The organism is Roseibium aggregatum (assembly GCF_017309185.1).
GTDB classification, from domain to species: Bacteria; Pseudomonadota; Alphaproteobacteria; order Rhizobiales; family Stappiaceae; genus Roseibium; species Roseibium aggregatum_B.
The window spans coordinates 1-57671 of sequence record NZ_JAEKJZ010000004.1; the positions used below are offsets into that span (position 1 = coordinate 1).

General features: G+C 61.9%; 51 protein-coding genes (1 of these 51 running past the window's edge). 28 read left to right on the forward strand and 23 right to left on the reverse strand.

All coding sequences use genetic code 11. The features are described from left to right. Window positions 1-592: 592 nt before the first annotated feature. On the reverse strand, window positions 593-1531 hold the full coding sequence (locus JF539_RS17740; RefSeq protein WP_207142062.1) for a sugar kinase: 939 nt from the start codon (window positions 1529-1531) through the stop codon (window positions 593-595). Window positions 1532-1534: 3 nt separating this feature from the next. Then, complete coding sequence (locus tag JF539_RS17745) at window positions 1535-2227, reverse strand: GntR family transcriptional regulator (protein ID WP_207142063.1); 693 nt, start codon at window positions 2225-2227, stop codon at window positions 1535-1537. A gap of 90 nt (window positions 2228-2317) precedes the next feature. On the opposite strand from JF539_RS17745, the gene uxaC reads away from it, so the two are divergent. The 18 genes from uxaC to JF539_RS17835 all read left to right on the forward strand — a co-directional run bounded on the left by uxaC (window position 2318) and on the right by JF539_RS17835 (window position 21857). Then, window positions 2318-3760 carry a glucuronate isomerase gene (gene uxaC, locus JF539_RS17750; protein ID WP_236042554.1) on the forward strand — a complete coding sequence of 481 codons (1443 nt, stop codon included), beginning with the start codon at window positions 2318-2320 and terminating at the stop codon, window positions 3758-3760. Between the two features lie 23 nt (window positions 3761-3783). Next, window positions 3784-4764 (forward strand): TRAP transporter substrate-binding protein, encoded by a 981-nt coding sequence (locus JF539_RS17755; protein ID WP_207142064.1) that lies wholly within the window; start codon window positions 3784-3786, stop codon window positions 4762-4764. An 85-nt stretch (window positions 4765-4849) separates the two neighbouring features. Continuing rightward, window positions 4850-5341 (forward strand): TRAP transporter small permease, encoded by a 492-nt coding sequence (locus JF539_RS17760; RefSeq protein WP_207142438.1) that lies wholly within the window; start codon window positions 4850-4852, stop codon window positions 5339-5341. A 1-nt stretch (window position 5342) separates the two neighbouring features. Then, window positions 5343-6623, forward strand: coding sequence for a TRAP transporter large permease (locus JF539_RS17765; protein ID WP_207142065.1), 1281 nt, complete (start codon window positions 5343-5345; stop codon window positions 6621-6623). A 10-nt stretch (window positions 6624-6633) separates the two neighbouring features. Next, window positions 6634-6951 (forward strand): cupin domain-containing protein, encoded by a 318-nt coding sequence (locus tag JF539_RS17770; RefSeq protein ID WP_207142066.1) that lies wholly within the window; start codon window positions 6634-6636, stop codon window positions 6949-6951. Window positions 6952-6978: 27 nt separating this feature from the next. Then, on the forward strand, window positions 6979-7803 hold the full coding sequence (gene kduI / locus JF539_RS17775; protein ID WP_207142067.1) for a 5-dehydro-4-deoxy-D-glucuronate isomerase: 825 nt from the start codon (window positions 6979-6981) through the stop codon (window positions 7801-7803). Further along, window positions 7800-8528, forward strand: a complete 729-nt coding sequence (gene kduD, locus JF539_RS17780) for a 2-dehydro-3-deoxy-D-gluconate 5-dehydrogenase KduD (protein ID WP_207142068.1) — start codon at window positions 7800-7802, stop codon at window positions 8526-8528. The genes kduI and kduD overlap by 4 nt, the downstream gene beginning before the upstream one ends. Continuing rightward, window positions 8518-9960 carry a mannitol dehydrogenase family protein gene (locus JF539_RS17785; protein ID WP_209017401.1) on the forward strand — a complete coding sequence of 481 codons (1443 nt, stop codon included), beginning with the start codon at window positions 8518-8520 and terminating at the stop codon, window positions 9958-9960. Before kduD ends, JF539_RS17785 begins: the two co-directional genes overlap by 11 nt. After that, window positions 9957-11141 (forward strand): mannonate dehydratase, encoded by a 1185-nt coding sequence (uxuA, locus tag JF539_RS17790; protein WP_207142069.1) that lies wholly within the window; start codon window positions 9957-9959, stop codon window positions 11139-11141. The genes JF539_RS17785 and uxuA overlap by 4 nt, the downstream gene beginning before the upstream one ends. Further along, complete coding sequence (locus JF539_RS17795) at window positions 11138-12667, forward strand: UxaA family hydrolase (RefSeq protein ID WP_207142070.1); 1530 nt, start codon at window positions 11138-11140, stop codon at window positions 12665-12667. The genes uxuA and JF539_RS17795 overlap by 4 nt, the downstream gene beginning before the upstream one ends. 179 nt (window positions 12668-12846) lie before the next feature. Continuing rightward, window positions 12847-13431: a sigma-70 family RNA polymerase sigma factor gene (locus JF539_RS17800; protein WP_207142071.1), complete on the forward strand. Its 585-nt coding sequence runs from the start codon at window positions 12847-12849 to the stop codon at window positions 13429-13431. Window positions 13432-13582: 151 nt separating this feature from the next. Next, window positions 13583-14524 carry a FecR family protein gene (locus JF539_RS17805; RefSeq protein WP_207142072.1) on the forward strand — a complete coding sequence of 314 codons (942 nt, stop codon included), beginning with the start codon at window positions 13583-13585 and terminating at the stop codon, window positions 14522-14524. A gap of 204 nt (window positions 14525-14728) precedes the next feature. Next, a complete protein-coding gene (locus tag JF539_RS17810; protein WP_207142073.1) occupies window positions 14729-17059 on the forward strand; it encodes a TonB-dependent receptor domain-containing protein in 2331 nt (776 codons plus the stop codon). 54 nt (window positions 17060-17113) lie between these two features. Beyond that, window positions 17114-18046 carry a hypothetical protein gene (locus JF539_RS17815; RefSeq protein WP_207142074.1) on the forward strand — a complete coding sequence of 311 codons (933 nt, stop codon included), beginning with the start codon at window positions 17114-17116 and terminating at the stop codon, window positions 18044-18046. 155 nt (window positions 18047-18201) lie between these two features. Then, window positions 18202-19032, forward strand: a complete 831-nt coding sequence (locus tag JF539_RS17820) for an iron-siderophore ABC transporter substrate-binding protein (RefSeq protein ID WP_207142075.1) — start codon at window positions 18202-18204, stop codon at window positions 19030-19032. Further along, complete coding sequence (locus tag JF539_RS17825) at window positions 19029-20078, forward strand: FecCD family ABC transporter permease (RefSeq protein ID WP_207142076.1); 1050 nt, start codon at window positions 19029-19031, stop codon at window positions 20076-20078. The genes JF539_RS17820 and JF539_RS17825 overlap by 4 nt, the downstream gene beginning before the upstream one ends. Continuing rightward, on the forward strand, window positions 20075-21061 hold the full coding sequence (locus tag JF539_RS17830; protein ID WP_207142077.1) for a FecCD family ABC transporter permease: 987 nt from the start codon (window positions 20075-20077) through the stop codon (window positions 21059-21061). Before JF539_RS17825 ends, JF539_RS17830 begins: the two co-directional genes overlap by 4 nt. Continuing rightward, a complete protein-coding gene (locus tag JF539_RS17835) occupies window positions 21048-21857 on the forward strand; it encodes an ABC transporter ATP-binding protein (protein WP_209017403.1) in 810 nt (269 codons plus the stop codon). The genes JF539_RS17830 and JF539_RS17835 overlap by 14 nt, the downstream gene beginning before the upstream one ends. 45 nt (window positions 21858-21902) lie before the next feature. Here the strand turns inward: JF539_RS17835 and JF539_RS17840 are convergent, their stop codons facing one another. The 19 genes from JF539_RS17840 to JF539_RS17930 form a co-directional block, all read right to left on the reverse strand. Continuing rightward, entirely contained in the window at window positions 21903-22445 is a 543-nt protein-coding gene (locus tag JF539_RS17840) for a cysteine hydrolase family protein (RefSeq protein ID WP_207142078.1), read from the reverse strand. Next, window positions 22442-23455, reverse strand: a complete 1014-nt coding sequence (locus JF539_RS17845; RefSeq protein ID WP_207142079.1) for an ABC transporter ATP-binding protein — start codon at window positions 23453-23455, stop codon at window positions 22442-22444. Before JF539_RS17845 ends, JF539_RS17840 begins: the two co-directional genes overlap by 4 nt. Next, window positions 23455-24240, reverse strand: coding sequence for an ABC transporter permease (locus JF539_RS17850; protein WP_207142080.1), 786 nt, complete (start codon window positions 24238-24240; stop codon window positions 23455-23457). Before JF539_RS17850 ends, JF539_RS17845 begins: the two co-directional genes overlap by 1 nt. Continuing rightward, window positions 24237-25100: an ABC transporter permease gene (locus JF539_RS17855; protein ID WP_207142081.1), complete on the reverse strand. Its 864-nt coding sequence runs from the start codon at window positions 25098-25100 to the stop codon at window positions 24237-24239. The genes JF539_RS17850 and JF539_RS17855 overlap by 4 nt, the downstream gene beginning before the upstream one ends. A 140-nt stretch (window positions 25101-25240) precedes the next feature. Continuing rightward, complete coding sequence (locus JF539_RS17860; RefSeq protein WP_207142082.1) at window positions 25241-26275, reverse strand: ABC transporter substrate-binding protein; 1035 nt, start codon at window positions 26273-26275, stop codon at window positions 25241-25243. A gap of 57 nt (window positions 26276-26332) precedes the next feature. Further along, complete coding sequence (locus tag JF539_RS17865) at window positions 26333-27235, reverse strand: PfkB family carbohydrate kinase (RefSeq protein ID WP_207142083.1); 903 nt, start codon at window positions 27233-27235, stop codon at window positions 26333-26335. After that, a complete protein-coding gene (locus tag JF539_RS17870; RefSeq protein WP_207142084.1) occupies window positions 27235-28248 on the reverse strand; it encodes an ADP-ribosylglycohydrolase family protein in 1014 nt (337 codons plus the stop codon). The genes JF539_RS17865 and JF539_RS17870 overlap by 1 nt, the downstream gene beginning before the upstream one ends. A 2-nt stretch (window positions 28249-28250) precedes the next feature. After that, on the reverse strand, window positions 28251-28961 hold the full coding sequence (locus JF539_RS17875; protein WP_207142085.1) for a GntR family transcriptional regulator: 711 nt from the start codon (window positions 28959-28961) through the stop codon (window positions 28251-28253). 173 nt (window positions 28962-29134) lie between these two features. After that, complete coding sequence (locus tag JF539_RS17880) at window positions 29135-29620, reverse strand: MarR family winged helix-turn-helix transcriptional regulator (protein ID WP_207142086.1); 486 nt, start codon at window positions 29618-29620, stop codon at window positions 29135-29137. A 32-nt stretch (window positions 29621-29652) separates the two neighbouring features. After that, entirely contained in the window at window positions 29653-30354 is a 702-nt protein-coding gene (locus tag JF539_RS17885) for an ABC transporter ATP-binding protein (protein WP_207142087.1), read from the reverse strand. Continuing rightward, complete coding sequence (locus JF539_RS17890; RefSeq protein ID WP_207142088.1) at window positions 30347-31135, reverse strand: ABC transporter ATP-binding protein; 789 nt, start codon at window positions 31133-31135, stop codon at window positions 30347-30349. The genes JF539_RS17885 and JF539_RS17890 overlap by 8 nt, the downstream gene beginning before the upstream one ends. After that, on the reverse strand, window positions 31132-32994 hold the full coding sequence (locus tag JF539_RS17895; protein ID WP_207142089.1) for an ABC transporter permease: 1863 nt from the start codon (window positions 32992-32994) through the stop codon (window positions 31132-31134). Before JF539_RS17895 ends, JF539_RS17890 begins: the two co-directional genes overlap by 4 nt. A gap of 81 nt (window positions 32995-33075) precedes the next feature. After that, a complete protein-coding gene (locus tag JF539_RS17900) occupies window positions 33076-34278 on the reverse strand; it encodes an ABC transporter substrate-binding protein (protein ID WP_207142090.1) in 1203 nt (400 codons plus the stop codon). Window positions 34279-34375: 97 nt separating this feature from the next. Beyond that, window positions 34376-35443, reverse strand: a complete 1068-nt coding sequence (locus tag JF539_RS17905; RefSeq protein ID WP_207142091.1) for an aromatic ring-hydroxylating dioxygenase subunit alpha — start codon at window positions 35441-35443, stop codon at window positions 34376-34378. 22 nt (window positions 35444-35465) lie between these two features. After that, on the reverse strand, window positions 35466-36050 hold the full coding sequence (locus JF539_RS17910) for an amino acid synthesis family protein (RefSeq protein ID WP_207142092.1): 585 nt from the start codon (window positions 36048-36050) through the stop codon (window positions 35466-35468). Further along, window positions 36047-36631, reverse strand: a complete 585-nt coding sequence (locus JF539_RS17915) for an amino acid synthesis family protein (protein ID WP_207142093.1) — start codon at window positions 36629-36631, stop codon at window positions 36047-36049. The genes JF539_RS17910 and JF539_RS17915 overlap by 4 nt, the downstream gene beginning before the upstream one ends. Beyond that, complete coding sequence (locus JF539_RS17920) at window positions 36624-37508, reverse strand: UPF0280 family protein (RefSeq protein WP_207142094.1); 885 nt, start codon at window positions 37506-37508, stop codon at window positions 36624-36626. The genes JF539_RS17915 and JF539_RS17920 overlap by 8 nt, the downstream gene beginning before the upstream one ends. After that, window positions 37505-39046, reverse strand: coding sequence for a 6-hydroxynicotinate reductase (locus JF539_RS17925; protein WP_419247689.1), 1542 nt, complete (start codon window positions 39044-39046; stop codon window positions 37505-37507). Before JF539_RS17925 ends, JF539_RS17920 begins: the two co-directional genes overlap by 4 nt. 100 nt (window positions 39047-39146) lie before the next feature. Then, complete coding sequence (locus tag JF539_RS17930) at window positions 39147-39980, reverse strand: ferredoxin--NADP reductase (RefSeq protein WP_207142095.1); 834 nt, start codon at window positions 39978-39980, stop codon at window positions 39147-39149. A gap of 199 nt (window positions 39981-40179) precedes the next feature. Here JF539_RS17930 and JF539_RS17935 point away from each other — a divergent pair, with 199 nt between their 5' ends. The 4 genes from JF539_RS17935 to JF539_RS17950 all read left to right on the forward strand — a co-directional run bounded on the left by JF539_RS17935 (window position 40180) and on the right by JF539_RS17950 (window position 47613). Then, window positions 40180-41022, forward strand: coding sequence for an FAD binding domain-containing protein (locus tag JF539_RS17935; protein WP_207142096.1), 843 nt, complete (start codon window positions 40180-40182; stop codon window positions 41020-41022). Between the two features lie 3 nt (window positions 41023-41025). Further along, window positions 41026-43764 (forward strand): molybdopterin-dependent oxidoreductase, encoded by a 2739-nt coding sequence (locus JF539_RS17940; protein ID WP_207142097.1) that lies wholly within the window; start codon window positions 41026-41028, stop codon window positions 43762-43764. A 64-nt stretch (window positions 43765-43828) separates the two neighbouring features. Continuing rightward, window positions 43829-45934, forward strand: a complete 2106-nt coding sequence (locus JF539_RS17945) for a hydantoinase/oxoprolinase family protein (RefSeq protein WP_207142098.1) — start codon at window positions 43829-43831, stop codon at window positions 45932-45934. Beyond that, entirely contained in the window at window positions 45931-47613 is a 1683-nt protein-coding gene (locus JF539_RS17950; RefSeq protein WP_207142099.1) for a hydantoinase B/oxoprolinase family protein, read from the forward strand. The genes JF539_RS17945 and JF539_RS17950 overlap by 4 nt, the downstream gene beginning before the upstream one ends. Before the next feature lie 19 nt (window positions 47614-47632). Here the strand turns inward: JF539_RS17950 and JF539_RS17955 are convergent, their stop codons facing one another. Both JF539_RS17955 and JF539_RS17960 read right to left on the reverse strand, forming a co-directional pair. Next, window positions 47633-48886, reverse strand: a complete 1254-nt coding sequence (locus JF539_RS17955; protein ID WP_207142100.1) for a glycosyltransferase — start codon at window positions 48884-48886, stop codon at window positions 47633-47635. A gap of 15 nt (window positions 48887-48901) precedes the next feature. After that, a complete protein-coding gene (locus tag JF539_RS17960; RefSeq protein ID WP_236042555.1) occupies window positions 48902-49504 on the reverse strand; it encodes a MarR family winged helix-turn-helix transcriptional regulator in 603 nt (200 codons plus the stop codon). Between the two features lie 273 nt (window positions 49505-49777). On the opposite strand from JF539_RS17960, the gene JF539_RS17965 reads away from it, so the two are divergent. From JF539_RS17965 to JF539_RS17990, 6 genes are all read left to right on the forward strand, one after another. Beyond that, window positions 49778-51526 (forward strand): type I secretion system permease/ATPase, encoded by a 1749-nt coding sequence (locus JF539_RS17965; protein ID WP_207142101.1) that lies wholly within the window; start codon window positions 49778-49780, stop codon window positions 51524-51526. Further along, complete coding sequence (locus JF539_RS17970; RefSeq protein ID WP_209017404.1) at window positions 51523-52905, forward strand: HlyD family type I secretion periplasmic adaptor subunit; 1383 nt, start codon at window positions 51523-51525, stop codon at window positions 52903-52905. The genes JF539_RS17965 and JF539_RS17970 overlap by 4 nt, the downstream gene beginning before the upstream one ends. Before the next feature lie 519 nt (window positions 52906-53424). Further along, the gene (locus JF539_RS17975; RefSeq protein ID WP_207142102.1) at window positions 53425-54027 is read left to right on the forward strand and encodes a calcium-binding protein; all 603 of its coding nucleotides are present in this window, start codon (window positions 53425-53427) and stop codon (window positions 54025-54027) included. 102 nt (window positions 54028-54129) lie between these two features. After that, entirely contained in the window at window positions 54130-56340 is a 2211-nt protein-coding gene (locus JF539_RS17980; RefSeq protein ID WP_207142103.1) for a glycosyltransferase family 2 protein, read from the forward strand. Further along, entirely contained in the window at window positions 56337-57185 is an 849-nt protein-coding gene (locus tag JF539_RS17985; RefSeq protein WP_207142104.1) for a class I SAM-dependent methyltransferase, read from the forward strand. The genes JF539_RS17980 and JF539_RS17985 overlap by 4 nt, the downstream gene beginning before the upstream one ends. Further along, on the forward strand, window positions 57185-57671 hold the 5' end (the start) of the coding sequence (locus JF539_RS17990; RefSeq protein WP_207142105.1) for a glycosyltransferase family 4 protein. 770 nt of this gene lie beyond the right edge of the window; 487 of the gene's 1257 nt are visible here — the first part of the coding sequence; the start codon lies at window positions 57185-57187; the stop codon falls past the right edge of the window. Before JF539_RS17985 ends, JF539_RS17990 begins: the two co-directional genes overlap by 1 nt.

Sequence of the window (57671 nt, forward strand, 5' to 3'; positions counted from 1 at the left end):
CTGAAGGTCGCAGGTTCAAATCCTGCTCCCGCAACCAGAAAAACCAAAGGCCGTCCATCAGGGCGGCCTTTGGTTTTTCTGCGCGCGGGGTCGAGGAGTTGATCCTGACGGGGTCCCCGAAAGGAGGCCTATGCCCGACGCAACGGGGCAGAAAACATCAAATCCTGCTCCCGCAACCAATAAAAAAAACCGGCCACGCGCCGGGTTTTTTGTTGGCCAAAAGCCAAACAGCACAAAAAATACAAAATCATCGCGACACAAACAAAAACCCCAGGCAGCGAAAGCTCCTGGGGGTTTTGTCGTTCTGGGCTCGGCACGGAAAGCGGCGATCGAATCCGTGCGCCCTCCTGCCGCGTTTTAGCCCCTTCGCATAAGGATCCCGTCAGGATGTATCGGACGTCGACCCCGAAACATCAAAACAATGTGCATCGGCGGCGGACAGAGGATCGCCCTGGAGGTGGAAACCTCGCGGCGATGAGCCGCAGGGTGAGGCCGTTGAAACCGGCTGTGGGTTCGGTGAACTTGCTTGTTCTTCCACTGCCACCGCAGGCGGAGCGTGGCGGGGTGCGAAGCCCGGCAGGGGCTGAACGGCTTACGCGGGCAAGGACACCTTGTGGCGGTTCAGGTCCAGCCGGGTCACGGGCACGAGGGCGCCTCTGTGGCAGATGACGTGGCGGGCCAGAGCGCAGCCGGCGCGTACCGCCTCCCTGAGTCGGCTTTTTTCCAGATACTCGATCAGGAACGCGGCATTGAAACTGTCGCCGGCTGCTGTCGTGTCGACGATTTCGGCAACCGGGTCGGGGTGGTACTGAAAACCGTCGCCGTCGGAGGCTCGCACGAGTACGGCTCCGGCGCCGTTCTTGACCACGGCCAGGCGGGCGCCGTTCTCCAGGTAGCGCCTTGCCGTCGTCTCCGGGTCGTCGTCCCCGAAGTGGGTTGCTTCGTCGTCGAAGGACGGCAGCACGATATCGCTGGCTCCGGCCGCGCGGGTCGTCCAGCGGCACATCTCTTCCGCGTCGGTCCAGAGACGGGGCCGCAGATTGGGATCGAATACGATCGCGGCGCCGCGCGCGGACGCGGCATCAACGGCCTCCAGAAGACGGGTACGGGAATTCTCAGGCAGAATGGCGACCGTAATCCCGGAGAAATAAAGCATGTCGCCTCTTCCGAACCCGTCAAGCGGGCTCAGATCGTCCGCCAGATGGCGCGCGGCGGATTGGGAACGCCAGTACTGAAAGCTGCGCTCGCCTTCGTTCAGAACAATCATGTAGACACCGGGACTTGCACCCTGGACCGTTGCCAGGCAGGGGGCGATGCCCGCCTCGTCCATGAAGCCGGTCAGCTGGTGCGAAAGGCTGTCGTCGCCGACGGCGCTGAGATACGCCACCTCGATGTGATCCCCGCCGGCAAGCCGGCGGGCGTACCAGGCCGTGTTGAATGTGTCTCCGGCAAAACCGATCGCGTAAGTTCCGTCGCTGGCCGGCGCGAATTCGATCATGCATTCACCGATGGCGAGAAAGCGCCGGCCCATCGCCTATTCCTCGAAGTGGTCAGGGTTTCCGGAGCGGATTTCACCCAGAATGGTCGCAATGCGCCCGAGATGCTCGGTCAGCACGGCTTCCGCCCGGGGGCCGTTCCTGTCGCGAATGGCGTCGATGATGACGATGTGATCGTCGAGCGCGGTCCGTGCGCCTGACGCAAGGGACAGGAAGCGGACCCGGTCCATATGTGCTTTCTGTTCGCGGATCAGCGCCCAGACGTAGTCATGCCCCGAGATTTCACAGATGCGCCGGTGGAAGCTGTCGTCCAGCTTGTGAAACAGCTGGCGATCGTCGGCTTTCACCGCCGCGTCCTGCTCTGTCATCAGCGCTTCGAGATCGGCAATCTGGACGTCCGTGATGACCTTGATGGCGGCACGCAGGCAGGCAACCTCGAGCGCGGTGCGCACAAACCTGGCCCTGAGTACGGCGGCTTCGGAAATCTTGGTGATCACTGTTGCCCGCTGCGGGCGGATCAACAGGAAACCGAGCTGGGACAGACGGTAGAACGCATCCCGCACAGGCTGGCGCGACACGCCGAAGGCCTTGGCGACTTCCGCTTCCGAGACCCGCGTCCCGGGTGCCAGTTCCAGCGACAGGATCTGCTGGTGCAGTTCCTCGAACACCGTATCGGCGACCGTCGGGATTTTCAGCGGTTCGAGCACCTTCAAGGCGCTGCTGTCTGACATCTGCTCATCTCCGTTGACTCGTCTACTCAACTAGCATATCAGTTTACTAGCTGCAACAGAGAGTGTGCCGACCCTAGCCAGGAGGATTGAATGTCGATGGGACTTGCGGATACGTCCGAGGACATAGCGGAGGGACTCGACCCGCATCGTCTTTTTCCCGCCGATCCGGCGTCCCGGGCGCTGGCCGCACGGCTCTACGCCTCGGTGAAGACCCTGCCCATCGTCAGCCCACACGGGCACACGGATCCGCGCTGGTTCGCCGATAATGAAGCCTTTCCGGATCCGGCGCAGCTCTTCATCGTGCCCGACCACTACGTATTTCGCATGCTTTGTTCCCAGGGCATCGACCTTGCAAGGTTGGGCGTGCCGCGCGCCGACGGCGGCACGAGCGAAACCGACAGCCGTGCCGTCTGGCGCCTGTTTGCCGAGAATTTTCACCTCTTCCGGGCGACGCCGACGCGGATGTGGCTGACGCAGGCCTTTCAGGACGTCTTCGGCTGGACGAAACGGCTCTGTGCGGAGACCGCGGATGAGGCCTACGATCACATCGCCGATTGCCTGGCTCGTCCCGAATTCCGCCCGAGAGCTCTGTACGAGCGATTCAATATCGAAGTGATCGCGACAACGGAATCGCCGCTGGACGACCTGAAATGGCATCGCGCGATCCGGGACAGCGGCTGGTCCGGGAAGGTGATTACAGCCTATCGGCCCGACCCGGTCGTCGATCCGGAGTTCGAGGGTTTTGCCGAAAACATCGAGACATTCGGTGCGCTGGCGGGAGAAGCGGCAACGACCTGGCAGGGCTATCTCAATGCCCACCGGGTGCGGAGAGCCTATTTCAAGTCCTTCGGCGCGACGTCTTCCGACCATGGACATGCGACCGCGCGTACCGAAGATCTCTCCGCAAGCCAGGCGGAGGTTCTCTTTCAGAAAGCCCTGTCGGGAACCTGCACATCCGAGGAGGCGGACGCGTTCCGGGGGCATATGCTGACCGAAATGGCCCGCATGAGCCTGGAGGACGGTCTGGTGCTGCAGATCCACCCCGGCAGCTTCCGCAATCATTCCGGGGGGATGATGAGAGCGTTCGGCCGCGACAAGGGCTTCGATATTCCGACCCGAACCGATTATGTGCGCGCGCTGAAACCCCTGCTCGATGCGGTCGGTCTGGAAAGGGATCTTTCCATCATCCTGTTCACGCTGGACGAAACCGCCTACGCGCGCGAACTCGCGCCGCTCGCCGGGGTCTACCCGACCTTGAAGCTGGGGCCTGCCTGGTGGTTCTACGACAGTCCCGACGGCATGCGCCGCTTCCGGGAGCTGACCACGGAAACGGCCGGGTTCTACAACACCGTCGGCTTTAACGACGACACCCGCGCTTTCTGCTCGATCCCGGCCCGCCATGACGTGGCGCGGCGGGTCGACAGCGCTTACCTCGCATCGCTCGTGACATCCGGGAGGCTGGACGAGGACGAGGCTTACGAGGTCGCACATGACCTCACATACAGGCTTGCCAAGCAAGCCTACCGGCTCTGAGGAGCCTTTTTCGGGAGGAGAGAATGAAACTATTGAAGACCCTGGCGGCGTCCCTGTTGGCCACCGCCGCCATGACAACGGCCTCGCTGGCCTGCGAAGTGACCCTGAAATCGTCCGACACCCATCCGGACGGCTATCCGACGGTCGAGGCCGTCAAACAGATGGGCAAGCTGCTGGAAGAACGCACCGGCGGTCGTCTCTGCGTGGAAGTGTTCCATTCCGCCCAGCTTGGCGAGGAAAAGGACACAATCGAACAGACCAAGTTCGGGGTCATCGACCTGAACCGTGTTTCCATGGGTCCCTTCAACAACCTTGTCGAGGAGACCAAGGTCGTTTCCCTGCCTTACGTCTTCAAGGGTGTCGACCACATGCACCGGGTCATGGATGGTCCGATCGGCGACGACATTCTGGCGGCCTTCGAACCGCACGGCTATGTCGGCCTGGCATTCTACGATGGCGGCTCGCGCAGCTTTTACAACAAGGTTAAACCGATTAAATCGATTGAAGATCTTGAAGGCATGAAGGTTCGCGTCATGCAGTCGGATATCTTCGTCGACATGATGTCGGCGCTTGGCGCCAATGCCACGCCGATGCCTTACGGCGAAGTCTATTCGTCCATCCAGACGGGTGTCATCGACGGGGCGGAAAACAACTGGCCGTCCTACGAATCCTCCGGCCACTATGAGGTCGCGGGGTACTACACGCTGGACGAACACCTGATCGTTCCGGAAGTGCTGGTGATGTCGAAAAAGTCCTGGGACAATCTGTCCGCGGAAGACCAGGCCGCCGTCCGTCAGGCCGCCAAAGACTCCGTTCCGTTCATGCGGGAACAGTGGCAGGCCCGCGAGAAGGCGTCCGAGGAAAAGGTCCGCGCGGCCGGCGTCGAGGTCGTTACCGAAATCGACAAGGAGCCGTTCATGGCGGCCATGGACAGCGTCTACGAAAAGCATGTCACCTCGGACAAGCTGAAAGACCTGGTCGCCCGTATCCGGGCAACCGACTGAGTCAATTCATGCCTGCGGCCGGACCGGCCGCAGGTTCTTTCAGGATTTGGTCGTGCAGTCACATCTTTTACTTGCCGCGCAGGCTATGCGCCTGATCTCGACGGCTGCCCTCTGGCTTGCCGGATGCGGTCTCATCCTCATGACAGTCTTCATCACCGCGCAGGTCTTCATGCGTTACGTGATGAACGACAGCCTGGTCTGGTCGGAGCCCGCTTCCGTCATTCTGATGGGCTGGTTCATCTTTCTCGGCGCCGCGGTCGGCATCCGTGAAGGCTATCATCTGAGTTTCGACGTCCTGCTTTACTTTCTGCCGCAAAACACCAAGCTGATCCTGTTCAGCATTTCCGACGCGGTGGTCGCGGCCTTCGGGGCCGGCATGGCATGGTTCGGCGCCGAGCTGGCGCTCTCCGCCTGGGACGTGAAACTGCCTTCGCTCGGCGTGTCCGGAGCGGTCGATTTTCTGCCCCTGGTGGCGGGAGGCTGCCTCGTCTTCATTTTTTCCCTGGAACGCCTCGTCCTGCGCGCCGCCGGTCAGCCGACCGCGCGTTTCGGCGATGTAGAGCCGGAAGAGGCCTGACATGGAACCATTCATCCTTTTCGGGACCTTCACGATCCTGCTTCTGATCGGCACACCGGTCGCCTTCTGTCTCGGGGCGGCTTCGCTGGCGACCGTTCTCTACATGGACCTGCCGCCCGTCATCGTGTTCCAACGGCTCAATTCCGGTGTGTCGGTGTTCGCGCTGATGGCGATCCCCTTCTTCATCTTCGCCGGCGAGTTGATGGTGCGCGGCGATATCGCCCGCAGGCTGGTAGCCCTGGCCGCTGCCGGCTTCGGGCATATGCGCGGCGGGCTTGGACAGGTGAATATTACCGCGTCGGTGCTGTTCGGCGGCATATCCGGTTCCGCTGCGGCGGATGCCACCGCGATCGGATCCCTGATGATCCCGCAGATGAAAAAGCGGGGTTACCCGGTCGAATACGGTGTCAACGTCACGGTCATGTCCTCGATCATCGCGCTGATGCTGCCGCCCTCGCACAACATGATCATCTATTCGATTTCAGCCGGTGGACGGCTCTCCATCGCGGATCTGTTCACCGCCGGAATTCTTCCCGGGCTGATGCTGGCGGGGTCGCTGATGGTCACTGCCTGGTTCGTCGCCCGGCGCGCCGGCTATCCGACCGAAAACTTTCCCGGCTGGGGCTCTCTCGGGGCGCTCTTCGTCAACGCCATTCCGGGGCTGCTCCTGATCGGGATCATATTCGGCGGCGTGCGTTCCGGCGTCTTCACGGCGTCCGAGAGCTCCTGCATCGCGGCGGTCTACGCGTTGCTCGTCACCGCCCTGGCCTATCGCACCATGGGCTGGCCGGAATTCGTCGCCTCGACAAAAGCCGCGGTCCGGACAACGGCCATGGTGCTTCTGGTCATCGGTTGCGCGGCTTCCTTCGGCTGGTTGCTCGCGTTCCTGCGCATTCCGGCGGAACTGGTCGCGTTCCTGAAGAACATCTCCGAGAACCCGCTGATCATCCTTCTGCTGATCAACATCGTTCTCCTGTTCCTCGGCACATTTATGGACATGTCGCCACTGATCGTCATCACCACGCCGATCTTCCTGCCGGTCGCGACAGCATTCGGCGTCGATCCGGTCCATTTCGGCGTCATACTCGTGCTCAATCTCGGTATCGGCCTGTGCACACCGCCGGTGGGCACGGTGCTGTTCGTCGGATGCGCCGTCGGACGGATTTCCGTCTGGGATGCGATCAAGACGATCTGGCCGTTTTACGGGGCAGCCGTCTTCACACTGCTTCTCGTCACCTACATTCCGGCATTGTCTCTCTGGCTGCCGTCCCTGTTTCGATAGAGGTGAAATCATGTACGTAAAAACCTTCCCGGAAGTCGACGCCGATCCGGGAATCCGCCGGCAGGTGCTGTCCGAGACCCCGGAGCTGATGGTGGTCGCTTTCCGCTTTCGGGAAGAAGGCGCAGAAGGGCGCCTGCACAACCATCCCCACATCCAGTCAACCTATGTGGAAAGCGGACGTTTCCGCTTCACCGTCGGTGGCGAGGAGTTCGAGGTCGGTCCCGGCGACAGTTTCGTCATTCCGTCCGAGGCCATGCACGGCTGTGTCTGCCTCCGGCCCGGAACGCTCATCGACACCTTCACGCCGCGCCGCGACGATTTTCTTTAAAACACTTCAAAGGACGAGGATCTCTTCATGCTGACCGTCGAAACCCGATATGCAGTGGACCCGGACACGGCGAAAGCCCTGGATACAAAAGGCTTGAGAGAGCATTTCCACGCATCCGGCCTGTTTCAGGCCGGCAAGATCAATCTTGTCTACACCCATTACGACCGGCTTATTCTCGGCGGTGCCGTGCCGGCGGGTGGCGAGCTGGTTCTCGACCGGGTCAAGGAGGCGGGTACGCCATCTCTGCTCGACCGGCGCGAACTCGGTATTCTCAATGTCGGCGAAGCGGGGACCGTTTCCGTGGGAGGCGACACCCATCAAGTCGGCAAGGGCGACGTGCTTTACGTCGGCATGGGAGCCGGGCCGGTGACGTTTTCAGGCGAGGGACGTTTCTACATCCTGTCGGCGCCGGCGCACCGGACCTGTCCGACACGGCTGATCACGGTCAAGGATGCCCGCAGGGTCGAACTCGGTTCGTCCGAGGCCGCCAACGAACGCGTCATCCTGCAGTTCCTGCACCCGGAAGTCGCCGAGAGCTGTCAGCTTCTGATGGGCTACACCCAGTTCGCGCCCGGGTCCGTGTGGAACACCATGCCCGCCCATGTCCACGACCGCCGCATGGAGGCCTATCTCTATTTCGAGCTTGGGCCGGAACAGCGGGTGTTTCACTTCATGGGCAAGCCGGAGGAAACACGGCACCTGGTGATGGCGAACGAGGAGGCGGTGATCTCCCCGCCCTGGTCGATCCACTGCGGCGCCGGGACCGGTGCCTATACGTTCTGCTGGGCGATGGCCGGCGACAACGTCGATTTCACGGATATGGACATGATCGCGATGGAGGAGCTGCGGTGAATGCGTTCTCGCTGGAGGGCAAGCGCGCCCTGGTAACGGGTGCGAATACCGGCATCGGCCAGGCAATAGCCATCTCCATGTCGCAAGCGGGCGCGGAGGTGCTTTGCGCCGCGCGCCGGGACTGCGAAGAAACGCTGTCGAAGATCGAGAACGGCCGGCATGTGCCGGTGGATTTCTCCGATCCCATGGCCGCGGTACCGCTGTTCGAGAAGGAGCGGATCGACATTCTGGTCAACAACGCCGGTATCATCCGGCGGGCGGAGGCTGTCGATTTCGCCGAAGCCGACTGGGACGATGTGATGGACGTCAACCTGAAGGCCGTGTTCTTCACCTGCCAGGCCTTCGGCAAGGCGGCGCTGGCGGCGGGGCGACCCGGTGCGATCGTCAATATTGCCTCTCTGCTGTCGTTTCAGGGGGGCATTCGCGTGCCGTCCTATACCGCTTCCAAACACGGCGTTGCGGGTATCACCAAGCTTCTGGCCAACGAATGGGCGTCGAAAGGCATCAACGTCAACGCCATTGCTCCCGGCTATATTGTTACCAACAACACCGAGGCACTCCGGAACGATCCGGAGCGCAGCCGGCAGATCCTCGAGCGGATTCCCGCTGGCCGTTGGGGCGAGGCAAGCGACATCGGCGAGGCTACGGTTTTCCTGTCGTCGCCTGCGGCGAAATATATCCATGGCGCGATCCTGAACGTCGACGGAGGCTGGCTTGCCCGCTGATCTGCCCGGTCTCAAACGACAGGCTCCGGCTCCGGAGAAGGGTCTTGTCCATCTGGGACTCGGTGCCTTCTTCCGTGCTTTCGGAGCGGTTTACATTGAAGACGCCGTCAAAACATCCGGCGGCGACTGGGGGATTGTCGGCGTCAGCCTGCAGAGCGCGCGCGTGCGCGACCAGCTGGCGCCGCAGGATTTTGCCTATACGGCGGTTGAACTCGGCCCGGAGGGAGAGACCCGCCGTCAGGTCGAAGTCGTCCGGGATGTGCTGGTGGCGCGCGAGAACCCGGAAGCGGTTCTGGCGGTCATGGCCGATCCGGCGATCCGGATCGTCAGCCTGACCGTTACCGAGAAGGGCTATTGCCACGATCCGGCGACAGGCCGGCTGAATACGGACCATCCGGATATCCGTCACGATCTGGAAAACGCCGAACCGGTTTCCGCTCCTGGATATCTTGTTCGCGCGCTCGCCCGGCGCAAGACTGCGGGCCTGCCTCCTTTCACCGTGCTGACCTGCGACAACCTGCCGGACAACGGACGGCTGGTGCGCGGTGTCGTCCTGGAGCTTGCCGAAAGGCTCGATCCGGAACTCGCGGCCTGGATCGCGAGGGAAGGCCGGTTTCCGGCGACGATGGTCGACAGGATCGTGCCGGCGACCAAGCCGGAGGATATCGATAGGCTTGCGCGGGAGACCGGGGTCTGCGATGCGGCGCCGGTGATGCACGAACCGTTCCGTCAGTGGGTTGTCGAGGACGGCTTCGTTCCGGCCTATGGCAGGGAGGCCCGGCCCGACCTGGCCGCCGTTGGAGTGGAACTGGTCGGCAATGTGACGCCCTATGAGCACATGAAGCTGCGCATGCTCAACGGAACCCATTCCTCGCTTGCCTATCTCGGTTACCTCGCCGGGCACGAGACAATTGCCGATACTGTGGCCGACCCGGTTTTCGCATCCTTCGTCAGGGGATTGTGGCACCGCGAAATCATTCCGTCCTTCACCGCGCCGCCCGGTGTCGATCTCAACGTCTATGCCGAAGCCCTGTTCGAGCGTTACGCCAATCCGGCGATCCGGCACCGCACCTGGCAGATCGCCATGGACGGCAGCCAGAAGCTGCCGCAGCGTATCCTTGGAACCCTGCGCGACAATCTTGAGGCGCAACGCCCCAGCCCGGGACTGAGCCTCGCTGTCGCCGCCTGGATGATCTATGTCGGCGGTACGGACCTCAAAGGCAATCCGATCGATGTTCGCGACCCGTTGGCCGAGCGGCTGAAGGAACTTTCCGACAGCGCCGGGGATGCCTCCGGAAAGGTTGCCGCGCTTCTGGGCGTGACCGGGATTTTCGATCCGCACCTGGCGTCCGCGTTGGGGTCAGCGGTGACGGCCGCTTATGCCGCTCTTCAGGCCAACGGCGTCCGTTTCGCGCTTGAGGATACGCTATGATTGAAGGTTGGCGCTGGTACGGCGGCTACGACCGCATTTCCCTGTCCGAGATCGCACAGACCGGTGCGGCGAGTATTGTCACCGCGCTGCACGAGATCCCTTATGGTCATGTCTGGCCAAGGCAGACGATTGCCGACACGCGCATGCAGATCCTCGCCGCCGGCTTCGACTGGACAGTCGTGGAAAGCCTGCCGGTGCATGAAGCGATCAAGCGCGGCGAGGGCGGGCTGGAAGAGCTTTTTGCCAATTACCGGCAATCCATGGCCAACCTGGCCGCCGAAGGCGTCAAGGTCATCTGCTACAATTTCATGCCGCTGCTCGACTGGACCCGGACCGATCTTACCGCACCGGTCGGGCGCGGCGGTTCCTGCCTCCGGTTTTCCATTACGAAGATGGCGGCCTTCGACGTTTTCATGGTGGACCGGCCGGGTGCTGAGGAGGATTACAGCGCTGAGGATATCGCTACCGCACGATGCTGGCTCGACAAGGCGTCACCGGCAGACCGGGAAGAGCTGACAGCGGCGATCATGGCCGGGCTTCCCGGCGCATATGACCGTTATGATGCCGCCGGTCTGCGCGCCGCGCTTGCTGCCTATCGGGGGTTCGACCGGACAACGCTCCGGATGAACCACAAGCGCTTTCTGGAGGAAGTCGTTCCGACCGCCGAAGAGCTCGGCCTGAAACTGGCGGTGCATCCGGACGATCCGCCCCGCAACCTGCTCGGCCTGCCGCGCATCGTGTCCAACGCGGAGGATATCGGCTGGCTCCTGTCGGCGGTGGAAAGTCCTGCCAACGGACTGACCCTTTGCGCCGGCTCGCTCGGCGCCAATCCTGAGAACGACGTTCCGGCCATCGCGCGGCAGTTTTCGGGGAAGATCCATTTCGCGCATTTGCGCAATGTCGCCAAGGAGCCGGACGGTTCTTTCGAGGAGGCGCCGCACCTTGCAGGCGATACCGACATCCCGGCGGTGATCGAGGTGCTGCTTGCCGAAGAGGCTGCTCGACGGCGGCAGGGGCGGGCGGACGCCTCTATCGTGTTCCGGCCCGATCACGGTCATGAATTGCTGGATGATGCGGGCCGGGGCACCCATCCGGGATATCCACTCGTGGGCCGTTTACGGGGCCTTGCGGAATTGCGCGGGGTGATCGCCGGTCTGACCCACGCGGGAGCCGCCGCATGACCGATCAGAAGATCCTGGTGTTGAATTCGGCGGACACGGTGGCCATCCTGCCCGCTCGCGCCGCTTCCGGCAGCGACCCGCTCGGTGTCGGCGCGCCTCTGGCCAGCGCCGTTCCTGCCGGTCACAAGATCGCGCGGGTAAGGCACGAAGTGGGCGAACCCGTTCTCAAGTTCGGCCAGATCATCGGTGCGGCGAGCGAAGTAATCGCACCCGGAGACCATGTTCACAGCCACAACTGCGCTTTTTCCGCTCATGACAGCGCCTATGCCGTCGGTGCCGACCTGGCGCGCGCGAAAGCCGCCATTCCTCAGGTCGCGCCGCGAACCTTCAACGGCTACCGGAGGCAAAACGGACAGACAGGCACACGGAACTACATTGCCCTGTGCGCGACGGTGAATTGTTCGGCGACGGTTGTCAGACGGGCCGCTGCCGAAATCGAGAACTCGGGCGTTCTGCGGGACTATCCGAATGTCGACGGTGTGACCGCCTTCGGCCACGGGACAGGCTGCGGCATGGACAGCGGCGGTCTTGGCGCACGGTTGCTGGAACGGGTGCTCTGGGGGCATGCGACGCATCCCAATGTCGGAGCGGCCATCTTCGTCGGGCTCGGCTGCGAGGTCATGCAGGTCGCGCGCATGAAGGCGCACTTCGGAGAAGCGCACAGCGACCGGTTTCACGGGCTGACCATCCAGGAGACCGGCGGCACGCGCGCGACGATCGACCGGATCAAGGACATGGTTCTGCAGCTTCTACCGGATGTGAACCAGGTTGAACGAACCGTGTGCCCGGCGTCCTCCCTGAAGGTCGCGCTTCAGTGCGGCGGTTCGGACGGCTTCTCCGGCGTTACCGCGAACCCGGCGCTCGGTGTCGCTTCGGATCTTCTGGTCGGTCTGGGCGCAACCGCGATCCTTTCCGAAACCCCTGAAATCTACGGCGCGGAACAGCTTTTGCTGCGCCGGGCGGCGAGTGAAGAGGTCGCCCGGAAACTCATTTCCCAGATCGAGTGGTGGGAGAGCTACACCGCCATGCACAAAGGCAGCATGGACAACAACCCGAGCCCGGGCAACAAGGCGGGCGGCCTGACGACGATCCTGGAAAAGTCTCTGGGGGCGGCCGCGAAGGGCGGGTCCACGCCGTTGACGGCGGTCTACGACTATGCGGAGCAGGTGACCGAGCCCGGCTTCGTCTTCATGGATACGCCCGGATACGATCCGGTTTCGGCAACCGGTCAGATCGCAGGCGGCGCGCAGATCCTTGTCTTCACCACGGGCCGTGGCTCCGCGTTCGGCTCCAAACCGGCGCCGACGATCAAGCTTTCGACCAACGACACGCTCTTCAACGCCATGCCGGACGACATCGACCTGAATTGCGGCGATATCCTTTCCGCGTCCGTTTCGCTTCACCTGAAGGGGTCGGAGATCCTTGACCTCATTCTGGCGACGGCCTCCGGAGCCTGCACAAAATCAGAGGCTCTCGGTCTCGGCGACCACGAATTCGTGCCCTGGCAGGTTGGCGCGGTGATGTGAGCGCGGGACCACAGGTCACGCGTCCAACCTCCTGCCGGTCCTGAAAGGCCGCACCGGGCGCACCCGACAAAGTACGATCGAAATGATCTTAATATGAGTTTTAAATTCATAATATCTTGCCAGCTGCGATAAAACGCTGATAATCATCAGTCGGTTTGTCGTATCGAAGTGAAGCTGACGTGGGATTTGACGGTCTAATCAACAGTTCGGACGCCGGCGCTGCAACTGCGGAAACGCTTGCCGCACGCAAGACGCTGGACGATGCGATCGAGGCATACTACGACGATATCCGGCATGCGATGCTGCGGCAGGGAGCCGGACCGGGGCAGGCGACCGAGATCGTTCACGATCTCTACGTTCAGCTGTGCCGGAAACCTGAAAGACTGGCCGGCAAGAACTCCCTTCGGGCGTTTCTGATCCGGGCCGCCCTGAACCTGGGCATCGACCGGGCCAGGCGCAGCGCTTTTGAAAGAAAGCTCTTTGACGTGCTCGACGAACGGGCGCATGCGATTCAGGCGAAATCCGATCCTCTCGAAACACGCTTGGACATGCCGAAACGCATTGCGGTGTTGCAACGGGCGATCTTCGACCTTCCACCACAATGCAGGAAGGTCTTTATCGCCTATCGGATCGCAGGAATGGCAAAGCCGCAAATCGCCGAGGATCTCGGCATCAAGACCGATAGCGTGGACCGTCATCTTCGCAATGCCATGCTCCGTTGCCTGGAAGCCATGGATGCCTTCGAAGAGGCGCAATCTTTCTGAACAGGATGTCCGGCCGGTGGAAACCGACTCCTCGATCGATGTCAGGCGACACCGCTTTTCGAAGAACGGCAAAAAATATTTCGTCTCATACGCCGGTTTGACATGTGCTATTCGTCTACTCCGAGAGGACAACGCGAAGAAAAGCCCGATTATGACGTCTGCCGACTACCTGGAACAGAAACGCCGCATTCGCGAGCAGGCGATAGACTGGGTATTGACGCTGGAAGGAAATGAACCGTCGCGGGCCGAGCTGGACCGGCTTGAAAGATGGCTTGCAACGGACGAGCGCCATGCTGCGGCGTTCGAACAGGTGCGTCAGCTCTACGGAGATACCGGAAAGGCGCTTCTGCAGGAGCCGGAAAAGACCCGAAAGCACATCCGGTCCGGACGCGGCAAGCCCGCGGCGCTCGTTACGGTGCTGATTGTTTGCCTGGGCCTGCTGCCTTTCATCTCCGAAGGTCTGGTCTATTTTCAGGCAGACAGAATTTCGGCAACGAATGAACTTCTGTCTTTCAATCTTGCCGACGGCTCCACCCTGGAGATGAACGCGGAGACGGCTCTTGCCGAGGACTTCGACGACGGGCGCGCGATCGAACTCTTGCGCGGCGAGATCTTTCTGGAAGTCGAAAAAGATCCCTCCAGACCCTTCGTCGTGTCAGCCGGTGCGGGCCGGATCGAAGTGCTGGGAACGGCCTTTAACGTCAACAGGATCGGCGACTGGACGGAGGTGACGGTAACCGAGAGCACGGTCCGGGTCACGGCAAACGGACAATCGGTTCTTCTCACGGAAGGGATGCGGGTCCGGTACGACGGAGACGGCAACCTCGAACCCGTGGAAACGGTGGCTGAAGGCACCGAGGCTTCATGGCGGTCCGGGCGGCTTGTTTTCGAGAACCGGAAACTGTCCTGGGTGGTCCGGGAAATCGACCGCCATCTCCCCGGCAAGCTGATCGTTGCAACCGATGCGACGGCAAACAGGCTGGTGTCCGGCTCCTTCGACCTCGGCAATCCGGAGCAGGCGCTGGAGGGCTTTTCCGAGGCGTTTGGACTGACGTACTATCGCGCGGGACCTCTCGGCGGCGTCATTCGTTAATTTTTTTAATATTTTTCATCCGGAAACGGTCGGTTCGTTCGTCTCCCCTTCAAGCAATTTGTGAGTGCCGCGCGGCGCTCACTTTCTGGTGGGGTGAACGAAATAATGAAAAAGGCAATTCGAGGTCTTAAGCGATGCGCAGCTTTTGGGGGCTCACTGTCGCTGGCTCTGGTCTGCGGGACGGCTCTGATTACCGGCACTGTCTTGCCTGTCCATGCACAGAACCTGCAGCAGGCCGTGTCCGTCGATCTGCCGGCGGGGCCGCTTTCGACCGCGCTGAACAGGCTTGCCCGTCAAACGGGGCTTCAGATCGGCTATGACAGCGGGCTTGTCTCCGGAATAACCTCGCCCGGATTAAGCGGACAATATACGGCTGAAGAAGCGTTGGACGTTCTTCTGGCGGGTACGGGGATCGACTACACCATCAGCGGTTCCGGAACGATTGTCCTTGGACAGCAGGCTTCCCCGGTGGTCAACGATCCGCTTCTCGCGGAGGGCACGACGCTGCTTCCGGTCATCACGGTCTCCGGTGAAAAACTGCCGCGGGATCTGTTCACGACCTACACAAGCGTGGGTGTCGTGACCAACGAGGATATTTCAAACTACACGATCCAGACGCTGGACCAGTCGTTGAACAGGCTTGCCAACGTGCGGGCCAATCCAACCGGAGACGGCAACAACAGCTTTGCGATCCGCGGTCTCGACGCGGAAGGCGTGACCCAGCCGAGCCGGTCGCAGCCGATCATTTCCGTCACCATCGACGGCGCATTGCAGGGCGTTGAGGCGACACGCCGCGGGAGCCGCGGCATCTGGGATGTCGACCAGATCGAGGTTCTGCGCGGACCGCAGTCGACGCTTCAGGGCCGGAACGCGCTGGGCGGCGCGGTCATTATCGAAACGAAGGACCCCACCTTCGAGCCGGAACTGCTGTTTGAAGGCGACCTGGCCACCGAGCAATTCATGTCCGGGGCGTTCGCGATTTCCACGCCCATCGTCGAGGATCAGGTGGCGATCCGGATCGCCGGCCAGGCCTTCAGGGACGAGGCGGACATCCACTACGCCGATCCGACGATCGAATCCCTTGGCGAAGACGCCTACGAGGAAATCCGGGGAAAGGTCCTGATAACGCCGGAAGCGCTGCCGGGATTCACCGCTCTGTTGTCCGCCAGCTACACGCATGACAAGCCGTCCTGGCACACGGTCAGCGGCCCCGATTTCTTCGCGCGCGAATTCGTGGACGCGACCAATTCCTCGGCGGAATTCCGCGACACGGAAGTCGGCCGTTATGTCGCGGATCTCTCATACGAGCTCGCCCCCGGCTGGGAGCTGAAGTCCGTCTCCGCGTTGACCGACACCACCGTCGACATCTGGTCGACGCCGAACTCGAGCCTGGGCAGGCAGGATACGCGTGACATCACCGACCTGTCCCAAGACTTCAGGCTGACCTACGATTCGCCCGACAGCAACTGGTCCGGCGTTTTCGGTATTTTCGCCGGGAGGTCGACGACGGATGTGGACTCCTTGATCACCACCGATTTTTTCGCGCCGTTTTTTCCGGACGTTCCTGTTCAGGACCTGACGTCGAAAACCGAAACCACCTCCTTCGCGGCATACGCGGACCTGAGGTACAAGGCGTTTGACCGGATCACCTTCATGGGCGGAGGCCGTCTCCTGCAGGACCGGGTGACCACCGACTACTCAGGTGAAGCGCTCGATGTCACGGCCAGCATCATCGCGGGCTTCCCGGTTTTCGGATCCCTGGACGAGGATACATCGACGACAAATGTCGTGTTTTTGCCGAAGGTGGGGGCCGCCTTCGACATTACCGAGGATCAGACAGTAAGTGCTTTCGTCAGCCAGGGCTACCGGACAGGATTTTCCGAAACGGTCGCCGGGTCGACGAGCATCAACGAAGTGGAACCCGAGTTTCTGTGGTCCTATGAGTTGGCCTATCGCTCCAGATGGTTGGAAGACAGGCTCGAAATCTTCGCCAACGCCTTCTACTACGACTACGACAATCAGCAGATCGTGGTCGACAATCCGGCGTTCACCGGTCAGACAATTACTGAAAACGCCGGCAAGTCCCATGCCTATGGTGCTGAAATCGAGGTCCGTTATCAGCCTGTCCGGTCGCTTGAGTTCTATTCCGCGGTCGGTCTTCTGAAGACCGAATTCGATGAGGCGGACACATCCACCGGAGACTATTCAGGCAACGAGTTCCCCGAAGCGCCCGCCCTGACCGCGTCTCTCGGCGGAATCTGGCATCACGATTCCGGCTTTTTCGCCGGAGCCGATGTCCAGTTTACGTCCGGCTATTACAGTTCCTCGGATCTGGCCAATACCGCCGCCAGGGAGATCGACGCCTACACGATCGTGAATGCGCAACTCGGTTACGAGTTCGAGCACGGCAAGATCACCGCCTATGCAAAGAACCTGTTCAACGAACAGTATCTGACGAGCATTTCGTCCAATCTGAACGAGGCCACGATCGGCGACGGGATGAGCGTCGGCGTAAGGCTCAACGCCAATTTCTAGGCCGGTTTCCGGTTAAGCCAGGCAACCCCGTGTTCCTCAGCCATGGACATTGCGATGAAGATGAAGACGCCGATTGAGGTGGGGGCGGACAAACCGGACCACGCGCATCCGCTCGAAAGGGCGGTATCGGAGCAGAACCGCCTCTGGAAAACGCCTCAAACTTCAATTGGCCAGCCGGAAGCCGGCTGGCTTTCGGCGTCGGAGGTCTTCCGGACCTCGCCGCTCGTGGACATGCTGCTTGCCCGGCAGGCCTTGTCCACACCGGATCTCGACCTCAAAGCTCAGGCGGCTTACCTCACGATCGGCTACTGCAATCTGCTTTCGGTGGTGTTCGTGCCGATGCTCGTCGGTTTCAACGTCTTTCCGGATTTGAGTGCCTCGACGGTTTATCTGATGCAGGGCGGCGGCGGAGATGAAAACGAAGGCGTGAACGATAGCCCTGTCTCGTCTCCCAGGGTGAAGGTTCGGCTTTCGTCGACACGATTCATGACCGTGAATACCCTTTATTCTGCCCATGAGGACGCCGAGTCTTATTCCGATGAGGCCCTTTTTCTGAACGCGGTCCGGAAGGGTGTGGAAGCGCATCTGGTGTCCTTGATCGAGGTGCTGAGTGCGAAATCCGGTCTGGCGCGAAGTGCCTTGTGGCGGCTGGCTGCGGACTCCGTGGCGTCGGTTTTCCTGGAAGCCGGCCGGCGGTTCTCGGATGAGATATCCGCACGGAAAATGGCTCTTGCGTTGCTCAAGGAACCGGGGTCGCCTCTCAACAACAAGCAGCTTCATTTTTTCGAGCTTCAGCTGCGCGATCAGGACAACCATGACACGGTTATGATGCAACGGACCTTTCGCGCCCGAGGCGGCTGCTGCCGCTTCTATACCTCCAGCACCGGCTACTTCTGCTCCACCTGCGTTTTGCGGGACCGCCAGAGCCGGGATCGCATCCTGATCGAAGGGATGCGCGCAAGCCTGACGTCAGCACAAGGATCGTGACAGTGAGAACTCCAATCAAAGCCAGGAGAACGAGGCTTGCTAACGATTTGGGAATCCGTGCCCGTTTAGGCCTTGCCTGCTGTGCGATGCTCCTGGTTCTGGTTCTCTGCTCTCCGGCACGCGCTTGCGCCGGCCGTATTGTCGAAGGGGAGGACTTGCTGCGATCGCCGGTCTGCGTGCCCCTGAAGCCCAAGCGGATCGTCGTACTCGATCCGACGTTCACCCTGGGCATGAGCCTGGAACTCGGACTCCCCGTGGTCGGTAGCCCGTTGTTCGGCATGAGCGACGTGGCTCTGCAGGCAAAGGCAGTCGACGAGGGGGTTACGGATCTTGGGGCGTTCACCCAGCCAAGCCTTGAAAAGGTGATTTCCCTTCAACCCGACCTGATTATCGGCAGTGCCTTGGCCGGTGAGGCGGCCTACGAAATGGCGTCGCGCATCGCACCGACGGTGCTGATCTCCACCGAGGACTGGAAATCCTACTATGCGGCGGTTGCCCGCATCACCGGTGCCGAAGACCGGCTTGCTGCGAATTTCAAGGGTTATGAGCAGCGCGTGGAGGCGATGCGGTCCCGGATTCCGAACGAGGTGGTCTCAATCGTGCGCATCACACCCTGGGACTTTCAGGTCTATCTGGATGCTCCCAATGCCTATGGACCGTTCGCGATCTTGCGCGACCTGGGCGTGAAAAGAACTGCCTATGAGACGACGGACGACGTTTCTCTCTCGCTGAAGCGCCCCGATTGGGAAACTCTCGAGAAACTCGATGCGGGGACGCTGCTTTACATCGTCGGTGGCGCGAACGACAGCGCAACCAGCGGTCGCCACGAGGAAGTGATTGCGAATCCGCTCTGGCAGATGCTGCCGGCCGTGCAGGCCGGCCGGGTCCACCGCGTGGATGCCGGAACCTGGATGGAGTTCAGCGGTGTGGAGTCCGCCAACCGGGTTCTCGACGATGTCGAGAAATACATCATCGGTTCGCAATGAGCGATACAGCCCGGAGCCAGGCGCGGCACCCGCGCAGATCCGGCCTGTCGAGAGCAGGCCGTCCGATGGCGGGTCTCGTCGTGCTGGCTTCCGCGGTGGTCCTGACCGCACTCTGGGCGATGGTGGTCGGCACCAGCGATATCGGTCTGCCGGATGTCTATCGGGCGCTGTTCGAGTTCGACGGCTCAAGGGATCATATCGTTGTGACGACCGTCCGCCTGCCGCGTATTCTGGCCGCCATACTGGCGGGGGCATCGCTGGCGGTGGCGGGTGCTCTGATGCAGGCCGTGACGAACAACCCGCTGGCGTCACCGGGTTTGCTCGGTGTGAACGCGGGGGCTGCCTTTGCGGTCGTGCTCGCACTTGTTTTCCTCGACGATTTGCCGGCACGGGGATACGTCTGGGTCGCCTTCGCCGGCGCGGGCGTCGCGGGCGGGCTGGTCTATGCGATCGGATCGATCGGTTTTGGTGGCGCAACGCCCCTGAAGCTTGCGCTGGCCGGGGCGGTCTTCTCGGCGTTCGTGTCCGCCATGACGACGTCGATCCTGATTTTCGACGCAACGACTATCGACAGCATCAGGCTTTGGTCGGTGGGGTCACTGGCGAACCGGCCGATGTCGAACGTCCTGGGGGTCCTGCCCTATATCGTTACGGGGCTGGCCGCGGCGCTGCTGTTTTCCCGCCAGATTACCACCATGAGCCTGGGGGCCGATGTTGCCCGGACCGTCGGCCAGAATCTGGCTCTCTGGCGGATCGTTTCGGGCGCAATCGTGGCTCTGCTGGCCGGCAGCGCCGTGGCGATGGCCGGACCGATCGGTTTTGTCGGTCTGGTCATCCCGCATATGGCGCGAATGCTGGCCGGGTCCGATTACCGGCGGGTCATCCCGGTCAGCGCCCTTGGCGGTGCCCTGCTCGTCCTGCTAGGCGACAATCTGCTTCGGGCGGTGTTTCCCGAACGCACGATTCCGGTGGGAATAACGATGGCGGTTCTGGGAGCTCCTTTCTTCGTCTATCTGGCGCGCAACAGGCTGCGGGGAAACAATTGATCCGAACGGTCACGATTTTCGCCACGGCAATCGCCGTTCTGTCTCTGACCGGGCTCATGCTCGGTGACCAGCAGATCGCCGTGCCACAGATCGCTGCGGCGGTTTTCAAGCCGGACGAAAGCGATGCGGTTACGCTTATGATCGTCCGCGAATTCAGGTTGCCCCGCATCGTCCTGGCGGCGATCGTCGGAGCCGCGCTTGCCGTTGCCGGTTCGGTTTCCCAGACCGTCATGCGGAATCCCCTGGCCGAACCCGGACTTCTAGGCATCAACAGCGGCGCTGCGCTGGCGGCGCTGCTGGTCATCGTGTTCTTTGAGCGATCGGACCCTGCGCTGGTGTCCTTTTCCGCCTTCGCGGGTGCTCTTGGCATGGCGGCTCTGATCTATGTCCTGTCCTGGCGCAGCGGGGCCTCTTCGATCCGCATCATTCTTATTGGCATCGGGCTCAGCTCCATGGCCGGGGCCGCGTCGAGTTTCATCTCGCTGTTCGGGGATTTGACTACCGTTCAAAGCGCTCAAACGTGGCTTGCCGGCAGCGTCTGGAATGCAAATTGGGACAAGGTCCACGTTCTCGCTGTCTGGCTGCTGCCCGCGTTCATCATGGTTCTGCTCGCGCATCGGGAGCTGGATCTGATGAGCTTCGACGATATGTCCGCCTCCGGTCTCGGGATGCGCGTACAGGCCGCCCGGGCCGCAATGGTGCTCCTTTGTTCGCTGATTTCGGCCGCAGCCGTCGCGGCGGCGGGGCTGATCGGCTTCGTGGGGCTGATCGCTCCCCACATAGCGCGCCGTCTGACGGGTCACAGGCACTGCAGGGTTCTGCCGGCCGCCGCGCTTGTCGGCGCCTCGTTGCTGTTGGGTGCGGATCTGGTCGGGCGAACTGTGATCGCGCCCGCGCAACTGCCTGCAGGGCTCATGATTGTCCTGATCGGGGCGCCGTTTTTTGCCTTTCTGCTTTGGAAACGCCGCAATGCGAGAATTTGATACCGATATGGAGATCGCGCTTGAAGCCCGGTCCGTGACCGCCGGCTACGGGCAGCAGGCCAAAGTCATCGAGGCGCTCTGCCTCGGAATCAAAAGCGGCACTTTCACCGTCCTGGCGGGTCCGAACGGCAGTGGCAAGTCGACCCTGCTCAAGGCGTTGGCGGGGTTTTTGCCACTGACCGAGGGCGCCGTTGAACTGCAGGGGGCACCGGTGTCGTCCTTTTCCGCCAAGCGGCTGGCCCAGCTGGTCGGAATATTGCCTCAAGGCCCCTCGGCGCCGGAAGGCCTGAGCGTGGAAGATCTTGTGCGTCAGGGCAGGTATCCGCACCGGGGCCTGTTCAGCCGCTGGACCCCGCAAGACACACACGCCTGCCGGGCAGCCCTGGATCTGACCGGGCTGGCGGATCTGGCGGAGCGTCCGCTGGATTCGCTTTCGGGTGGACAGAAACAGCGTGCATGGATTGCCATGGTCCTCGCGCAGCAAACGCCGGTTCTGCTGCTGGACGAACCGACGACCTTTCTGGACATTGCGCATCAGGTCGAGATCCTCAGCCTGCTTCGCCGCCTTGTCAAAGAGAACGGACGGACTGTTGTGGCGGTCCTGCACGATATCAACCAGGCCGCTCAGTACGCCGACAGGCTGGTTCTTCTGAAAGGTGGAAGGGTCAAGGCGGAAGGGGACACCCGTTCTGTCGTGACCGGGGAGGCGATGGATGCTGTCTTCGGAGTGCGGTCGCAGGTGATAACCAATCCGGTAGACGGAACGCCGCTCATGCTGCTTGAGAGCGACCTCTGACAGGGGCGGGCAGGTGGCCGTATTCCGTGGTGCCCGAAATCCCTGCTATTTCGTATCGTGAACCTCAAGCTCCCTTGCCGTTGTGGTGACGTCCAGCATATCGGTGCGGCCGCGCATCACCGTGATGGCGGCTTCGTGCAATGCATCGGTGCCGGCGGCGCAGGCATCGGTGACGAGGCGCACATGGCGTCCGTCATCCACCGCTTCCAGTGCCGTGCCGAGAACGCAGCAGTCGGTGGCAACACCGCAGATGACAAGCGTAGCGTCCTTCGGCACGAGAGGAGACGCTTCGCGCCACTTCGCGAACCTGCTTCCTGCAACGGCAACATACCCCTGCCAGCGGGAGTCCACCTCCCAGAGCCATTGGTTCTCGGGGGCAAGGGCGAAGGGCCAGGAACGGTAGTAGGGGATCCAGGCACCCTCCGGCCGTTCGGGAGGCAGGAAACGCGTGAAGGTTACGCGGGTTCCGAACGCCGCGACGAGGTCATCGATGCGTTCCGCGCAGGCCTCGTAGCCCGGCGTATACCAGGGGCTTTCGGGATCGCCGAAAGCCGGCTGCATATCCACGATCAAAAGCCAGTCGTTCATGCGCGCACCACGAGCGTATCCTCCGGAGACCAGCTTACCCAGACCTGCCCGTCGCCGGGCAATTCAGGAATATCGCGGTCACGAGCAATCAGCTTCCACTGACTGCCGCCGACGTCAATGAGGCATGTCGCCATTGCTCCGGCGAATATGCGTTGCCGGACCTGGCCCCTGACGGCGTTCTGTCCGGCGTCAGGCGTATCGGCGCTTATGCGCAAGGCCTCCGGACGCGTGCCGAACCGGTGGCCGTCGACTTGCGCGGGAAGAGTGAGGTCTTCAAGAAGCGAAGCGCTCAGCCAGTTCGCCTCGCCGAGAAAGCCCGCGGTGAATTCGTCGACAGGACGGTCGTAGACCTCGCGCGGCGGACCGGCCTGTACAATCCGTCCGTTGCGCAGAATTCCGATGCGGTCGGAAAGGGTGAGGGCTTCTTCCTGGTCATGGGTGACAAAGATCGTCGTGATCCCGACTTCGCGTTGAATGCGCTTGAGCTCGATTTGCATGTCGACCCTGAGCGTCTTGTCCAGGGCTGAAAGGGGTTCGTCCAGCAGCAGCACCTTGGGATTGGTGACGATTGCCCGGGCGAGCGCGACTCTCTGGCGCTGTCCGCCCGAGAGCTGGCTGGGCCGCCGGTTGGCCAGCGCTCCTAGCTGAACGAGATCCAGGGCCTCGCTGATCCGCTTCTTCTCCTCGGCCGCGGGAACCTTCCTGACGCGCAGGCCGAAGCCGATGTTGTCGGCGACGCTCATGTTCGGAAACAGCGCGTAATTCTGAAACATCATCCCGATGTCGCGCTTTTCGACCGGAACGGATTCAACATTTCTGTCCCCGATACGAATAGTGCCCGACTTGGGAAAGTAGAAGCCTGCGATCGTTCTCAACAGCGTGGTCTTGCCCGAACCGGATGGGCCCAGAAGCGCGAAAAAACCGCCGTCCTCGAAAGCTATGGAGACATCGTCCAGGGCCGTGGTCTGGCCGAACTCCATCGTCACATTGGATACTTCGACGCGCGACATCAGCGTTCTCCTCCGAACCGGGAGTAGCGGGCGGCCAGGAACATGACCGCCATGGACAGGACAATGATTATCGTGGAGACGGCGTTGATCTCCGGTGTGAACCCTTTCCGGATCGACGTGTAGATCAGCACCGGCAGGGTGGTGTCGCCCGGTTTGGAGAGAAAATAGCTCACCACGAACTGGTCGAAACTGACGGCGAAGGCGAACAGCCCGCCCGCGACAATCCCCGGAGCAATCCAGGGAAGGGTCACGCGGCGCAAGACGGTCCACGACGAGGCGCCCATGGACCGCGCTGCCTCTTCCAGCGTGATGTCGAAACTCGAAAGCCTCGCCGAGACGGTCACGATGACATAGGGCAAGGCGAGCGCCACATGGCCGATCAGCACGGCAGGCGTTCCCCTTCCGATGCCGATGGTGAAAAAGAAGATCAGCATTGCCGTTCCGGTGATCAGCCAGGGTATCGCGATCGGCGGAAACAGCAGCACCTGCAGGATCCGTTTGCCGCGGAAATCATACCTGAACAGCGCGATCGAAGCCGAGGTGCCGAAGGCCGTTGCCAGCACGGTGGTCGCGGCGGCGATCAGAACGGATCGGGCCGCCGCGGTGAAGATCTGTTCGTTCGCCATCATGTCCTGGTACCAGGCGCCGGAAAACTCGAAGGGCAGCTGGTAGAAAGGCGATGCGTTGAAGGACATGGCCGCCATCACCAGGATGGGCGCGTAGAGAAAAACGAGAATAAGCGCCAGCCAGGCCTTTCCGAGCAACCCTAGAAAATTTCGTCTCATGTGCGCGCCCTCTTCAAAACGGGGCTGGTCAGGGCAAGGATCAGAAGCACCACGGCGAGCAGGATGAACGACAGCGCTGCGCCGAGCGGCCAGTTGTAAACCGCGACGAACTGATCCTCGATGACGGTGCCGTAGTAGGTGCCCAACCGCCCGCCAAGGATCCGGGGTTCCATGAAGGAGCCGACGACCGGAACGAACACCAACACCGCACCGGCCAGGAGACCGGGCAGCGACAATGGCAGCAGGAGGCGCCTCAGGATCGTGAGCTTCGAAGCCCCCATCGAGCGGGCGGCGTCGATGAGATCGTCGTCAATGGCCTGCAGGGCCAGGTAACTGGTCAGGATCACGTAAGGCAGGTAGCTGTGCACCAGGCCGATCACCACCGCCTCGCGCGTGAACATGAGATTGAGCCTGACATCGAATGGCAGCAGGAAATTCAGGGTCCGTTCGAGAACGCCGTTGCCGCGCAGGACGATTGCCCACGAGAAGATGCGGACCAGCGAATTGGACCAGAACGGCAGGATCACCATCAGGAACAGCGCTTCGCGGGCGCGGCCCTTGATCGATTTCGCCAGAACTAGGGCGCAGGGATAGCCGATCAGAATACAGAAGCCCGTCACCCAGAGACCCAGTTTGAGAGACTTCCAGAGGAGCGCCGGGTAGGTCGGGTTCTGGAAGAACTTGCCATAGTTTGCCAGGGTCACGCCCCAATCGGGATCGTCCTGGGGAAGGCCGGTCAGGAAGCTGAAAAAAAGCATGGCGGACAGGGGCAGGAACACTGCCACCAGAAGCCATAGATAGGCCGGGCTCAGAAGCGAGACGAGCCGCCGCCGCTCCGTCGGCAGAAGTGCTTCAGCCATGCGGAAAAGCCTCCATTCGGTTTGAGGCAGTCACTCCCGGGGAAGACCCGAATGGTCTTTCGCGGTCCTTCCCGAGATTGCCGTCAACGTGTCTTGCAGCCCGGCGTCCGGTCGGTCGGGCCGGACGCCGGGCATGCAGGCTACTGGGCGGCCTTGAGGCCCTGCCACAGTTCAAGATAGCGGGCCCGGTCCTCATCCGAAATCGGGTCCTGGAACTGGATGCGCGCGGCGACTGCCGGGTCGCCGAGCACCTTCCGGTTGAACGCGTCTTCCGGCAAAGCCGCCGCGGCTTCGGCGTTCGCCGATGCCGGCGCGCCTTCCGCGTTCCATTTCACATAGAACTCGGGATCGATCATCCAGTCGATGAACTGGGCGGCGGCTTCCTTGTGCTCGGAACTGCTCGGGATCGTCAGGCTGTCGAGCCATCCGATGGCACCTTCCTCCGGCACGACGAACTCCACCGGCAGGCCCTGGGCGGCGGACCGGCTTGCCGAGCCGGACCAGAAGGTCGCGATGTCGAGCTCACCCGCGGCCATGAACTGGTTCCAGTCGTTTTCACTGCTCCAGAAGGTCCGCAGCAGCGGCATCAGTGCGGCGAGCTTTTCCCGGACGGCGTCCAGGTCCTGGATGTCGTTGATATCCTGGCCGGATGCGAGCGCGCCGAACTGAACCGCCTCCACGGCATCGTCACGAATGGCGATGCGGCCTTTGCGCTCACTGTCCCACAAGGCTTCGATGGAGGTCGGCGCCTTGTCATAGGACTGGGTGTTGTAGGCAAAGGACGTCAGACCCCATGTCCAGGGCACACCGTAGACACTACCGTCATGAACCAGTTTCGGATCGGCGGCGAAGGTCTGCGGGATTCCAGCATAGTTTTCCAGCTTCGAGGTGTCGATCGCAGCGATCAGGTCTTCGTCGACCGCCTGGCCGTTGAAGATCGCGTTGATCATGACAACATCGTAGGCGCCGGGATTGGTGCGCAGCTTGGTCAGCATCTCCTGTTCGGAGTTGAAATACTCATGGACGACCGTATGCCCGGTGGCCTCTTCGAAGGCTTCCACCGACCATTTGAGATCCGTGCCGTATCCCTGCCAGTTCAGGACCCGGATTTCATCTGCGCATGCGCCCGCCGTGCCGAGCGCGAGAAAGGATATTAAAAGGATTCCGTTTTTCATCAGTGTCTCCTCTTCGGTGACTTTCGTGCCCTTCGGGGCCTTCTTGAGGTTGTTTGTTCAAAGGTGTGCCAGGACCTCCCGGCGCTTGGGCGGCGTGGCCGGACCCGATCGCGTGACTGACAGCGCGGCGGCGATGTTGGCGTAGCGCGCTGCGCGTAAGGGATCGCCGCTTAAACTCAGTTCCGCGACGAAACTGCCGATGTGGCAGTCTCCGGCTCCGTTCGTATCGAGAACCTCGACCTTGTGGGACGGGACCTTGTGGCAATGGCCTTCAGTGGCGAGGATGCTGCCCTGCGCTCCCAGCCGGACAAGCGCGCCTGCCCGGTTTTCCGAAAGGATGCGGGCCGCCTGGTCCGGAAGCGCTGTTCCGGTGAGAAACGCAGCCTCGTCCAGGTTCGCGCTGATCCAGTCCGCGCGCTTCAGCATCGGATCCAGAAACGCGGGCGAAAGGCCGGAGACTTTCGGAGAAGGATCGAACATGACTTGGATCTGTGCGGGAAGTGCCGCGATCCACGCGGCGAGTGCCTCTCTGGAGCCGGGATAGTGGATCGAGTAGCCGGACAGGGTTACCCAGGTCACGCCATCGAGATCGATCTCGCCGAGAGCTTCTGCCGTAACCTGCCCCTCAGCGCCCGGCCAGCCGATGAAACTGCGTTCGCCATCCGGTTCAAGTAGCACCGTGCAACAGCCCTGGTCCATGTCAGCAAGCGGGTTTCGCGCGCAGGCGATGCCCAGGGCTTCGAGTTCCTTCGCGACCAGCGACGCGAACGGGCCGGTGCCGCGCGTTCCGCCGAGCCGGGCTTCCATTCCGGCCGCGCGGGCTGCCGCAAGCAGGTTGAATCCGCCTCCGGGCGACATGGAGAACCCGGTGACGCCAGCCTCCTGTCCCGATGCCGGAAGGGCTTTAACACGGTAGGTAAGGTCCATGACCGGACCGGTCATCTGAAGCAGGCTCGCCATCAGTCCTTCTCCGCCTCTCGACCGCGCAGGGCAATGAGCCTCCTTGCCGGTTCGGCCAGCTCCAGATTGTTGGCGGAATTCAGCAAATCGATGAAGCCGCGCGGCGGTTGCCAGCCGGTCGCACCGGCCATGGCGCCGACGATCGCGGCGATCGTGTCGGTGTCGTCGCCGATATTTGCCGCCGCCAGCAAGGCGTCCCACGGCGTATTTTCATGCAGGCGGAGAAGGCCGAATGCCATGGGAATGCTCTCGCGGCTCGCAACCGAACTGCCGATCCGGGAGACGAGGTCTTCCTCGGTTCCGTTTTCGGCAAGCTTCAGGGCGGTCTCGATCCGTCCGGCCATGTCCCGTTCGCCGATCTCGTTTCCAAATGTCTGACCGAGGCGCGCGGCCGAAAGGGCCGGATCGAGACAGCGGTCGAAGGATCGGCCCTCGATTCCGCAACTGACCACCATGGCAACCGCCGATGCGGCTGCGATCGCTTCCCCGGTGTTGTGGGTGACACGACAGGTGCTGAACACTTTCGCGACAAGTCTTTCGGGATCGGCCGGCATCATTATTCCCACCGGCGCAATGCGCATCGCGGCGCCGTTCGTCGTGCCCTTGCGCCCGGTTTCGAGAGGCGATGCCCCGGACAGGAGAGCGTCGATGGCAGCGCGCGAGGAAGGGCCGAGAAGATCCGAAAGCCCCTTGGCCTTGATCCCGGCCTCCCAGTCGAGAAGATCCCGGGCCCAACCGGCATCATCGAAGCCGTCTGGATCGCCGATCAGGCGCTCGGCCAGAAGCAGTGTCTGCTCGGTGTCGTCGGTGACCTGACAAGCCGACAACCCGTGCGAGACCGGATGTCCGTCGAAAGGCGCGATGAAACCCTCGATCCCGCCATAGTGGCTGCGGATATCGTTCCGGGACATGGTCTGTGCCGGCATGCCGAGCGCGTCCCCGAGGGCGAGGCCGGTCAATGCGGCGATCGCGCGGGTCTCCCCAGCTTCATGTTGCGATGGTTCGTGGGTCATGATCAGAACGTCATCCGCAATCCGAAGAGGGTCGGGTCGAGCAGGCTTTCCACGTATTCGACGACGAGATCATCCGCGCTGCGGGTCAATCGTTGCAGGCGCAGCATCGGTTCTCCCGGCGACCGGCCCATCAGCCTCGCATCGTTTTCCGACAGGGCGGGCAAAACGTTCGCCCATTCCTCGCCCTTGGCTGGCATCAGGCCGCGGGCTTGAAGGGTCTTGCTCAACGAGCCGTGCTCCAGGCCGCTTTCGAGCACCGGAGACAGATCGTCCCGCCAGGGCACACGCGCCCGTTCCAGGGTGAGAACCTTTCCGGTCTCTTCGCGAAAGCGGATGCGGTCGACGGCCAGAATGTCTCCATCAAGTGCAGAGTCGGGTGTTTCCAGGTCCATCGGCATGCGGGCGATCCTCAGGATCCGGGCGCTGACATTCGCATTGTGATCCGAAAGGGCAACGCTCCAGCCGGGACCGCTGTCGATCACCGTGCCTCCGAAGGTCACAAAGGAGCCGATGCCGACCTTGGTCCGGATAAGGTTCTTGGCGGCGAGGATGCCCAAGCCTTTGCGTATCGTCGTGCGGGAGACCGAAAACCGTTCCACCAATGCCTTTTCACTGGACAGGGAGTCACCGTCGTTCAACGTGCCCGAACGGATCTCCGCTTCGAGAACCCGGGCTATACGTTCCGATTTGGACTCCGGGGCGGATTGAACCATTTGCGCTCCAGATAGACAGATAATTAGACAGGTGTAGACAGGTATAGTTGAGCAAAGGAGATGGTTTGTCCACCCGTTTTTGACTTCAAGGTGAGATGGCAGCGCCCGGCATTGCCTTCTTGGCTGTTACCTAGGCTTTAAGGTTTGCGGGAATTGCAATTAAATATCTGAACTTATTGAATTTTTTTCAGAATCCGCAACAGGTTTCGTTGCTCTGATGCGGTGAGTGGAGCAAGGGTTTCGGCAGAAACCTCGAGGCCAACCTCCGCGTTTGTCACAAAGTGGCTCCAGCCCTTGTCGGTCAGGGAAATGAGCTGCCGGCGCCGGTCGTTGGGATCGCGTTCGGAGCTGAGAAGCCCCTGTGCGGACAGCCTGTCCACAACGCCCTTGGTCGTTGCTACATCGAGCCCGACGGTCCGGCCCAGCTGGTTTTGCGAGACGGAGCCCAGTTCAGTCAGCCGCGCCATGACGGCGAACTGGGTCGGGGTCAGGTCCTTGACCTTGTCTCCAAAGAGAACCGCATTGCGCTGATAGGCCTTGCGCAGCAGATAGCCGATCTGTTCGTCAAGGACGTAGCCGTGCCGCCTGTCCGTGCCGACAGGGCCCGGTCCTGTGTCCTCGGTCTGTTCCGGCGATGTCTTGTCGGCCTGGTCGGTCACTGTGAGGTCCTGCTCTAAAGCCGGTCTTGCGGTTACACGGAGAGGTAGGCGTCGCGGATCTCCGGGTGGTCTTCAAGCTCGGCAAAGGTTCCGTCGAACTTCTTTTCACCGCCTTCGATGATGACCGCGCGGTCCGCGACCATCCGGGCGAAATGGAGGTTCTGTTCGGAAATCAGCACCGTCAGGCCTTCCTTCTTGAAGGACAGGATGGTCTTGGCCATCTGCTCGACAATCACCGGCGCGATGCCTTCAGACGGCTCGTCCAGAAGCAGTAGCTTGGGATTGCCCATCAGGGTTCGCGCGATGGTCAGCATCTGCTGCTCGCCGCCCGACATGGCCTTGCCGCGGTTGTGACGCCGTTCGTAGAGGTTCGGGAAGAGTTCGAAAAGCGCTTCCACGGTCCATTCCGGCGCGCCTTCGCGCTTGTCCTGGCGGCCGACCTCCAGGTTTTCCAGGATGGTCAGGTCGGTGAAGATGCGCCGTTCCTCCGGCACATAGCCGATGCCCATGCGCGCGACCCTGTGGGACGGCTGTCCGGTGATTTCGGTCCCCTCGAAGGTGACGGTGCCGGACTTCGGACGCACGAGCTGCATGATCGATTTCATGGTCGTGGTCTTGCCGGCGCCGTTGCGGCCGAGCAGGGCGACCACGTCGCCGCGCTCCACCTTGAAGGCGAGATCGTTGAGGATATGCGCCTTGGCGTAGAAACTGTTCAGGCCGGTAACGTCAAGCATCGGCCGGCTCCTGCTTGTAGAGGGTTCCACCGCCGAGGTAGACTTCCTGAACCTTGGGATTGTTCCGGACTTCCTCGACATTGCCGTCGGCGATCAGCTCACCGCGGTTGAGGACCATGATGTGATGGGAATGGGCGAAAACCACGTCCATGTCGTGTTCCGTGAAAAGCACGCTGACACCCCGGTCGCGGACGATGTCGGCGGTGAGCTGCATCAGGTTGATCCGCTCCTTCGGCGCCATGCCGGCGGTCGGTTCGTCCATCAGGAGAAGATGGGGGTTGTTGGAGAGCGCGATGGCGAGCTCCAGGCGCTTCAGGTCGCCATAGGCCAGGATGGCGCAGGCACGGTCCGCCTGATCCGCCATGCCGACCACGTCGAGCAGTTCGATCGCCTCTTCCCGATAGACCTTGTAGGCATGGGGCAGGATCGAGAACAGGCGCTTGTGATGGGACATGAGCGCCATCTGGACGTTCTCGGCAACGGTCATGCTCTGATAGGTGCCAGTGATCTGGAACGTGCGCCCGACGCCCCGGCGCCAGACCGCGCGGGGCGGCTTGCCGGTGATCTCCTCTCCCTTGAGGAAGACCTTGCCGGCGGTCGGTTTCAACTGGCCCATGAGCATGTTGAAACAGGTGGACTTGCCGGCGCCGTTCGGGCCGATCAGCGCCTTCAGCTCTCCGGGCATGACTTCGAAGCTCACCCCGTTGACGGCCTTCACGCCGCCGAAGGTCCGGACCAGGTTTTCGACCCGCAGAACGGGTGCCGTTGTGCCGGAGGTCATCGCATGAACTCCTCTGTGCGGCGCAGGCCGACCCGCTCGGCGGCCTTGCGCAGGGTTCCGACAATGCCTTCAGGCGCGATGATGACCACGAAGATGATCAGCAGGCCGAGGATCAGCCGCCAGTATTCGAGGCGGGTCAGCCAGTCCTTGACGCTTTCCATGAAGGCCGCGCCGACAACGCCGCCGGACAGCGTCTTCACGCCGCCAAGGAAGACCACGATCAGCGCGTCGAAGCTCTTGGAGATTTCCAGCTCGTTCGGGAAGACCGAGCCCTTGGAGAAGACGAAGAGACCACCCGCGAGCCCGGCCATGGCGCCGGCGGTGGCGAAGGCCGTCCATTGAACCAGCTTCACGTTGATGCCGGTCGCTTCCGCCTGCCGGGCACTGTCACGGGTGGCGCGCAGCGCGTAGCCGAAGGGAGCGTGAGTGATGTGGCGCAGCAGGATTATGCCGCCGATCCCGACGATCAGCGTGAAATAATAGTAGGCGGTCGTTCCGGAAAGCCACGCCGCCGGCCAGATGTTGACGAGGCCGTCGTCACCGCCGGTCACGTCGTACCACTGGAACACGAGCGACCAGACGAGCTGGCTGAAGGCCAGGGTCAGCATGGCGAAATAGACGCCGCTCAAGCGGATGCAGAACCAGCCGAAGACGATGGCGAGCAGGCCCGCGGCCAGCGGTGCGAACAGGAAGGCGAGCTCCATGGGCGTGTCGGCATAGGTGACCAGAAGCGCCGCCGCATAGGCGCCGCCGCCGAAATAGGCCGCATGACCGAAGCTGACGAGACCGCCGACGCTGAGCATGAACTGCAGCGAGGCGGCGAAAAGACAGAAGATCAGGATGTCGGTGATCAGAACCTGGGTGAAGTTGCCGCCGTAAAGCGGAACCAGTGCCAGCACCGCGATCAGGAGCGCGACCAGGCTCTTGCCGAGCGTGCCCGCCGGGCGGATCGGGCGGTCCGGCTCGCCGACCTGACCGTGCTCACCGGCCTTTTCCTCGCGGCCGAAGAGGCCGTAGGGGCGCACCAGCAGGACGACGGCCATGACCACATACATCAGCACCAGCGTGCTTTGCGGGATATAGGCGACCCCGAAGACGTTGAGCACGGAAATGAGGACCGAAGCGACGAAGGCCCCCAGGATGGAACCCATGCCGCCGATCACGACGACCACGAACACGGCGGAGATGATGTTGAGATCCATGAGCAGATCGGCGCCGCCCTTGGGCAACTGAATGGCGCCGCCGAGACCGGCCAGCGTGGAGCCCAGGAAGAAGACGCCGGTGAACAGCCAGGACTGATTGACGCCGAGCGCGCCGACCATTTCGCGGTCCTGGGTGGCGGCGCGCACGAGAATGCCGACGCGGGTCCTGGAGATCAGCCACCACAGGGCAAACAGGATGAAGGGTGTGATCGCGATCAGCGCGAGATCGTACTGCGGGACGGGTTCGCCCATGATCCGCACGACCGACTTGAGTCCCGGCGCGCGCGGCCCCATCTGGTCCTCCGCGCCCCAGATCATCAGGGTCAGGTCCTGGATCACCAGAATGACGCCGAAGGTCGCAACGAGCTGGAACAGTTCCGGCGCGCGGTAGATCGGCCTCAGGACAAGGATCTCCACGACGACCCCGATCAGCCCGACGATGAGCCCGGCGAGCACGATGGAGGTCCAGAAGCCGAAGCCGCCGGTCAGATGATCCATCAGGCTGACGCCGAAATAGGCGCCGAGCATGTAGAAGGACCCGTGCGCGAAGTTCACGATACGGGTGACGCCGAAGATCAGGGAAAGCCCGGAGGCCACCAGAAACAGCGCTGCCGCGTTTGCCAGCCCGGTCAGGAGCTGTGCCACTAAGAGACCCATGACGATCTATTTTTCCAGGTAAACGGGAAGATGTCGTCCGCCGCCGCGTCAAAGGGGCGGCGGACGCGGTTTCGGCCGGTCTTATTCAGCCGGACGCATTGCCTTGATTTCGTCGTCGCTCGGCATGTAGGAAACCGGGTTCTTGTATTCCCAGTCGACCATCACGCCCTTGCCGTCTTTCAGTGCCGTGGTGCCGACATAGGCGCCCATGGTGGACTGGTTGTCGAGGCCGCGATAGACGATCTCGCCCATCGGCGTGTCGACGGTCAGATCCTCGAAGGCCGCCAGAATGGCGTCGGTCTCGGTGGAGCCGGCTTTGTCGAGGGCGGCGGCGATGGACTTGGCGGTCATGTAGCCGACAAGCGAACCGATCTTCGGCGTTTCATCCGGGTAGGCGGCGATATAGGCATCGACGAATTCCTTGGCCGGGCCTTCGGTGAAGCCGTACCAGGGATACCCGGTGACGAACCAGCCTTCCGGAGCCTCGTCGGCGAGCGGGTCGAGATATTCCGGTTCGCCGGTCAGGAGGCCGTAGACCTTGCGGCCGTCGAACAGGCCGCGCGTGGTGCCTTCGCGGACGAATTTCTGCAGGTCGGTGCCGAAGGTCACGTTGTAGATCGCGTCCGGCTTGGCGGCTTCCAGAGCCTGAACCTCAGCACCCGCGTCGATCTTGAAGAGCGCCGGCCATTGTTCGGTGACGAATTCGACTTCCGGCTTCAGCTTCTTCAGGTTTTCCTTGAAGGCTTCCACGGCGGCGGTGCCGTAGGCGTAGTTCGGCGCGATGGTGGCATAGCGGATCGCGTCCGTCTTGGCGGCTTCCTCAGCCAGCATGGCGGCCTGAACGTAGGTCGAGGTGCGCAGGCGGAAGGTGTAGGGGTTGCCGGACTGCCAGACGAGCGCGTCTGCGAGCGGTTCGGCGGCGAGATAGATGTAGCCTTTTTCACCGGCGAGGGAAGAGATGGCGAGGCCGATGTTGGACAGGATCGTGCCGGTCAGCATGACCGCGCCGTCGCGGGTCATCAGTTCCTCTGCGATCTTGACCGCGTCGCCAGGCTTGCCGTTGTCGTCCCGGAAAATGAATTCCAGAGGCTTGCCGAGCACGCCTCCGGCACCGTTGATTTCCTCAACGGCGAGTTCGATGCCCTTCTTGTAGGGCTCGGCAAAGGCGGCCAGGCGCTTGTAGTGGTTGATTTCGCCGATCTTGATGGTGTCCGCGGCGAAGCTCGGTGCGGCTGCCGCCGCGAGCATGGTGGCTGCCGCCACCAATTTCCTGAACTGTTTCATGTTTTCCCTCGTTCTGGTGAGTGATACCGGCAATCTTGGTGACTGCTCTTTGTCTGTATTTCAAGTGCCCTCGCCGGTTGATCCGGCTGTTTTCGGGTCAATCGTGGTAGACATAGGCCGGAGTCGGATTGGATGCGAGGTCGTGTGTCCTCTCCAATTCCAGCAGTTCGTTGATGCGTTTGCGGTAGACCATCGGTCCCTTGTCGATGGCGATGCGGATCGGCCGCCGCTTGGCGGGCCGTTCCTCTTCCTTCTGGATCGCCTCGAGGACTTCCTTGTCCTCCTGAAAGGCGATGCGGAACATGGCGTCCATGCTTTCCGATGCCGTCTCGTCGTCGATCGCCGTGTTGCGGATGTGCATCCAGCGGTCGATGGTGTAGTCGGCGGTGACCGGTGTCATGAAATGCAGCGCGAAGATCCGGTTGCCCTTGTTGCGCTCGTCCTCGGCAAGGTTGTCGGAGGTCAGGGCGCTGCCGAAATCGATGACCGCGGTGCAGGGCGTGTAGAGATAGTAGTAGTGCCAGCGGTCGACGTTCTCGGTAAAGCCGCCGAACTTCTTGAAGAAACCGATCGGCTCACTGTCGCGGATCCAGCGCCAGGCGACGATGGCCTTGCCTTCCGTGGACACATGGACCGGAACGTTTTCCGACGAGGCGTTGCCGAGCGTCGTCGGGTGAACGAAGCTGACATGGGCCGGGTCGACAAGGTTTTCGGCCACGTTGAGGTAGTTCGATTTCAGGTGCAGCGCGTCGCCCTGATGCACCGCCCAGTTCGGATCGTCGAATTCCGGCATGTCGAAGATGTCGTCGGTGTTCGCCTTGTCCTTGTCGCCCATCCAGATCCAGACGATGTCGTGGCGCTCATGAACGGGATAGGCATCGACATAGGCGGAAGCGGGAAGGTTGTTCTGGCCCGGGATGCGGACGCACTTGCCGTCGCAGTCGAAGGTCATGCCGTGATAGCCGCACTGTATGTCGTCGCCGATCCGCTTGCCGAGGGAGAGCGGCAGAAGACGGTGCGGGCAGCGGTCCTCGAGGGCCACGACCGTGCCGTCCGACTTGCGGTACATCACGATGTGCTCATCGAGAATCGTGAACCGGCGCAGTTCCCCGTCGATCTCCGAGGACCAGCCGGCGACGTACCAGGCATTGCGAATGAACTCCATGGCTTTCTCCCTCACGAACAGTCTATCTCAGGCCGTCGTCTCCGACGAAGTCCTCATGTTTCAGGCCGCCGACCCGGGGCAGAGGACGGCCTCCGGGAGCGAGTGCGATCGCAATCAGAATTTCATTGGGCCTCGGTGCGTCGGCCACGCGAACAGGCATGCCGTCGAAATGCGAGCGGACATAGGCGGCGTCCTTGTGGCCGAGCGGCACATCCAGAGTGTCGCCCGGTCCGCCCATCTTTTTCGACGACGGCACCAGAGCCTTGCCGCCGCCAAGCACCGCGCGCAGAGGGGCGCCAAGCGTCGGATGCAGCACGGCGGCGGCATGTTCGATTTCGCCGTCCTCGCCGACCATCGCCGCCTTGCCGAAACTCTGGATGTCCGCCGGGTCGAGCCCGCCAAGCGACAGACAGCGTTCCGCCAGCAGTTTACCCATTTCCGCGCCGATGTCCTGCAGCGGGGAAAGATCCTCGACATAGCGGCCCGCGCAGGGGTTCTCGACCACGGCGGCGGCGCAAATCCGGACCGAGGAAGGCGTGACGGTGCGGTCGAACTCGCGTTCGACGCTATCCAGAAAGCTCAAGATTTTCCGGATCTTCGCCGTCATCTGAGACCGTCTTCCCCCTTGATTTCGGAGGCTTTCAGGCCGCCGACACGGGCGTGGATGCGCGGTCCGGTCGTCATGACGAGGACGAGCATGATTTCATCCGACTTCGGTCCGTCGGCGAGGCCCACTTCCATGGCGTCGAAGTGAGACCGCACGTAAGAGGCGTTGCAATGGGTAACCGGGACATCCAGCCGGGTGCCCGGGCCACCGATCTTCTTGGTCGATGGCACGATGGCGTTGGATGTGGGCAGGATCTCGCGCATGGAATAGCCGCCCGGCACATGCCAGAGCGCGCCGTGTTCCAGTTCCCCGGCGGTGCCGACGATGGCGCCCTTGCCGTAGCCCTCAACAACCGACGCATCGCCGCCGAGCACTTCGACAAGGCGTTTCGCCATATCGACGCCGAGCGGTTTCAGGTCGTCCATGAACCCGGCGATGTCTTCCACGTAGGAGCCCGCAAAGGGGTTCTTGATCACGGTGAGGATGGCGGCACGGCGCAAAGGCGTTTCCGCGGCAGGGCCGCCCTCGTGAAAAATTTCTTCCAGCACGATGGCTGTCTTGCGAATGACCGGCTCAGGCACAGGCCGCCTCCCTTGGATCCGTTATGGTTTCTTGTTTGTATGCCAGGGTTCTGTAGTCCCCGGAAAGTGAAATACCCGCACCCTTTATGAGCCCGCGCGACCGGTACAGTCGGGCGGCTCGTTCGCCGGCACCCAGCGCATTTTGAATGTCTTTCGATGAAAGAGGTCTGACATCGGTCGTCACCAGCCGCCGGCCCAGGTCGCTGTCGGGGGCGAGTTCGCTGGCCGGGGTTCTGGCAATTTTAGGCGATCCCGGCAGGTCCACCTTGTTGGCGATCACGGTCGCAGCGGCATCCGCCTGTGCCGCCGTCGCGGCGAGCGCGGTGACCGCGTCGGCGATGCCGAGAGAATGGGAGCGCCCGCGCCAGCCGCTGGTTGCGATGCCGCCAATGCTATCGTCCGGGGAAAGATCGATCACGCCGCCTGCCTTGCCGGTCACCGGGTCGGTACAGATCCCGATCCGGAACCGGCCTTCGGCAAGGTGAAGCGCAATGTCGCCGCCATTGTTGACATAGGCCCTTGTGAGGCTGCGTCCGGCGCAAAGGGCCGAAAGGACCGCATCCGCCACACTGCCGGCAACGGCGGCCATCGGGGTGACGAACTCCGGCGCAAAGGGCTGAACCGCGTCGCACATGCGCCGGGCGATCCGGCCTTGTGGCTGTGGGCCTTCAGGAGCACGCAGGCGGGTCAGCTCGCCCGCCAGCTCCGGAAGGATTTCGGGAAAGACCGCGCAGGCCTGGTCGTAGGCGCGTTCGACTTCCGTCCGCTCACCGAAGGCTTCCACAATCAGGTCGATCGGACCGTGTTGCAGATGCAGCCTGCGGCCATCCGGGAGACGTTGCGCGCGAGCGCCTTCTGACCAGACCCTGGCGTTCATCCGGCAGCTTTCCTCCAGGGATAGTTGCCCGGTCCGGTCGGCCACGGATTGTCGCCCTCGGGCGTTACGCCCCGCCGACCCTTCAGAATATGGTCGTTCTGGCGGCCCGTCTTGCCCGACAAGGCCTCCGACAAGGGCATGACGTAGTCCATGTGACCGCCCAGAGCCCGATAGTCTTCCGCCCGCATTGTGAACTCGATCGGAGCGACAAGCGCGGGTGTCGGAACATAACCGAAGGCGTTTTTCGGCAGTCTTGTGACATCGGCCATGAAGGTAATGCCGCCGCCCGGCCAGATGTAGACCGGGGCACCGCCGCAACTCACGTAGGTCAGCGACTTCTGGACCGAACGGGTCAGGCCGACGGGGTGTTCCGTCACGCCCGAGCGCAGCGAACCGCCGGCTCCCGCCATGAAGAGAACCGACGCAAGCGCCGGCTCGCAGTTTTCCTCGATCCGCCTGACGGAGGGCAGCAGGCGCTCGGGCATGTCCTTTTGCTCGGGAACGAGGTCTTCGTTCAGCTCGAAATAGGCGGAATGCTCGCCGGTCGTGGAGACCATCAGCAACGACAGACCGGGTTTCGCGGTCTTCGGGTCGAACTTGCCCAGAATGGCGAGAGGGTCTTGAAGATCGGTGCCGCCCCAGCCGGTGCCGGGTTCAGCAACCTGGAAATAGCGGCCGGGTGTGGAGCGGCGGCCATTGATCTTGATCCCGGTCGGTTCCCAGCCAATCACCTTGCCGGCCTGGTGCTCGGACATGACGCCGGTGATGTGGTCGTCGACCACGACGACCTCATCGACAAGGCCCTTCCACTGGGCGGCGAACATGCCGACGGTCGCTGAGCCGCAGCCGACGCGCATGCGTTCTTCCAGTGCGCCATTGATGACGGGCGGTTTTCCCGCCTGAACGGTCAGAGCCGCGCCGCCGTCGATCTCAAGGGCGACTTCCTCACCGTTGCAGAGCGCGAGCAGGGCCGCACAGGTGACGCGGCCTTCCTTCTTGGAACCGCCGGTGAGGTGATGCACGCCGCCGAGAGACAGCATCTGGCTGCCGTATTCGGAGGTGGTCACATGACCGATGACTTCACCGTCCGCCCGCACCGGGGCGCATTCGTTGCCGAGGTGCCGGTCGGTGTCGATCTTCACCTTGGCGCCGCAATAGCTGAAGATGCCTTCCGTCACCACCGTGATCATGTCGACGTCGTCCACTTCCGACGACACGATAAACGGGGCCGGCTTGTAATCCGGATAGGTGGTTCCGGCTCCGATGGCGGTGACAAAGCCGTCATTGGCAGGGACGAGTTCGCCGTCCCAGTCGCGTTCCAGGAAGGGAACCACGTCGCCGTTCGAGGCTTCGATCTTCTGAAGGATTTTAAGGGGGTCGAGGCGGACGAGCTGGCCGTTTTCATTCGCGTAGCGGTCGCATGCCCCGGACCGGCCCTCGGCGATGTAGCACATCACCGGGCACGCGTCACAACGGATCTTCTCTGGTTTGACACTTGCTGTCGTCACCGTCCGGGCTCCCTCAATGCAGGTCTGCATTTGTTAGTATGCAAACAGTCTTCAATTTTTCTGTCAATGGAGTTTGCGGTGCAAGATCGCTGAATTGGTGAGCAGTCTTGCCGCAAATCGCGTCACTTGATCAGTCGACAAACGCGCGTTCGACGACAAATTGCGCCGGCTTGTTGTTCGCGCCTTCCTCAAGGCCGTGGCTGAGGCAGAGCTCCTTGGTGTCCTTCAGCATGGCCATGGAACCGCAGATCATGGCCCGGTCGTCTTCCGGGGCCATTCTCGGCAGGCCCAGGTCGTCGAAAAGCTTGCCGCTGGAAATCAGGTCCGTCAGCCGCCCCTGCCGAGCGAAGTCCTCGCGGGTGACTGTCGTGTAGTGAAACAGCTTGTCGCCGACGAGCTCGCCGATGAGCGGGTCCTGAAAGAGGCCGGCGACGAGGTCCTCGCCGTATTTCAGCTCCGCGACGGTCCGGCAACCATGGGTCAGGATGATCTGGTCGAATTTATCATAGGTCTCCGGATCGCGGATCAGGCTGGCGAAAGGCGCGATGCCCGTGCCGGTGGAGAACATCCAGACCCTTTTCCCGGGCAGCAAAGCGTCGTTGACCAGGGTTCCGGTGGCCTTCTTGCGCATGAGCACGGTGTCGCCCGGCTGAATTTTCTGCAAATGCTCGGTCAAAGGGCCGTCCGGAACCTTGATGGAGTAGAACTCGAGTTCCTCGTCCCAGGCCGGGCTGGCGACCGAATAGGCCCGAAAGACCGGCTTTTCCGCGTTGGGGAGTCCGATCATGACGAACTCGCCGGAGCGGAACCGGAACTCCTGAGGGCGGCTCAGACGGAAGCGGAAAAGGGTGTCCGTATAGTGCTGCACTTCTTTTACGGTTAAGCTGTAGCAGCCCTTGGGAACGGGAAAGGGGGAGGGGTTTCCTGCCAGAATGGGCGTTTCGGCGTCGAGCGTCTCTGACATGTCATGAACTCCTGAGTTAGGCGCACGAGCGATCTCTGTCGCGAGAAATTTGTTAGCATACAAACGAATAATCTTTCAAAATGCAATGGAAAAGTGCGTGCATAAAACTTGAGCATGAAGTTCAATCTCATTGCTTGACAGATCCTGTTCATTCTGGATTTAATCGTTAGCATACAAATGAAATGCATTGAGGACGCCGATGCAATTCCACAGACCGGAAACGGTTGAACATGCTTTGAGCCTGATGGCCGATGGGTCCGTCAGCCTGCTTGCCGGAGGGACGGATTTCTTTCCTTCGCGCCAGGGGCAAACAGCGCGGGAGCCGGTTCTGGACCTCAGCCGGATCGCGGCCCTGAAAGGGATTGCGAAGGTTGGCGGGGTCTGGCGGATCGGCGCCACCACGACCTGGTCCGAGATCAAGAACGCCGCGCTTCCGCTTCAGTTCAAGGCTCTGCAGCTTGCGGCCGCGGAAGTCGGGTCGATCCAGATCCAGAACGCGGGTACGATCGCGGGCAACATCTGCAATGCCTCGCCTGCGGCGGACGGTGTTCCGCCGCTCCTGGCGATGGACGCGGCGGTGGAAGTCGCCGGTCCCGGAGGTGTCCGGACCGTGCCGGTCGCGGACTTCATCACCGGCGTGCGCAAAACGGCACTCGCGCCCGGGGAGATGGTCACTGCCATTCTCGTCCAGGATGCGCCGGACGGCCGGTCGGCATTCCTGAAACTGGGCGCGCGCCGGTATCTGGTGATTTCCATTGCCATGGTCGCGGCGGCCGTCGAATGTGCGGCGGACGGAGCTCTTGCGAAGGTGGCGGTTGCCGTGGGTTCGTGCTCTGCCGTCGCGCAGCGGATGGCTTCGCTTGAAAAGGGCCTGATCGGGACGGCGCCCGGCTCGGATGCGTTCATGGATCTTTTGTCCAAAGCCGAGCTTCCGGAACTCTCCCCGATCGACGATGTGCGCGGGTCCGCGGACTACCGGATGGATGTTGCCAAGACGCTCATTGGCCGTGCCATTGAACGTGCCTGCGAAGGGAGAGCTTGAGACATGGCGCTCACGGATTTGGAAGTGCAATCGGCCGTTGCTTTTGAGCTGAATGGCAAGCCGGTTGCCGTCGATGCCCCGCCGGCCGAGCGCCTGTCGTTTTCGCTGAGGGAAAGAGCTGGCAGCCTCGACGTGAAGGTCGGTTGCGACGCGGGCGATTGCGGGGCCTGCACGGTTCTCATCGACGGGGCGCCCGTGTGCGCCTGCACCACCGCGCTCGGCCAGGTCGAAGGGGCGAAGATCGAAACCCAGGCCGGGTTGTTCGCGGAAGATCCGGCGGCCCGGAGCCTCGCGGCTTCCTTCCAGCGTCATCAGGCCGCGCAATGCGGTATCTGCACACCCGGCATGATGGTCGCGGCGGTCGCTCTTTTGCGCGAGACGCCGAAGCCTAGCGAAGGTCAGGTCAAGGATGCGCTAGGCGGCGTCCTGTGCCGCTGCACCGGGTACCGGAAGATCGTCGACGCCGTCATGGATTGCGGTAATCCGGCCGAAAACCCGACCGGAGGCGTCGGTGCGCCGATGGCGAGGATCGACGGTCTTCCCAAAGTGACCGGCACCGAGCGGTTTGGCGACGATGTCGCGCCGGCGCATGCCCTGACCCTGAGGCTGGTCCGCTGCCCCCATCACCGGGCGGCCTTCGAGTTCGGCGATCTGGAGAGATACAAGCAGGAAAACGGACTGGATCTGATCCTGACCGAAAAGGATGTGCCCGGTGAAAACCGTTTCGGGGTCATCCCGGGGTTCGAAGACCAGCCGATGTTCGCCGTCAAGGAAACACGTTTCAAGAATGAGGCGGTCGCGGCGATCGTCGCACCGGCGGATGTGGTCAATGCTCTCGATCTGAGCCTGTTCCCGGTTGTCTACACGCCTCTCGATCATGCCCTCGTCCCCGATGAGGCCGCGTCCGTTCCGGATCTTCACAGCGGGCGGTCGGGCAATGTCATGTGCCGCGGCTTTGTCAAGCACGGCGACGCGGAAGAGGCGATGAAAACGGCGGCGGTCACGGCCGAGGGGCGGTTTTCGACGGGCTTTATCGAACATGGCTACATCGAGCCCGAAGCAGCGCTTGCCGTGCGTGTCGGCGACCGGCTGGAAGTGCGCTGCTGCACTCAGGCCCCGGTCATGAACAAGGAGGGGCTTGCCGGTCTTCTGGGGCTCGCCCAGGACAGTATTCGCGTGATACCGACCGCGGTCGGCGGCGGTTTCGGGTCGAAACTCGATCTTACGGCACAGCCCTATGTGGCGCTCGCAGCCTGGATCCTGAACAAGCCCGTGCGTGTCACCTACAGCCGGACGGAATCCATCTCCACATCCACCAAGAGGCATCCGTCCGACATAACCATGCGGATCGGCGCGGATGCCGAGGGCAACATCGTTGCCGCCGAATTCGACGGCGTTTTCAACACCGGAGCCTATGCGAGCTGGGGGCCGACCGTCGCAAACCGCGTGCCGATCCATGCGTCCGGTCCCTACAAGACCCCGAATTATCTGGCCCGCAGCGCGGGAATCCACACCAACACCGCACCGTCCGGCGCGTTCCGCGGGTTCGGGGTGCCGCAATCGGCGCTCGCCCAGGAGCCGCTTTATGACGATCTGGCCGATGCGCTCGGCATGGACCGACTCGCGTTCCGGCGAAAAAATGCCCTGCGCAACGGCGATCCGACCGTTACCGGGCAGGTGTTCGAAAAGGGGATGGGGATCCTTGAGTGTTTCGATGCGTTGCAGCCGCATTGGAACCGTGCCCTGGCAGAAGCCGAGGCCGCCAATGCCAAGGGCGGCCCGGTCCGCCGGGGTGTCGGTGTGGCCGGCGGCTGGTACGGCTGCGGCAACACCTCCATGTCCAACCCGTCGACCATCCGCGCCGGGGTGACGCGGGAGGGCCGGATCGTCCTGCACCAGGGCGCGACCGACATCGGGCAGGGCTCGAACACGGTCATCACCCAGATTTTCGCCACGGCGCTGGGCGTTCCGGTCGAGCGGATTGAACTCGTCGGTCCCGATACGGATCTCACCCCGGATGCGGGCAAGACCTCGGCCAGCCGTCAGACCTTCATCACCGGCAACGCTGCCCGGCTTGCCGGAGAGGCCTTGCGTGCGCGTATCCTACGGCTGGCGAATGTGTCGGACCAGGCGGAGATCCTGCCGGGAGACGGCGTTCTTTCTGTAAAAGACACGGATGGCGCGCGGGAGATACGGCTTGTGGACCTTCCCGCGGACAACAGCACTTATGTGCTCGAAACGGTGGAATCCTACGACCCGCCCACAAAGCCGCTGGATGAAAACGGTCAGGGCGTTCCTTATGCGATTTTCGGCACCACGGCCCAGATGGCCGAGCTCGAGGTCGATGTTGAACTCGGGACGGTCCGGCTTCTGAAGATCACTGCCGCCCACGATGTCGGCAAGGCGATCAACCCGCTTCTGGTGGAAGGGCAGGTTCAAGGGGGCGTCGCGCAAGGGATCGGTCTTGCGCTGATGGAGGAGTTTCTTCCCGGCCGCACGGAAAACCTGCACGACTATCTCATCCCGACCGTCGGCGACGTGCCGCCCATCGAGACGCTTATCCTGGAAACAGGGGACGAACATGGCCCCTATGGCGCCAAGGGGCTGGGTGAACACTGCCTGATTCCGACCGCGCCGGCCGTGATCAATGCCATCAAGGACGCCTGCGGCGCCCGGGTGGCCCATCTGCCCGCGACCCCGGACAAGATCCGGGCCGCGATCAAAGCCAAATCGAAAGACTGAATTGAGACACCGCGGCCGCTCCCCTGGCCGCACGCCTCCGACATTGCCGCGAGTAACAGCAGACATGAATGTGACCCCATCGATCGACAACGCCCCGCAAGAGGGCGATCCTGTGCGAAACGTCGAGACGTCCAATGTCGCCGGTGTCGATGTCGGAGGTACCTTTACCGATCTCGTGCTCTATGACGCACGGTCGAAGGCCGTGCGTCTGGCCAAGACCCCGACCACGCTGGACAACCAGGCCATCGGCGTCCTGAAGGCGCTCGAGATGGCCGACACGGACCTTGCCACCCTGGACCTGATCGTGCACGGCACGACGACCACGACCAACGCCGTGCTCGAACGCAAGATGTGCAAGACCGGCCTGATCACGACCGCAGGGTTCCGGGATATTCTGGAACTCGGCCGCAGGACGCGGCCGAATCCTTATGGCATGAAGGGGGAGTTTGTTCCCGTAATCCCGCGCGACCTGCGCCTGGAAGTGTCCGAGCGCCTCTATGCCGATGGCACGGTCTACAAGGAGCTGGACGAAGACGCTTTGAAAGCGGCGCTGAAGGCTCTCATCGACAAGGGCTGCGAGGCGCTGGTTATCCACTTCCTCCATTCCTATGCCAATCCGGCCCATGAATTGCGCGCGGGCGAAATCGCGCGGGAGATCTGGCCGAACGAGAACATCACACTCGGCCACGCGCTGCTGTCCGAAAGCCGCGAATTCGAGCGTGGCGTGACGGCGGCGATCAATGCCTCCGTCCAGCCGCTGCTGCGCCGCTATGTCGAGCGGCTCGCCGATCAGCTTGCCGACAAGGGGTACCTGCACGACGTTCTGGTCATGAACGGCAACGGCGGCATGGTGTCGGCGCGACGGGTGTCGGTCGAAGCCGCCAAGACCGTCATGTCCGGTCCGGCCTCCGGTGTCATGGCGGCCGCCTATACCGGCCGGCGGGCGGGCATTCCCAATCTCCTGACCTACGACATGGGCGGCACCTCCACGGATGTGGCCCTGATCCGGAACGCGGAACCGGCCGTTTCCAACGAGATCGAGATCGAATACGCCATGCCGATCCACGTCCCCATGGTGGATGTGCGCACGGTTGGCGCGGGCGGTGGATCGATTGCCAAGATCACCGAAGCCGGTTTGCTGCAGGTGGGGCCGGAAAGTGCCGGGTCCACGCCGGGCCCGATCTGCTATGGGCGCGGCGGCACGGAACCGACGATCTCCGACGCCAATCTTCTGCTTGGCCGGATGAATCCGGAAAAGCTGAACGCGGCTTCCGCGAAGGTGTCTCTTGCGGATATCGAGAAGGTTTTCGAGGAGCGGCTGGGTGCGCCGCTGGGCGTGAGCGCACAGGAGGCGGCGGCCGCGGTGTTGCGCATTGCCAATACCCGCATGGCGGATGCCGTCCGGATGGTTTCCATCAGTCTTGGCGAGGACCCGCGCGACTATGCCCTGTTCGCCTTCGGTGGCGCCGGGCCGCTGCATGCCACGGCGATCGCGCGCGAACTGGCTGTCCCGAAAGTGCTGGTGCCGTCGCGGCCCGGAATTACCAACGCGCTCGGTTGTGTGGTTGCCGATCTCCGGCACGACTACGTCAACACCGTGAACAAGCCGCTCAGCCAGCTGGATATCGCCCAGGTTCATGCGCTTTTCGATCAGCAGGCGGGCGACGGCCGGGCCCTGATCGAAAAGGAAAAGGTCGAGATCGAGGATCTGAAGGAGATCTATTCGGTCGACATGCAGTTCCAGGGGCAGACCCATCTGCTACGTGTGCCCCTGCCCGGACCGCGTCCGAGCGTCGAGGATTTGCAGGCATTGTTCGAAAAGGCCTATTTCGCCCGCTTCCGGGTCGAGCTGCCGGAAATCAAGGCGACCCTCGTCAACGTCAACTGTTCGGTGATCGGGCGGCGGGCGGAGGTCGACCTGTCGCTGCTGATCGATCCGAAGGGGCGCAAGGCTACTCTTGAAGAGGCGCGGGCGGGCACCCGCCAGGTCTGGTTCGACGGTCCGGTGGAGACCCCGATCTACTGGCGCGATCACCTGCCGCTCGACGCGGAGATTTCCGGGCCGGCGATCGTCGAGCAGATGGACACGACGATCGTGATCGACCCGGGCGACAAGGCGGTTCAGGACGCGGACGGCAATATCATCATCGAACTGGGAGCCGGCGCATGACCATCGATCCGATTACCTTGAGCGTCATCCAGTCCGGTCTGCAGCAGGTCTGCGACGAGATGGATCTGAGTTTTTCCCGCGCCGCCTTTTCGCCGGTGATCGCCGAGGCCAACGACCGCTCCGACGGTATTTATTCCGCGGTCGACGGCTCGCTGATCGCGCAGGGTGCGCAAGGGTTGCCGGTCTTTGTCGGCACCATGCAGTATTCCACAAGGACGCTGATCGAGATGATCGGCGACGGCCGCGTCGCGGCTCCGAAGCCGGGCGACATCTATATCGTCAACGATCCCTATCTCGGCGGTACGCATCTGATGGATGTCCGCTTTGCCATGCCGTTTTACCGCGACGGCGAGATCTTCTGCTGGCTGTCCAACACGGGGCACTGGCCGGATACGGGCGGGGCCGTGCCGGGCGGATTTTCGGCGTCGGCCACCTCCGTTGAGCAGGAAGGTCTGCGGTTGCCGCCGGTGCGGCTCTTCAAGGAAGGCAAGCTGGACGAGGAGATCTACTCCATCATCTGCTCCAACATTCGTGTGGCGGAGCAGCGGATCGGCGACGTGAAGGCCCAGGCCGCCGCGCTCCTGGTCGGCGAGGAGCGATTGAACCGGATCCTCGACCGTTACGGCGACGATGTGGTGCGCGAAGCCATTTCGGAACTGCGTCACCGGGCCGCCGACCAGATGCGGGCCAATTGCCGGCTGATCCCGGAGGGCACCTACCGCTCGGTCGCCTACGTCGACAGTGACGGTGTGGTCAACGAGCCGCTCGAAATCCGGCTGGCGATCATCGCGAAGGACGGCGAGCTGACCTTCGATTTCACAGGGTCCTCGAAACCCTGCATGGGGCCGATGAATTCGGTTCTGGCCACCACCCTGTCGTCCGTTTACCTGGCCATGCGCCACATCTTCCCGGACGTCCCAATCAGCGCCGGGGCCTTCGAGCCTCTGACCGTTCTGCGGCCCGAAGGAACGTTTCTCGATGCGCATTATCCCCGTCCGGTCTCGGGCTGCGCGGCGGAAGTCAGCCAGCGGATCGCGGAAGCGGTCTTCGCGGCGCTGGTGGAAGCTTTGCCAGACCGGGTAACGGCGGCGCCCGCGGGCAGTTCGGGCAACTTCGCGCTCGGCGGTCACGATCCGGCGCGCAACCGGGGCTTCGTCATGTATCAGATTTCCGGTGGCGGCTACGGTGGCAATCAGGACCACGACGGCCTGTCGAACGGCTGTTCGACCATCGGCATTTCGAAAGCCCCACCGGTGGAAATCATGGAGCAGCAGTTTCCGGTTCTCTATCACCGCTATGCGTTGCGCGAGGGTTCAGGCGGCGCGGGCAAGCATCGCGGCGGATTCGGGCTCGACTATGAGATCGAGCTGTTGCGAGGCCATGCGACGGCGAGCTTCGTCATGGACCACGGCCGCTTCGGGCCTCAAGGCGCGCTTGGCGGCAAGGATGGCCTGCCCAACTCCGTTCGCGTCACCCAGGGGGGGGAGGAGGTCATTCCGGAACATCTGTCGAAGGCTCAGGACATTCCGCTTCAGCCCGGAGACCGGGTGCGTGTCGGAACCCCCGGTGGGGGCGGTTACGGCAAGCCGGAAGACCGCGATCCGAAACTGATCGACGAAGATATCCGCCTTGGACGCTACACGGCGGAACAGGCCGGAGCGTTGTTCGGGCGCACGTGATCACGAGACTGCCTGTCGGTCATGGAAACTGAACCTGTGAGGCTTTCCCGTCGGATCGCGATCCTCTCGCGATGATCTTCTGAAGGAACGTCTGCAGGCGCAAAACGCAATCCGTCAGCTCGAAGCGGGTCTGGACGGTTTGCCGCGCGGTGGCGCGCATGGTCTGCTGGGCCTCCGGCCTCTCAAGCATATCCTCAATTCTTGCAGCGATTTGTTCCACGTCCTGAAAGTCTGCCAGGAGGCCGTTTTTTCCGTGGGCGATCACTTCCTGAACCGGTGCGGTGCGCGATCCGACAATGGGCGCGCCGCAGGCCATCGCCTCCAGCAGCGACCACGACAGCACGAAGGGATAGGTCAGGTAGACATGGGCCGCTGTGACCTGGAACAGGCGGATGAGGTCCTTGTGCGGGATCTGCCCCAGAAAATGGATACGGTCGGGAGCCAGCCCTGTTTCCTCAAGCAGAACCTTCCGCCAACTGGTGCCTTCCCCGGCGGACTGCCCGTAACTGACGCCGTCGCCGCCGGCAACGACGAAGCGTACCGACGGGTTGTGTTCGGCGACCATTGCGGCCGCGCGCATGAATTGCGGAAACCCCCGATAGGGCTCCAGATCTCTTGCGGCGAATGTGACAACGGGATCGCCGGCCGTGAGCAGGGTTCCGTCCGCGAGACGGAAGGTCGCCAGCGGATCGGGACGGGCCCGGTGGCAGTCAATGCCTTCGTGATGAACGAGGATTTTCGACCGATAGGCTTCAGGGTAACGGCTTTTCTGCCAGGCGGTCGGGCTGATGCCACAGTCCACCTGGTCCAGCGCAGTCAGTTGAACCGCGTTGCGCAGACGGATGGTCTGGCGTTGCTGAAGCGTCTCGGTTTCGCCAGGCTCGAACCCGACGTCGCCGCTCTTGGGCTGGAAATAATACTCGCAGTAGCCGATGGCGGGCGTATCCGGCAGGACGTCCTTTATGAACGACATGCCGCCCCAGGCGGTGTGGCCCATGACGAGATCCGGTTTGCGTCCGCTGAAGTTCATACGGTTGAGGATCGCGGCGACCCGGCGCCCGGCCTCGATATAGGGTATGGATTTCGCCCCCTTTTGCACGCCGGCGGCCTGGCTGTTGCCACCGGTATCTGCGTAGCGGAGCACTCTGAGGCCGGGAACCGGCCGGTCAATCGTTTCGCAAATGAGAGTGACAGTCCAGCCTTCAGCGATCAGGCGCCGGGCAATGTGAACAAACTGCCCGGGCCCGTGCCTGTGCACGAACACGATGTGCATCGGTTTCGCCCGCGCTTAAAAGCCGTTTGTGACCGGCCGAGTGGTATGCTGCTGGATGTCCGTCGCCCAGACGACTTCAAGCCTGCGCAGCATCGAGATCGTTTCTTCAAGAGCTCGCCGGTCCTGCTCGCTCCTGACGATCTGGTTCTGGTTCACCTCGTCCGCGGAGGTGATCGCCTTGCAGAGCTGCTTGCCCTTGTCGGTGAGCCGGATACGGGCGGACCGCCGGTCGCGCGCGGATGCGGATCGGTCGACATAGCCTGACTGAACCAGTTGCTTGAGACTGTAGGAGGCGTTGGACCCAAGGTAATGACCGCGGTCCATCAGATCCCTGACGGAAAGGTCATCGTCTCCAATGGTGAACAAGAGCATTGCATGGGAGGGTGAGATGTCGTCGGCGCCTATTCTGCTCAGGTCTACACGCAGACGGTCGAGGTAACGGCGGTACATTCGCTCGATAACCCTGACGAGTTCAAAGTGACTTCCCGGTGAGAAGGCGTTTGTGTCGGAGTGAGTTCTGTCGCCCCTCGTTTTCAGCTCGGTGGTTTCTATCATAGGTTCAGTGGTGCTGATGTGCACGCTTGAAGAGAACGCTGCCTCGTCGAAGACTTTGTGCATGTGCCCCTAACTCCCGCCAATTTTCGAATTAAATTCGAAATAATTTCATCCTGCATCTCTCCATTGTCTTCGCACCTGTATGCATTAGCTGCTTACAATTTTATTTTTTTCTGGGTTGAAATCGTTTGTCACAATTAAAACCCAAACTTCACTCAATTTAGTCTATAACGCATGAAAAATGCTAGGGAAAAGATGTGACTTTTTCTGGGCAAGTACTGATTTTTTTCGCACCTGCGAACGCATCTTTGGGTTGAGAATTTGGAGTTGTCTTGAATGGCAGGACGTAGTGAGAAGGCTGTAACTGACCCGTTACGGCTGGTGCGGGAAGCCCGTAAGACCTTTGCAACTGGGCTGATCTCTGCCGGGATCCTGAGTGGCATCGTCACGCTTCTTCAGATGATCGTTCCGCTTTTCATGCTGCAGGTCCACGACCGGGTGCTGAACAGCCGCAGTCTCGATACGCTTACCATGCTTGTCATTATTGCCGGTGGCGGATTGGCGCTTTTCGCGATTCTCGAATTCATCCGGAGCCAGATTTTCCAGGTCATGGGAACGCAGCTGGTCCGGAATCTGAATGTGATGGCGATCGAGGCCGGTGTGAAGGCGTCACTTGAAAAGGGTGGATCCCTTGCCGCGGAAGTGCTTCGCGACCTCAACGATTTGCGCTCCTTCATCACCAGCAACGCAATCAGTGCGCCTCTGGAGGCGGTCTGGGTTCCCTTGTTCCTTCTGGTGCTGATGGCCATGCATCCCTACTACGGGATTCTGGCCGTGATCTCGGCGGTCATCCTGATCGGGCTTAATCTCGTCTCCGACATGACCACCCGGTCTCTACTCAAGGAAGCCAACCGGGCGAATGTGGAAAACATCGCGACCATATCCTCCACGCTGCGCCACGCGGAGACCATCGAGGCCATGGGGATCATGCCGGCGCTGACCCGGCGCTGGCGCAAGGGGCAGATTCACGCCAACGAACTCATGGCGCAGGGAAACGCGCGTGGAAAGGCGATCCATGCCCTGACCAGAAGCTTGAGGTTCGGTATGCAGATTTCCGTGCTCGCTCTCGGCGCGGATCTGGTCATCAAGGGAGAAGTGTCCGCGGGCACCATGATCGCGGCCAGCATCCTGACCGGGCGTCTGCTGATGCCGTTCGACAACATGACGGAAAACTGGCGTCAATGGGTGTTCGCCGCCACCGCCTGGGGGCGGGTCCGGGACGTTATCGAAAACCATTCCTCGATCCGCCAGACCGTTCCGACACCGCCCAGTCAGGGGCAGCTCATGGTCGACCGGCTCGTGTTCGCGGTTCCCGGAGCGCCGGTTCCCGTCATCAAGGGCATTTCCTTCACGCTCGAACCTGGGGACGTGCTTGGCATTGTCGGCCCATCCGCGGCAGGCAAGTCCACGCTGGCCCGATTGCTTGTGGGCGCGTTGCAGCCGACGACGGGCGGTGTCTTCCTGGACGGCCATAATGTCTATCTGTGGGAGCGCGCTTCGTTCGGCGCCATGGTCGGATACCTGCCGCAGTCGGTGTCCCTGCTGGACGGGACGGTGCGGGAAAACATTTCGCGCATGTACGATGCGGACCCTCAGATGGTCATCAGCGCGGCGCGCGCGGCGGGTGTTCACGAGATGATCGGGCGGATGCCGCTCGGCTACGACACACCCGTGGGCGACACCAAATACACGCTCTCCGGCGGGCAGAAGCAACGGGTCGCGCTTGCGCGCGCCTTGTTCGGCAGTCCGCGGCTCTTGGTGCTCGACGAACCGAACGCCAATCTCGACACGGAAGGTGAAGTGGCCCTGGTGCGGGCGATCAAAAGCGCCAAGGCGAGTGGTGCGATCGTGGTGGTGATAGCCCACCGGCCCGCGATCATGGAGGCAGCCGACAAGATCCTCGTGCTGGAAGACGGCCGGATCGGTCAGTTCGGGGACAGGACAGAAGTCGTCAGCAATATCTCAGGCCGGCTTCCCGCGCCGGCGCCCAAAACCGGAATTGCCTCCAAGGGAGAAGTCGCATGACTGGCCGAACGGGAAACCAGGTGGGGGCGCCGCTTCCAGGGCACGCCGACCATGGGACGCCTTACTGGATGGTGCCGCAAAACGACATGGACGAAAAGGAACCTGATCTGCGGCGGCCGTTGATCGCGGCGGTCGTTGCGGTCGTTGTCGGTTTCGGCGGTTTCCTGCTCTGGGGTTTCACGGCCGATCTCGACAGCGCGGCGGTCGCGACCGGCAAGGTGATCGTCGACAGCAAGCGCAAGACCATCAGCCATCTCGAAGGCGGAATTCTGCGAGGCCTGCTCGTACAGGAAGGGGACTTTGTCGATGCCGGCCAGCCGTTGGTCGAACTCGACGATACCCGGGCGCGCGCGGATCTGGCCCAGCTTCGCGGAAAACGGATAAGTCTCATGGCAAAGCTTGCCAGGCTGCGTGCGGAACGCGACCTCAAGGAGGAACTCGTCATGCCGGACGAGCTTCTCAAGGGAGGCAATCCGTCGGCCGCGGATGTGGTGGCGGCGGAGCAGCGCTTTTTCGAAAAGCGACGCGAGGTTTACGAGGGAAAGATCGCCTATCAGAAAAAAGAGATCGAGCAATACGACGCCCAGATCGAAGCGAACAAGGCGCAGCTTGAGGCCACGAAGGAGCGGCAGTCTCTGCTGAAGGAGCGGGTCGAGGCGCTGAGCGGCCTGGAGGAGAAAGGCTACACTTCCAAGGCGATTCTCAGCGAAGCGCAGCTTGAGTTGAACGAAATGATCGGCGACGGCGGCGAGTACGCGGCGGAAATGGCGCGTGCGGAAAGGGCGAAGCAGGGGGCCGAGGTCGCCCTGTTGCAGGCGGAGCAGGAGTGGCAAAGCGATATCGCAAGCGAGATCCTTCAGGCGCAGCTCGAGTTGAACATCACCAACGAACAGATCATTTCCGCAAAGGACGTCCTTGACCGTCTCGTTGTGCATTCGCCGCAAGCGGGGATCGTCTATAACATCGAAATGCGGACACCGGGCGGTGTCATCGAGCCCGGCAAGGCGATCATGGACATTGTCCCGCGCGATGAGAAAATGCTTGTCGAAGTGAAGATGAACCTTGAGGACATCGACACGGTGCGCGCGGGCGCGGAGGCCAGGATCAGGCTGACGGCATACGACAAGAAGAGCACCAGCCCCCTCGAAGGCAAGGTGACCTACGTCGCGGCCGACCAGACTGTGGATGAGCAGACCCAGGCAGCCTATTACGTGGTGCGTGCGGAGGTGGCCAAGGAGGCTCTGGAAAACAATCCGACGATCACGCTCTATCCTGGCATGCCGGCAGACGTTCTCATCGTTCGCCGGGCCAGAAAGGCGATGGAATATCTTCTCGAGCCGATCACCGAAAGCTTCAACCGGGCTTTCCGGGAGGACTGATACCGGCATTCGGAGTGTTTTTTCTTCGCTCATGCCGGCGGCCGGGGAACGTTCTTCTTACGTTGAGTTCTGCAACTTTAACGTTTTCCGGGGGAAGTAGTCTTCGGGCTTTGCTGCTCTGCACCATTTTCCGGAATTTCGGATCGTTCGCTCAGCCTTTCGCTAATGTTTCAGCGTCGAATTCCTAGTCTGATGATTTCATTGCAGAAATAACGACATGCTAAGCTTATGAAAATTTTAAATAAATTGAAAATTAGGACGTGTTATCGGTAAATTGCATCGAAATTCGATTTAATACGCAAATAATAAGAATGTACTTTTTCTGCGTATAGCAAATACTATTTGATAAAATTGTTCGTTGACATAATATTGCCAAAAAAAATCCTCTAATAATCCCTTTGAATATGGAAATTATTGTGTAATGGTTTTCTTGCAGCGCGAAAATCGGGGGATTGTGCGGTGCGGCACTCGGGTGTTTCCGGGGCGATGTTTATGTGAGGCGAACTTCAGGAGTTAACTATGGCCACAATCGAAGGTAGTTCCTATTCCGATTTCCTACAGGGTACGAGCGCCCAGGATTTCATCTTCGGACTCGGTAATCCCGATATTGTTCTCGGCAATGACGGGGACGATTTTCTGTTCGGCGGCAAGGGCAGCGATCTGATCAGCGGCGGAGAAGGGTCCGACAAGATCTTTGGCGGCGAAGGCGACGACGTCATTCTCGGCGAGAACGGCAGCGACATCATTTTCGGCGGTTCCGGTGAAGACTACATCTCCGGCGGTGACGGCGGGGACATCATCCTCGGCGGCAGCGGGACGGACATCATCGACGGCGGTGCCGGCAACGACGTGATGTTCGGCGGTGACGATCACGACGTGTTCGTGTTCTCCGGCGGCGGCGGCAACGACGTCATCATGGACTTCCAGGTTGGCGATCTGGTGCAGATTTCCGCGAACATCAACGAAACCGGTGTCGAAAGCGCGGCCGACGTGGCAGCCCGTGCGACCCAGGTTGGCAACAACACCGTTATCGATCTGGGCAATGGGGACACCCTCACGCTCAACAATGTCGATGCGGACGACCTTCAGGACAATCCTGACGGATACATCGTCGTCAGCTAAGGCTGATGCTTCTTTTCCCGGGCGTTCTCTGTTCCCCAGAATGCCCGGGAGGGAATACCGGCCCGCCAGGCGGGCCCTGTCTCTACTTAACGAAGTGCGAATATGCTCGAAGCCCTGGGCAATCAGGCTGAGGCGTCCTTTGACGCACCGCAGTTTTTTCAACTGACCCCCGACGCTTTTCTGGTCGTGTGGGAGCCGCCGCACGCAGTGAACGCCGCGCCACGCCTCGAAGAGACTTCCGGTCAGCGCTTTGCTTCCCTGGCAAGCGTCAGGCTTGCACGGCTGGACGGGCGGTCGCGCATCGTCTGGTGTCTTGCCCTGAAGGAGAAGGCCAGGCTTGACCTCAAAATGAATGCCGGGGCTATCGGTTCCGGCGCGGCGCTGAGCGTCGACACCGGTCAGCCGGTCGCTTCCGTAGACCCCTATGCCCTGACACAGAACCTCAGTCAAAATGCCTGTGCCGTGCTGGTGACGACCATGCTGAACACCTGGGCCAGCATGTTCAGACTTGGGCGGTCGCGCAGTTTTTCCGGATTCGCGCTCGAGCTTCTGCGGTCCGTCAACGATTCGCCGCCGGTTGCCGACTGCGTCGCGACGGTTGGCCAGACGCGTATTTTCGAAACTCTTCTGAACAGCGAGTGCACCGACATCGCCTCCGTCGTGCTGGTCGGGGATTTCGGCATCAAGCGTTTGTCGGGCGATACCTGCAATGTCCTGCACAACAACGGAAAGAACCGTCTGTTCCTCGGTACCGCGGAAAGCGACCGGTCTCCCGATGGCGGGTTTCTGGTTCTGTCCGGTCCCTGGGGGCTTGCGATCCGCCGGGTGCAAGCGGAAAACTCCGCCCGGTCGCTCGGGGCCTGGTGGGCGGTCAACGGCCGCAAGCTCCCGGACGTCCGCGACTTCCTGATCTCGCGGTTCGGGCGGGAATCCCAGGCCAGCCGCGCCGCGGTGCTCGATCTGCAACAGGCCGAACCGCTGCCGGCGAAACGGCATGGAACGCTGAGCGATGCGACGCCCTTCTGCGCCATCGAAACGGCGCTTGCCGGGGCTTCCGGCGTGCTTGCCGGTGGCTGGCTCCGGGATACCGGCGGCAGCTATGTGGGACTGGATCTCCTGACGGGGACGGGCGATGCGGTGCCGCTCGACCTGCACCAGTTCGACGGTGTCCTGCCGGAGGCTCAGGGAGGGTATGCCATCAAACGGTTCGTCGCCTTCGCGGAGACGGGTCCCGCCTTGCAGCACCACTTGCAGCCACGCTTCGAACTCAAGCTTGCTTCAGGCGAACGGGAGCTTCTCGTGCCGCCGCCGCAGCCGCACGATCCGGCAGGGGTGCGGGCAAAGGCCCTCTCCGTAATTCCGCCGCGCTACGCAACGGACAAGGTGATGGAGGCCTGCCTGTCCAGGCCTCTGGCGGAGATGCAGGAAAACTTCATGAAGTCGGTCGGCAAGACCTCCGAACTCGGTTTCGGAGACCCCGCCGGAAACCCCACCGTTTCACTGGTCATTCCGCTCTACAAGGTCTTCGAGTTCATCAAGGCTCAGCTGGCGGCATTCGCAACGGACCCCTGGTTCTGTGAAAACGCGGAAGTCATTTACGTCCTCGATTCCCCCGAACAAGTCACCCATGTCGAGGATATCCTGGGCGGATTCCATCTGCTTTACGGCCTGCCTGTACGGCTGGTCGTCATGGAACGCAACGGCGGCTACGCGCTTGCCTGCAACGCGGGTGCCGCGCAGGCGCGCGGACGCTATCTGGCGATGCTCAATTCCGACGTGGTGCCCGTTGAAGCGGGTTGGCTCGAGCAGTTGTGCGCCTGTCTCATGATGGATGAACAGGTCGGTGCGGTGGGCGCCAAGCTGCTTTACGCGGACAACGCCATTCAGCATGCCGGCCTGAAGTTCATTCAGGACGAAAAGGGACGCTGGTTCAACCATCATTATTACAAGGGGTTTCCAAGGCATTTTCCGCTCGCCGGAACCTCGCGGGAGGTGCCGGGGGTGACCGGAGCATGCCTGATCCTCGCCAAGGACGATTTCGACGCGGTCGGAGGGTTTTCGACCGAGTATATCGTGGGGGACTACGAGGATAGCGATCTTTGTCTCAAGATCAGAAAGCTGAACCGCAAGATCTATTATCTGGGCGATGCCGAACTCTATCACTTCGAAAGAGTGTCCATCAAAAACAACGATGACTACACGCGCGGCGTGGCGTCGCAATACAATCGTTGGCTTCATCAGACCAGGTGGGAAGGGGATATGGCCGCCTTGATGTCCGCGGCCACGGCGCGCGAGGGATTGCTGGCATCATGAACTCACCGGTTTTCATCAAGGACAAGGTCAGCATGAAAACGGTTCCGGTCAGCCCGGAACGGATCGCCGATCTGCAGAAACTGATCAGGCGGAATCGCTTTCTGCCGGTACCGTCTCAGGAAGACATCTTCGTCGGAGACGGCGACTATCTGGCTATCGGAACGGAGTTCCTGGGTCACTTCATCGAACTTGGCGGTTTGCGCGAAAATGAACGCGTGCTCGATATCGGCTGTGGAATCGGCCGGATGGCGGTGCCGCTGACCCAATATCTGGATCCTGAAACGGCGCAATATGCCGGCATCGATCCGGCGTCGTCCGGCATCAACTGGTGCACGCGCAACATCGGATCGGTCTATCCCAATTTCCGCTTCACGCATCTCGACATCGCAAACGGTCTCTACAATCCGGGAGGGCACATCCGGGGAACGGATATTTCCCTGCCGTTCGCGAACGGGTCCTTCGACTTCGCCATCATGACCTCGGTCGTGACGCATCTTCCGCCGCAGGAAATCCGGCCCTACTTCAAGGAAGTCTCGCGGCTTCTCGATCTGGGCGGCCGCCTGTTCCTGTCCGCTTTCGTCATGGACAAGCAACCGGAGCGGAAAGACGGGCAGCCGCCGCCGCGCATCGTCTTCCAGCGGGCCGGAAACAGCCCGGCCTGGTGTGCGGATCTGCGCACGCCGCTTTCCGCGGTCGCCTTCGACGACGGCTTCCTGGACGAAGCGCTGAAGGTCAACGGGTTCGAGATTACCCTCAAAAGGCTCGGCCACTGGCGGGGCGGGACGGAGAGCCGCAACTATCAGGACTTTTTCGTCGCGGTGAAGACGGCGCGGGGGAGCGATTGATGCGGATCCTGGTCTTTGCCCACAACCATCCGGATCTTCACCCCGGCGGAACGGAAACGGTGGCGCTGGACCTCGCGCGTGCCTACCGTCAGGCGGGCCACCAGGCGCTTTTTGTCGGAGCCACAAATCAGCTGCACCGGCAGCCGCATCCGGGAACGAGTTTTCAGGCGATCAGCGACCGGGGCGACGAACTCCTGATGTGGGCCGGGCATTTCGACCGGTTCAACATGAGTCAGATCGATTTAAGGGCCTTTGTTCCGGATCTGCTTACGCTTCTGGAAAATTTCCGGCCCGACGTCGTCCATATTCATCACCTGCTCCTGTTTGGAGTTGAGCTTCCGGTCCTGATCCGCCGGGTTTTGCCGGATGTCCGGATCGTGATGACCCTGCACGACTATTACGCGATCTGCGCCAATGACGGCGTGCTGATGGAAAGTCCGGACGAGCCTTGCGCGGCTTTGGGGCATGGCGGCTTGTGCAGGTGCC

Excerpts from the sequence above, each read along its gene's own strand:
- JF539_RS17850 (WP_207142080.1), bottom strand. The coding sequence starts at position 24,240 with ATGAGACGAAATTTTCTAGGGTTGCTCGGAAAGGCCTGGCTGGCGCTT.
- JF539_RS17815 (WP_207142074.1), top strand. The coding sequence starts at position 17,114 with ATGAAGATGAAGACGCCGATTGAGGTGGGGGCGGACAAACCGGACCAC.
- JF539_RS17745 (WP_207142063.1), bottom strand. The coding sequence starts at position 2,227 with ATGTCAGACAGCAGCGCCTTGAAGGTGCTCGAACCGCTGAAAATCCCG.
- JF539_RS17955 (WP_207142100.1), bottom strand. The coding sequence starts at position 48,886 with ATGCACATCGTGTTCGTGCACAGGCACGGGCCCGGGCAGTTTGTTCAC.
- JF539_RS17885 (WP_207142087.1), bottom strand. The coding sequence starts at position 30,354 with ATGCTTGACGTTACCGGCCTGAACAGTTTCTACGCCAAGGCGCATATC.
- JF539_RS17905 (WP_207142091.1), bottom strand. The coding sequence starts at position 35,443 with ATGGAGTTCATTCGCAATGCCTGGTACGTCGCCGGCTGGTCCTCGGAG.
- JF539_RS17895 (WP_207142089.1), bottom strand. The coding sequence starts at position 32,994 with ATGGGTCTCTTAGTGGCACAGCTCCTGACCGGGCTGGCAAACGCGGCA.
- JF539_RS17805 (WP_207142072.1), top strand. The coding sequence starts at position 13,583 with ATGACGTCTGCCGACTACCTGGAACAGAAACGCCGCATTCGCGAGCAG.
- uxaC (WP_236042554.1), top strand. The coding sequence starts at position 2,318 with ATGTCGATGGGACTTGCGGATACGTCCGAGGACATAGCGGAGGGACTC.
- JF539_RS17760 (WP_207142438.1), top strand. The coding sequence starts at position 4,850 with ATGCGCCTGATCTCGACGGCTGCCCTCTGGCTTGCCGGATGCGGTCTC.
- JF539_RS17840 (WP_207142078.1), bottom strand. The coding sequence starts at position 22,445 with ATGAACGACTGGCTTTTGATCGTGGATATGCAGCCGGCTTTCGGCGAT.
- JF539_RS17855 (WP_207142081.1), bottom strand. The coding sequence starts at position 25,100 with ATGGCTGAAGCACTTCTGCCGACGGAGCGGCGGCGGCTCGTCTCGCTT.
- JF539_RS17890 (WP_207142088.1), bottom strand. The coding sequence starts at position 31,135 with ATGACCTCCGGCACAACGGCACCCGTTCTGCGGGTCGAAAACCTGGTC.
- JF539_RS17975 (WP_207142102.1), top strand. The coding sequence starts at position 53,425 with ATGGCCACAATCGAAGGTAGTTCCTATTCCGATTTCCTACAGGGTACG.
- JF539_RS17770 (WP_207142066.1), top strand. The coding sequence starts at position 6,634 with ATGTACGTAAAAACCTTCCCGGAAGTCGACGCCGATCCGGGAATCCGC.
- JF539_RS17960 (WP_236042555.1), bottom strand. The coding sequence starts at position 49,504 with ATGCACAAAGTCTTCGACGAGGCAGCGTTCTCTTCAAGCGTGCACATC.
- JF539_RS17980 (WP_207142103.1), top strand. The coding sequence starts at position 54,130 with ATGCTCGAAGCCCTGGGCAATCAGGCTGAGGCGTCCTTTGACGCACCG.
- JF539_RS17870 (WP_207142084.1), bottom strand. The coding sequence starts at position 28,248 with ATGACCCACGAACCATCGCAACATGAAGCTGGGGAGACCCGCGCGATC.
- JF539_RS17935 (WP_207142096.1), top strand. The coding sequence starts at position 40,180 with ATGCAATTCCACAGACCGGAAACGGTTGAACATGCTTTGAGCCTGATG.
- JF539_RS17875 (WP_207142085.1), bottom strand. The coding sequence starts at position 28,961 with ATGGTTCAATCCGCCCCGGAGTCCAAATCGGAACGTATAGCCCGGGTT.
- JF539_RS17765 (WP_207142065.1), top strand. The coding sequence starts at position 5,343 with ATGGAACCATTCATCCTTTTCGGGACCTTCACGATCCTGCTTCTGATC.
- JF539_RS17925 (WP_419247689.1), bottom strand. The coding sequence starts at position 39,046 with ATGCAGACCTGCATTGAGGGAGCCCGGACGGTGACGACAGCAAGTGTC.
- JF539_RS17920 (WP_207142094.1), bottom strand. The coding sequence starts at position 37,508 with ATGAACGCCAGGGTCTGGTCAGAAGGCGCTCGCGCGCAACGTCTCCCG.
- JF539_RS17970 (WP_209017404.1), top strand. The coding sequence starts at position 51,523 with ATGACTGGCCGAACGGGAAACCAGGTGGGGGCGCCGCTTCCAGGGCAC.
- JF539_RS17950 (WP_207142099.1), top strand. The coding sequence starts at position 45,931 with ATGACCATCGATCCGATTACCTTGAGCGTCATCCAGTCCGGTCTGCAG.
- JF539_RS17755 (WP_207142064.1), top strand. The coding sequence starts at position 3,784 with ATGAAACTATTGAAGACCCTGGCGGCGTCCCTGTTGGCCACCGCCGCC.
- JF539_RS17940 (WP_207142097.1), top strand. The coding sequence starts at position 41,026 with ATGGCGCTCACGGATTTGGAAGTGCAATCGGCCGTTGCTTTTGAGCTG.
- JF539_RS17900 (WP_207142090.1), bottom strand. The coding sequence starts at position 34,278 with ATGAAACAGTTCAGGAAATTGGTGGCGGCAGCCACCATGCTCGCGGCG.
- JF539_RS17835 (WP_209017403.1), top strand. The coding sequence starts at position 21,048 with ATGCGAGAATTTGATACCGATATGGAGATCGCGCTTGAAGCCCGGTCC.
- JF539_RS17795 (WP_207142070.1), top strand. The coding sequence starts at position 11,138 with ATGACCGATCAGAAGATCCTGGTGTTGAATTCGGCGGACACGGTGGCC.
- JF539_RS17910 (WP_207142092.1), bottom strand. The coding sequence starts at position 36,050 with ATGACGGCGAAGATCCGGAAAATCTTGAGCTTTCTGGATAGCGTCGAA.
- uxuA (WP_207142069.1), top strand. The coding sequence starts at position 9,957 with ATGATTGAAGGTTGGCGCTGGTACGGCGGCTACGACCGCATTTCCCTG.
- JF539_RS17985 (WP_207142104.1), top strand. The coding sequence starts at position 56,337 with ATGAACTCACCGGTTTTCATCAAGGACAAGGTCAGCATGAAAACGGTT.
- JF539_RS17740 (WP_207142062.1), bottom strand. The coding sequence starts at position 1,531 with ATGGGCCGGCGCTTTCTCGCCATCGGTGAATGCATGATCGAATTCGCG.
- JF539_RS17865 (WP_207142083.1), bottom strand. The coding sequence starts at position 27,235 with ATGGCGAGCCTGCTTCAGATGACCGGTCCGGTCATGGACCTTACCTAC.
- kduI (WP_207142067.1), top strand. The coding sequence starts at position 6,979 with ATGCTGACCGTCGAAACCCGATATGCAGTGGACCCGGACACGGCGAAA.
- JF539_RS17860 (WP_207142082.1), bottom strand. The coding sequence starts at position 26,275 with ATGAAAAACGGAATCCTTTTAATATCCTTTCTCGCGCTCGGCACGGCG.
- JF539_RS17945 (WP_207142098.1), top strand. The coding sequence starts at position 43,829 with ATGAATGTGACCCCATCGATCGACAACGCCCCGCAAGAGGGCGATCCT.
- JF539_RS17845 (WP_207142079.1), bottom strand. The coding sequence starts at position 23,455 with ATGTCGCGCGTCGAAGTATCCAATGTGACGATGGAGTTCGGCCAGACC.
- JF539_RS17930 (WP_207142095.1), bottom strand. The coding sequence starts at position 39,980 with ATGTCAGAGACGCTCGACGCCGAAACGCCCATTCTGGCAGGAAACCCC.
- JF539_RS17965 (WP_207142101.1), top strand. The coding sequence starts at position 49,778 with ATGGCAGGACGTAGTGAGAAGGCTGTAACTGACCCGTTACGGCTGGTG.
- JF539_RS17825 (WP_207142076.1), top strand. The coding sequence starts at position 19,029 with ATGAGCGATACAGCCCGGAGCCAGGCGCGGCACCCGCGCAGATCCGGC.